General features: G+C 38.5%; 46 protein-coding genes and 1 riboswitch. Of the genes, 12 read left to right on the top strand and 34 right to left on the bottom strand.

The annotated features are described in order from the left end of the window. Positions 1-104: 104 nt before the first annotated feature. The 4 genes from H0184_RS21515 to H0184_RS21500 form a co-directional block, all read right to left on the bottom strand. Positions 105-473, bottom strand: a complete 369-nt coding sequence (locus H0184_RS21515; protein ID WP_221828299.1) for an ArsR/SmtB family transcription factor — start codon at positions 471-473, stop codon at positions 105-107. After that, the gene (locus H0184_RS21510) at positions 474-893 is read right to left on the bottom strand and encodes an SRPBCC family protein (RefSeq protein WP_221828297.1); all 420 of its coding nucleotides are present in this window, start codon (positions 891-893) and stop codon (positions 474-476) included. A 194-nt stretch (positions 894-1,087) separates the two neighbouring features. Then, a complete protein-coding gene (locus H0184_RS21505) occupies positions 1,088-2,074 on the bottom strand; it encodes a bile acid:sodium symporter family protein (protein WP_221828296.1) in 987 nt (328 codons plus the stop codon). A gap of 16 nt (positions 2,075-2,090) precedes the next feature. Next, positions 2,091-2,420, bottom strand: a complete 330-nt coding sequence (locus H0184_RS21500; RefSeq protein ID WP_221828294.1) for a rhodanese-like domain-containing protein — start codon at positions 2,418-2,420, stop codon at positions 2,091-2,093. A gap of 188 nt (positions 2,421-2,608) precedes the next feature. Between H0184_RS21500 and liaG the strand changes: the two genes are divergently transcribed. Both liaG and H0184_RS21490 read left to right on the top strand, forming a co-directional pair. Beyond that, positions 2,609-3,457 (top strand): LiaG family protein, encoded by an 849-nt coding sequence (gene liaG / locus H0184_RS21495; RefSeq protein WP_221828292.1) that lies wholly within the window; start codon positions 2,609-2,611, stop codon positions 3,455-3,457. A 110-nt stretch (positions 3,458-3,567) separates the two neighbouring features. Beyond that, positions 3,568-3,957, top strand: coding sequence for a hypothetical protein (locus H0184_RS21490; protein WP_221828290.1), 390 nt, complete (start codon positions 3,568-3,570; stop codon positions 3,955-3,957). 46 nt (positions 3,958-4,003) lie between these two features. On the opposite strand, the gene H0184_RS21485 is transcribed toward H0184_RS21490, so the two are convergent. Continuing rightward, the gene (locus H0184_RS21485) at positions 4,004-6,235 is read right to left on the bottom strand and encodes a sensor domain-containing protein (RefSeq protein WP_221828288.1); all 2,232 of its coding nucleotides are present in this window, start codon (positions 6,233-6,235) and stop codon (positions 4,004-4,006) included. Positions 6,236-6,423: 188 nt separating this feature from the next. Between H0184_RS21485 and H0184_RS21480 the strand changes: the two genes are divergently transcribed. Then, positions 6,424-7,776: an MATE family efflux transporter gene (locus tag H0184_RS21480; protein WP_221828286.1), complete on the top strand. Its 1,353-nt coding sequence runs from the start codon at positions 6,424-6,426 to the stop codon at positions 7,774-7,776. Positions 7,777-8,091: 315 nt separating this feature from the next. Here the strand turns inward: H0184_RS21480 and H0184_RS21475 are convergent, their stop codons facing one another. From H0184_RS21475 to H0184_RS21465, 3 genes are read right to left on the bottom strand one after another with little or no spacing between them, the layout of a single operon-like run. Continuing rightward, complete coding sequence (locus H0184_RS21475; RefSeq protein WP_221828284.1) at positions 8,092-9,060, bottom strand: sugar phosphate isomerase/epimerase family protein; 969 nt, start codon at positions 9,058-9,060, stop codon at positions 8,092-8,094. Between the two features lie 22 nt (positions 9,061-9,082). Then, a complete protein-coding gene (locus tag H0184_RS21470) occupies positions 9,083-10,111 on the bottom strand; it encodes a Gfo/Idh/MocA family protein (protein ID WP_221828281.1) in 1,029 nt (342 codons plus the stop codon). A gap of 14 nt (positions 10,112-10,125) precedes the next feature. Beyond that, complete coding sequence (locus tag H0184_RS21465; protein WP_221828279.1) at positions 10,126-10,890, bottom strand: sugar phosphate isomerase/epimerase family protein; 765 nt, start codon at positions 10,888-10,890, stop codon at positions 10,126-10,128. Between the two features lie 120 nt (positions 10,891-11,010). On the opposite strand from H0184_RS21465, the gene H0184_RS21460 reads away from it, so the two are divergent. Then, positions 11,011-11,787 (top strand): AraC family transcriptional regulator, encoded by a 777-nt coding sequence (locus tag H0184_RS21460; RefSeq protein ID WP_396953613.1) that lies wholly within the window; start codon positions 11,011-11,013, stop codon positions 11,785-11,787. Between the two features lie 322 nt (positions 11,788-12,109). On the opposite strand, the gene H0184_RS21455 is transcribed toward H0184_RS21460, so the two are convergent. From H0184_RS21455 to H0184_RS21435, 5 genes are all read right to left on the bottom strand, one after another. After that, on the bottom strand, positions 12,110-13,771 hold the full coding sequence (locus H0184_RS21455) for a glycoside hydrolase family 13 protein (protein ID WP_221828275.1): 1,662 nt from the start codon (positions 13,769-13,771) through the stop codon (positions 12,110-12,112). Between the two features lie 2 nt (positions 13,772-13,773). Next, the gene (locus H0184_RS21450; RefSeq protein ID WP_221828273.1) at positions 13,774-14,820 is read right to left on the bottom strand and encodes a LacI family DNA-binding transcriptional regulator; all 1,047 of its coding nucleotides are present in this window, start codon (positions 14,818-14,820) and stop codon (positions 13,774-13,776) included. 71 nt (positions 14,821-14,891) lie between these two features. Continuing rightward, a complete protein-coding gene (locus H0184_RS21445; protein ID WP_221828271.1) occupies positions 14,892-15,728 on the bottom strand; it encodes a sugar ABC transporter permease in 837 nt (278 codons plus the stop codon). 1 nt (position 15,729) lies between these two features. Next, positions 15,730-17,016 (bottom strand): carbohydrate ABC transporter permease, encoded by a 1,287-nt coding sequence (locus tag H0184_RS21440; RefSeq protein WP_221828269.1) that lies wholly within the window; start codon positions 17,014-17,016, stop codon positions 15,730-15,732. Positions 17,017-17,163: 147 nt separating this feature from the next. Then, positions 17,164-18,429, bottom strand: coding sequence for an extracellular solute-binding protein (locus H0184_RS21435; protein ID WP_221828267.1), 1,266 nt, complete (start codon positions 18,427-18,429; stop codon positions 17,164-17,166). A 270-nt stretch (positions 18,430-18,699) separates the two neighbouring features. On the opposite strand from H0184_RS21435, the gene H0184_RS21430 reads away from it, so the two are divergent. Then, a complete protein-coding gene (locus H0184_RS21430; protein WP_221828266.1) occupies positions 18,700-20,454 on the top strand; it encodes an alpha-glycosidase in 1,755 nt (584 codons plus the stop codon). A gap of 440 nt (positions 20,455-20,894) precedes the next feature. Here H0184_RS21430 and H0184_RS21425 read toward each other — a convergent pair whose 3' ends face one another. After that, complete coding sequence (locus H0184_RS21425) at positions 20,895-22,550, bottom strand: glycoside hydrolase family 13 protein (protein WP_313771810.1); 1,656 nt, start codon at positions 22,548-22,550, stop codon at positions 20,895-20,897. Positions 22,551-22,645: 95 nt separating this feature from the next. Then, a complete protein-coding gene (locus H0184_RS21420) occupies positions 22,646-23,386 on the bottom strand; it encodes a ThuA domain-containing protein (RefSeq protein ID WP_221828264.1) in 741 nt (246 codons plus the stop codon). A 219-nt stretch (positions 23,387-23,605) separates the two neighbouring features. On the opposite strand from H0184_RS21420, the gene H0184_RS21415 reads away from it, so the two are divergent. Then, positions 23,606-24,541 carry an NADP-dependent oxidoreductase gene (locus tag H0184_RS21415; RefSeq protein WP_221828262.1) on the top strand — a complete coding sequence of 312 codons (936 nt, stop codon included), beginning with the start codon at positions 23,606-23,608 and terminating at the stop codon, positions 24,539-24,541. Positions 24,542-24,622: 81 nt separating this feature from the next. Here H0184_RS21415 and H0184_RS21410 read toward each other — a convergent pair whose 3' ends face one another. From H0184_RS21410 to H0184_RS21400, 3 genes are all read right to left on the bottom strand, one after another. Further along, positions 24,623-25,450, bottom strand: a complete 828-nt coding sequence (locus H0184_RS21410) for a glycerophosphodiester phosphodiesterase (RefSeq protein ID WP_221828260.1) — start codon at positions 25,448-25,450, stop codon at positions 24,623-24,625. A gap of 203 nt (positions 25,451-25,653) precedes the next feature. Then, positions 25,654-27,240 carry a response regulator transcription factor gene (locus tag H0184_RS21405; protein ID WP_221828258.1) on the bottom strand — a complete coding sequence of 529 codons (1,587 nt, stop codon included), beginning with the start codon at positions 27,238-27,240 and terminating at the stop codon, positions 25,654-25,656. Continuing rightward, positions 27,237-29,168, bottom strand: coding sequence for a cache domain-containing sensor histidine kinase (locus tag H0184_RS21400; protein WP_260631714.1), 1,932 nt, complete (start codon positions 29,166-29,168; stop codon positions 27,237-27,239). The genes H0184_RS21405 and H0184_RS21400 overlap by 4 nt, the downstream gene beginning before the upstream one ends. Positions 29,169-29,248: 80 nt before the next feature. Between H0184_RS21400 and H0184_RS21395 the strand changes: the two genes are divergently transcribed. The 4 genes from H0184_RS21395 to H0184_RS21380 all read left to right on the top strand — a co-directional run bounded on the left by H0184_RS21395 (position 29,249) and on the right by H0184_RS21380 (position 32,802). Continuing rightward, the gene (locus H0184_RS21395) at positions 29,249-30,217 is read left to right on the top strand and encodes a carbohydrate ABC transporter permease (protein ID WP_221828256.1); all 969 of its coding nucleotides are present in this window, start codon (positions 29,249-29,251) and stop codon (positions 30,215-30,217) included. Next, entirely contained in the window at positions 30,217-31,044 is an 828-nt protein-coding gene (locus tag H0184_RS21390; protein WP_221828254.1) for a carbohydrate ABC transporter permease, read from the top strand. Before H0184_RS21395 ends, H0184_RS21390 begins: the two co-directional genes overlap by 1 nt. Before the next feature lie 76 nt (positions 31,045-31,120). Further along, positions 31,121-32,413, top strand: coding sequence for an ABC transporter substrate-binding protein (locus H0184_RS21385; protein WP_221828252.1), 1,293 nt, complete (start codon positions 31,121-31,123; stop codon positions 32,411-32,413). Positions 32,414-32,457: 44 nt separating this feature from the next. After that, positions 32,458-32,802, top strand: coding sequence for an SDR family NAD(P)-dependent oxidoreductase (locus H0184_RS21380; protein WP_313771809.1), 345 nt, complete (start codon positions 32,458-32,460; stop codon positions 32,800-32,802). 314 nt (positions 32,803-33,116) lie between these two features. On the opposite strand, the gene H0184_RS21375 is transcribed toward H0184_RS21380, so the two are convergent. From H0184_RS21375 to H0184_RS21345, 7 genes are all read right to left on the bottom strand, one after another. Then, positions 33,117-33,509, bottom strand: coding sequence for a globin domain-containing protein (locus H0184_RS21375; protein WP_221828250.1), 393 nt, complete (start codon positions 33,507-33,509; stop codon positions 33,117-33,119). A gap of 72 nt (positions 33,510-33,581) precedes the next feature. Then, positions 33,582-33,986, bottom strand: a complete 405-nt coding sequence (locus tag H0184_RS21370; RefSeq protein WP_221828248.1) for a VOC family protein — start codon at positions 33,984-33,986, stop codon at positions 33,582-33,584. 79 nt (positions 33,987-34,065) lie between these two features. Continuing rightward, positions 34,066-34,617: an ECF transporter S component gene (locus H0184_RS21365; protein ID WP_221828246.1), complete on the bottom strand. Its 552-nt coding sequence runs from the start codon at positions 34,615-34,617 to the stop codon at positions 34,066-34,068. A 25-nt stretch (positions 34,618-34,642) separates the two neighbouring features. Continuing rightward, on the bottom strand, positions 34,643-35,485 hold the full coding sequence (locus H0184_RS21360) for an energy-coupling factor transporter transmembrane component T family protein (RefSeq protein WP_221828244.1): 843 nt from the start codon (positions 35,483-35,485) through the stop codon (positions 34,643-34,645). Continuing rightward, positions 35,478-36,353, bottom strand: coding sequence for an energy-coupling factor transporter ATPase (locus H0184_RS21355; protein WP_221828242.1), 876 nt, complete (start codon positions 36,351-36,353; stop codon positions 35,478-35,480). Before H0184_RS21355 ends, H0184_RS21360 begins: the two co-directional genes overlap by 8 nt. Beyond that, a complete protein-coding gene (locus H0184_RS21350; RefSeq protein WP_221828240.1) occupies positions 36,354-37,214 on the bottom strand; it encodes an energy-coupling factor transporter ATPase in 861 nt (286 codons plus the stop codon). Between the two features lie 175 nt (positions 37,215-37,389). Then, positions 37,390-37,884: a hypothetical protein gene (locus H0184_RS21345; protein WP_221828238.1), complete on the bottom strand. Its 495-nt coding sequence runs from the start codon at positions 37,882-37,884 to the stop codon at positions 37,390-37,392. A 159-nt stretch (positions 37,885-38,043) separates the two neighbouring features. Next, a riboswitch (PreQ1 riboswitch) is annotated at positions 38,044-38,088 on the top strand. A gap of 8 nt (positions 38,089-38,096) precedes the next feature. Between H0184_RS21345 and H0184_RS21340 the strand changes: the two genes are divergently transcribed. Continuing rightward, positions 38,097-38,582 carry a QueT transporter family protein gene (locus tag H0184_RS21340; RefSeq protein WP_221828236.1) on the top strand — a complete coding sequence of 162 codons (486 nt, stop codon included), beginning with the start codon at positions 38,097-38,099 and terminating at the stop codon, positions 38,580-38,582. A 63-nt stretch (positions 38,583-38,645) separates the two neighbouring features. Here H0184_RS21340 and larC2 read toward each other — a convergent pair whose 3' ends face one another. The 7 genes from larC2 to H0184_RS21305 all read right to left on the bottom strand — a co-directional run bounded on the left by larC2 (position 38,646) and on the right by H0184_RS21305 (position 46,089). Further along, positions 38,646-39,116, bottom strand: a complete 471-nt coding sequence (gene larC2, locus H0184_RS21335; protein WP_221828234.1) for a nickel pincer cofactor biosynthesis protein LarC2 — start codon at positions 39,114-39,116, stop codon at positions 38,646-38,648. Positions 39,117-39,300: 184 nt separating this feature from the next. Beyond that, complete coding sequence (gene larC / locus H0184_RS21330; protein ID WP_221828232.1) at positions 39,301-40,320, bottom strand: nickel pincer cofactor biosynthesis protein LarC; 1,020 nt, start codon at positions 40,318-40,320, stop codon at positions 39,301-39,303. Continuing rightward, positions 40,301-41,068, bottom strand: a complete 768-nt coding sequence (larB, locus tag H0184_RS21325) for a nickel pincer cofactor biosynthesis protein LarB (RefSeq protein WP_221828230.1) — start codon at positions 41,066-41,068, stop codon at positions 40,301-40,303. Before larB ends, larC begins: the two co-directional genes overlap by 20 nt. A 476-nt stretch (positions 41,069-41,544) precedes the next feature. Further along, on the bottom strand, positions 41,545-43,017 hold the full coding sequence (locus H0184_RS21320; protein ID WP_221828228.1) for a gluconokinase: 1,473 nt from the start codon (positions 43,015-43,017) through the stop codon (positions 41,545-41,547). A 123-nt stretch (positions 43,018-43,140) separates the two neighbouring features. Beyond that, entirely contained in the window at positions 43,141-43,950 is an 810-nt protein-coding gene (larE, locus tag H0184_RS21315; RefSeq protein ID WP_221828226.1) for an ATP-dependent sacrificial sulfur transferase LarE, read from the bottom strand. An 80-nt stretch (positions 43,951-44,030) separates the two neighbouring features. Then, on the bottom strand, positions 44,031-44,801 hold the full coding sequence (locus tag H0184_RS21310) for an SDR family oxidoreductase (protein WP_221828224.1): 771 nt from the start codon (positions 44,799-44,801) through the stop codon (positions 44,031-44,033). Positions 44,802-44,820: 19 nt separating this feature from the next. Further along, positions 44,821-46,089 (bottom strand): nickel pincer cofactor-dependent isomerase, group 22, encoded by a 1,269-nt coding sequence (locus H0184_RS21305; protein WP_221828222.1) that lies wholly within the window; start codon positions 46,087-46,089, stop codon positions 44,821-44,823. A gap of 279 nt (positions 46,090-46,368) precedes the next feature. Between H0184_RS21305 and H0184_RS21300 the strand changes: the two genes are divergently transcribed. Beyond that, positions 46,369-47,541, top strand: a complete 1,173-nt coding sequence (locus H0184_RS21300) for an ROK family transcriptional regulator (RefSeq protein ID WP_221828219.1) — start codon at positions 46,369-46,371, stop codon at positions 47,539-47,541. Positions 47,542-47,881: 340 nt separating this feature from the next. Here H0184_RS21300 and H0184_RS21295 read toward each other — a convergent pair whose 3' ends face one another. Both H0184_RS21295 and H0184_RS21290 read right to left on the bottom strand, forming a co-directional pair. Then, positions 47,882-49,357, bottom strand: a complete 1,476-nt coding sequence (locus tag H0184_RS21295) for an MFS transporter (protein WP_221828217.1) — start codon at positions 49,355-49,357, stop codon at positions 47,882-47,884. Between the two features lie 489 nt (positions 49,358-49,846). Then, complete coding sequence (locus H0184_RS21290; RefSeq protein ID WP_221828216.1) at positions 49,847-51,301, bottom strand: MFS transporter; 1,455 nt, start codon at positions 51,299-51,301, stop codon at positions 49,847-49,849. Positions 51,302-51,773: the final 472 nt, after the last annotated feature.

Raw genomic sequence — 51,773 nt, 5'->3', positions numbered from 1 at the left:
TCATGGGTATGAAGGACAAATCTCCAATCTCCTCCATTCGTTTTGTCCTTCATCCATCACGGCTTTGAAAGATATAGATTCTTAGTCAGCAAAAAGACCGGCAATTATTTTTGCCGGTCGTCTTCTCGTTCTATGATCCCAATTGCATGATCGCTTGGGTTTTCAACGATATGTTTAAGGATTGAAAGCTTGTTTTCCCAGAACTTTTCGTAGAAGGAAAGCCATTGTTTAAGTTCGGTTAACGGCTCGGGATGCAGCCGGTAGATTTTTTCTCTTCCTACCTTCTGTCCACTGACTAATTCAGCTTCCGAGAGGACTTGAAGGTGTTTAGCAATGGCCGTTCGGCTCATGGGAAAATGTGCCGTTATTTCTGAAATCGGTCTCTCTTTTTCTGCGAGGAGTCTTAATACTTCTCTGCGGGTTGGGTCAGCGATTGCTTGAAAGACATCATGCTTTTGTGCAGAGGATGACACTTAGCTCTCCAAAAGCTGACGAAGCTTTTCAACAATACCCGCCCAGCCATGAGCCATGCGCTCACGAATGACAGAAGCTTTCTCACCAGCTTTTCCAACAATTTCATCCGCTGGCTTCCAACCGCCATGGATAACAGTAAATTCCGTCTTGCCATCAACCTCTTTTAAAACAAATGATAAAAACCATCCATCTGTATCCCAAGTAAACGAAAGAGTATTAGGAGGATTGAATTCAGTCACTTTACAAGGTGAAGGTCCAAATGGAGATTGAATATGAAATTCATAGCCCACTTCTGGCTTAAAGTCATTCGGCATGAACCAAGCTGCAATACCTTCTGCAGTTGATACCTGATCCCATACCTTTTGAATAGGTGCGTTAATGACAACACTTTGTTTAATATCTTGTAATGTATTTTGCAAGAGCTTCTCCTACTTTCATCTTTTAATATAAAACCATTTTGTTTCACTTTCTGTATTATATAAAACCATTTGGTTTCATGTCAATGAATTTTTCTTCCTTTACTTTGCCCCAAAATCGAAGATTAACAATCGAAAAAGGACACTTCGAATGAAGTATCCTTAAGAGAGCCGGTTATGAAATGACTGGGTGCTAGTTAGAATCCTTTACTTTTATTAGCGCCTTCTAGGTCTATAAGTATCGTGCTCTTGTTATAGTATCTTGCTAAAAAATGTCCTGTAAAAGAAGCAAGTATCTGCTGGAACAGCATACCAACAACTACCGGAACTGCCACAGCCGGCGGAAAATAAGTGACAGCAATTACAGCACCTGCACTTATATTTCTCATTCCACCCGAGAAGGTCAAGGATACAATAGTATCACGATCACTTCTAATTAATTTACCAATGAAAAATGAAAACAGATAACCTGTGGCTGCAATGAAAAATACCACAAGTATGATACTAATTAACTTAAAATTAATATTCTTTAAATAAGGCGCTATAACTGCACCGTTGAGCATGACAACAATTCCGATGCTGATTTTAGAAAAAGGTGCCAGCGTTGTACTCAACTTTTTTGTTACATCGCCTTTTAAAAATTGATTTAGCAGCATTCCAACAATTGAAGGCAGTACAATCATTCCAACTAAGCCTTTCATGATTCCAACAATGTCCATTTCTATTTTTTCACCGATTAGTAATGAAAGACAATAAGGAACAATCAACGGTGAAAGCAGTGTATCAATTAAGATAATGGATAAGGTTAATGGAATATTTCCTTTATAGATTGAAACCCAAATAAAGCTCGTTATACCAGTAGGAATGGCCATGCCTAACACAATACCGGTAATGGTAAATATATCGTCTTGGAAAGTAATATGCCCGACACCCCATGCCCAAATTGGCATGAGTATGTGTAATAAAATCATGGCAGCAAATATCGGCAGAGGATGTCTTACCACATCTGATAATGATTTGAAATTAGAGTTCAAACTGCCAGCGAATGTCATGAATGCAAATATCCAAGGGATTAAATAGGAAAAGTCCTGTATATAGACAGAAAGTAATACACCCAATAAAACACTCGAAGGAGTGATTAAAGGCATTACTTTTTCTAGTTGTTTATTTAACTTCTGCAGCATATTGCTTCTCTCCAAGCTATTTTCTAGTTTCTTTCCAAGCCGTAAGGCCGCCTTCTAAAACTTCAACTTGATAGCCCAGACCGTCAAGTATTTTAGCACACTTTTCTGCAGAATTTCCTGTGGTACAGGTAACTACAATTGTTCTATCCTTCGGTAATGCTGAAAGCTCTGCCCCATCTTTAAGTTCAAATATTTCCGTTTTCGGTATATTAAAACTCACCACTTGAGATGACTCAATATGAAAATGAGTATATTTTTCTTCAGCACGAACATCTAGAACCACTACCTTTTCTTCTCCTGCAATTCTATCCTGAAGTTCATTTGGGCTGATTTTTTTGTATGCCACTGTCAACACCTCCATTTAAAAGAATATCACATATATTATATTTCGATAATCGAAAAAGATAAAGCTTAGGTAATATGGTTATTATCCGTACGCCTCAAGTCTTAGAGATAATTCATTCTCTAGTTCATTGGTGCTTAATGGGAATTCCTTTATGATTAATCTATAAGAATGGAAGGGCAGGGATTTATATGAAGAGAATTGTGATACTCCTACTAATCATCACTGGATTATATATTGTTTTTAATCAGTCATTCCAATTTGATGGTTTTGCAGCTGGAGGCAGTAAGGATGGGCGGGCACCGCTATCAAATAACATCGAAACCATTGATATTAATGTGGGAGGAGTAAAAACAACGATTATTCCTGAAAACCGTGATGATGTTGAAGCCATTTTAACAGGGAAAGGCTCGCTCATTGTGAAAGAAACAGGCAGCAGATTAGTAGTTGAAACGAAAAGGAAAATGTTTAATTGGTTCTCCTTCTCTGAAAAAAGGCAGCTTAATATCTATATTCCTGAAGATTATAACGCTGATATGAAAATTCAGATTGGCTCAGGCAGTTTAAATTTTTCTGGGGAATCAATGAAGTTGGATGAACTTTCTTTGGATATCGGTTCTGGAAATGTAAGTTTGGATCATATAGAAGTGAATGAATTTATCCATGATGGTTCTTCTGGCAAGGTTACAATCGACACATTGGTTACAAAAACAGGCACTTTTGACCTTAGCTCTGGAAATTTAGAGATTAACCATTATACCGGTGCCTTTAATGCAGAAGTTTCATCTGGAAAGCTTTCACTCCAAATAGATAAATTAAATAATCCTATAGATATTGACCTAAGCTCAGGGAATGTGGACCTTGATTTGCCTGACAATGCGGATTTCACTCTCGATGGGGAAGTGAGCAGCGGAAATATCTCGAGCGAGTTCCCTTTAACCACTACTGAGACTGATAATAAAAACTTAAAGGGCATACATGGTTCTGGGAAAAGTAAAATCAATATCTCTGTTTCAAGCGGAGATGTGGATATATACTAATTGATTCAGCGTTTGGGTTTCCAAAAATCCAAACGTTTTCTTATGTAACCAATCTAGTCAAAGTCCCATAAGGTATATTGCCGTGTTTTTTAAATGGAAGGAGCGTTATAATGTACTATTACCACTATCCATATCCACCGCAGCCACAGCCCCCTGCTTATCCAGGTTACCCATACAATCAGACTATGGCTAGACAATACCCGCAGGTGGATGTAAATATATTTACAAAGTCCATTAAGTCTTATCGGTTATTAATGGACCAAGGCAGTATTCTTTTGGACCGATTAGGCGACCCAGGTTTCGACGTTAAGTTAATGAGTGCTGCACAGAAGGGTAATAAAGTAGAAGTAGATAAGTTAATTAAAACGATCGGACTAAAAGTGCCTGTGGAGACGAAGTATACGCCAACTGGTGTTACCTTTGAACTAACAGCTCATCCTGATCCCAGCAGTCCCATGTCCTGCTGTACCTTAACCGTACACATGAAATGGGGAAACTAAAAGACCTTCCATCGAAGGTCTTTTTCACCTATAGGAGGCCCAAATCCTAAAATATAGGGACACTGCCTTTTAATAAAAATTCTTCCAGCTTGTGCGCAGGTAATGGTTTACTATAGTAATATCCTTGACCAATTTGACAAGCATTTTGCGTTAAGAACTTAACCTGCTCTTCTGTTTCAATCCCCTCTGCAATAACAGTGAATTTTAAATTAACCCCCATATCAATGATGGTTTTCACCATCATTCCTTGATTTGAATGATAGATTATGTCATCAACAAAAGACTTATCAATCTTAATTTTATCAATGGGAAGGTGTTTCAAGTAACTTAAGGAGGAATATCCAGTACCAAAGTCATCCACTGATAATAGCACACCTAACTCCTTTAATTGATTCAAAATAATGGTGGAGTTTTCAAGGTTTTGCATAAGGCTTTCTGTAATTTCCAGTTCTAAATAATTTGCCTCAAGCCCTGCTTCCTCTAGCATTTCCGTAATAAAACGGATAAAATGCTCATCCTGAAACTGTCGGACAGAAACGTTTACTGCGATAGGAAAATCTTCATATCCTTCATCTTTCCACGCCTTCCTCCGTTCACATGCCTCTCTTAATATCCATTTGCCCAGCGGCACAATAAGACCCGTTTCTTCTGCAAGCGGAATAAACTCAGAAGGCGCGATATAGCCATATTCAGGGTGGTTCCAACGAATTAATGCCTCCACCCCGACAATATTTCCTGTACATAAATCTAGCTGAGGCTGATAGTGGAGAGTCAGTTGGTTTTGCTCCATCGCTCTTCGCAACCAGTTCTCTAACTTCATTTTCCAAGTTGAAATACCATCAAGGTTATTGGAATAGAATTGATAATTATTTTTCCCGTGTTCTTTTGCCTGGTACATGGCGGTATCGGCATTCTTTATAAGTGTTTCTTCATCGCTTCCATCCATAGGATAGATACTAATTCCGATACTTGGAGTGACAAAAAATTCTTCACTGTTCACTTCGAAAGGATAGGAAAATTCATTAAGAATTCGTTTAGCCACTTGGGAAGCCTTTTCCTTGTTCACATCTTCTAGGACAATGATAAATTCATCCCCGCCCTGGCGAGATACCAGCCCCTCATTTTGAACTGCTTTCTCAAGCCGGTCTGCAACCTTTTGAAGAATGATATCACCGACAGAATGACCTTTGGTATCATTAATAATTTTAAATCGATCTAAATCTAAGAATAGCACTGCGTGTTTTTTGTGCTCTTGCCGGTGCAGGATCTCATTAAGATGTTTCCTAAATTGATTACGGTTGGGTAACATGGTTAACGTATCGTAGAAAGCCATGAATTTAATTGTTTGTTCTGATTTCTTCCTTTGGGTAATATCTCTGCCCACTACCTGAATAGCAAAACGTCCTTCGTATAGAATGGCCCTTGCTGCCAATTCAACATCAATGCTTTCACCATCTGTTCGCCTAACTTGGAATTCAAAAGTATGTCTCTCTTTTTCCGATTTATCAGGTGAAAATACTTTACTTTTTATTAAGTCTGTAATTTGAGCAGGAACATAATTCTTAGCCGATTGACCAATCACTTGCTCCTGGCTCTCGGCACCAATTAATTTGCAGCCAGCCTCATTGATATATTCAATTCTGCCATCATGTACTACAGCAATGATATCTGGTGACATTTCGACTATGCTTTGATAAAGACCTTCACTTTCTTTCCGGTCCGTAATGTCAAATAGTACACTATTAAAATCAACAAAATCTCCTTTTGAATCAAAGGTAGGAATTCCTCTATCCTGAATCCAGCGGACTTCGCCATCCGGACGAATAATACGATAGTGGCTGGTGACTGTTTCGCCCGCTGCTAATTTCTTTTCTCTCTCTTCTAATACATACAAATCCCCTGGATAAATAACCTCTTTCCAAAGGTTTGAATCTTCATAGAAACTTTCAAGCTTACGGCCGTATAATTTTTCAATTCCAGGAGTTATTAAAAGAGTATCAGTCTTTAAATCATGTGACCAAATGGCAACATCCAGCGTATCAAATATATTTTTCATTTTCTGCTGATCTTTAGTATATTCATCTGCCTTCTTATCAAATTCTTTAATTAAGAAGAATAAGAATCCTAAGGCAGCGAAAGTAACAATAGAAACGATATTACTTACTATTTCAAAAGAATGATAGAATTCCGGATTAAAAAAGTCGATAACTTGTATAAGGACAAATATACCAACAATGAGGATTAGCAAAAACCTATATAAGCTTCTTTTCAGTTTCATTTTTTCCCCCATTTTAGTATTGTTATAGTTTAAAAATAGCAAATTCAAGGCTTGATAACAATCTTATTATTTTTCCATATGTGATTCCCTTTTTTGGAAAAACTTATCAACCTGAAGTTTCTATTCCTATATCACTCTTAAAGTAGTAAAATAAAACATTATTTTATTAAAACTGATTGGAGAATATCGTGGAGGAACAAAAAAATAACTATCAAGAGCAGACTCTTTTCAGTATTACTTGGCCGCTGTTTATTGAACTATCACTTCATATGGGGATGGGGATTGTGGCTACACTGATGTTAAGTCAATACTCCGACCAAGCAGTAGCGGGTGTTGGGGTTGCCAACCAACTGTTAAATATCTTTATTTTAGTTTTTAACGTCACCTCTATTGGGGCAACTGTTTTAATCAGTCAGAACCTTGGTGCTGGAAAACTTCAGCGTGCAAGGCAATTATCTTATTCCGTATTCGGATTGAATTTCTGGTTTGGTGTATGTATTGCGATCATTGTTTTTATTTTTGGAGAACAGCTTCTTCGTTTGTATGATGTTCATGGTCCGGTCTTTGACTACGGGCTTACCTTTGTACGTATATGTGCACTTTCACTCTTTTTCGAATCACTTTCTCTCGCTTTAAGTGCAATTCTTCGCAGTCATGGGTACACAAAGGAATCAATGATGGTTACTATTTTTATGAACTTAATCAGTATTGGCGGGAATATCATTGCCACTACCGGAATCTTCGGGCTGCCAATTACAGGTGTAACGGGTGTATCCTGGGCCATCTTTGCAGCACGGGCTTATGCGGTTTGTGCTCTATTGTATTTACTATACAACAGACTTTCTTTAAAAATCGTCATCAAGGATATTTTTAATGCAAAAAAAGAAGATATCCGAGAATTGCTCAATATTGGAATTCCGTCAGCAGGGGAAAATCTCTCCTACCAATTATCCCAAGTGGTTATTACTAGCTTTGTAGTATCAATGGGTACCGCCTCATTGGCTGGTAGAGTATATATCTTAAATATCAGCATGCTTTGCTTTTTGTTCACCGTTGCGATTGCTCAGGGAACTCAGCTTTTGGTAGCACGTTATATTGGCGGGAAACAATATGACCGCGCCTTAAAACGGGGTATTCGTACTCTAAAAATCGCTATGTTTGCATCAACCTTTGCATCACTCATTATTGCCTTCGGAGGAGATTTTGTCTTAAGTGTATTCACAGAGGACCCTTCCATTATTATGGTGGGTCTGCCGGTTTTATGGGCCATTGTCTTCGTTGAGCCCGGAAGAGCAATGAATATCGTCTTGATGAACTCATTAAAATCCGCAGGAGATGTTCGTTTTCCAGTGGTAATTGGAATTATTTCCATGTGGGGAGTCGCTGTATCCCTGAGTTACTTACTAGGAGTGCATTTTGGTTTGGGACTTTTAGGCATATGGCTTGCCCAAGGGGCCGATGAGTGGCTGCGCGGCTGTTTTGCCTTAAAACGCTGGCTTAGCAAACCGTGGGAACGGTTTGCTAAAGCTGTGATAAATTAAATCAAATGAAGTAAAAAACAGAAGGGACGCGCAGTCCCTTCTGTTTTCATTTTTTAGAGAGTGATGAGAGCCCCTTTACTTATAAAAAGTGAAGAAGTGGTCACTCATAAGAGCGATGAGAGCCCGTAACCTGCTAAAAAGGGCAGAAGCCGACACTCATAAGAATGATGAGAGCCCGTAACCTGCTAAAAAGGGCAGAAGCTGTCTCTCATAAGTATGATGAGAACCCGTAATCTTATAAAAATAGCAAAAGCGGTCACTCATAAACTACAAAAAAACAGAGGGGACCCTAAGTCCCTTCTGTTTTTGTTTAGCCTATACCCACCACATTTGAGAAACAGGCTCTTCAATTAAAATAGATTTCAAATTGGTCACGGCACGTTTAAACCCTTCATCTATCGACATGATTGGATCTTCATGCTCGATGCTGACTACATAATCATAGCCATATGTACGAAGCGCACTCATCATGTCTGACCAATCTTTTAAACCATGTCCACAGCCTACTGAGCGGAATGTCCATGCCCGCGTTTTTACTTCCCCGTAAGGCTGCATATCTGTTAGTCCATACATATTTACATTTTCTTGGTCAATGTATGTGTCTTTCGCATGGAAATGGTGAATGGCATTTTCTTTTGCTAATATTTTGATTGCAGCCACTGGGTCAATTCCCTGCCACCACAAGTGGCTTGGATCTAAATTTGCTCCGATTGCGTCACATGTCTGCTCACGCAGTTTTAATAGAGTATATGGAGTATGCACTAAAAATCCACCATGAAGCTCAAGTCCAATTTTCACGTTGTGTTCCTGCGCATATTGTCCGACTTCTTTCCAGTAAGGAATTAACTTTTCTTCCCACTGCCACTTTAGCACATCACCATATTCGTTCGGCCATGGTGTGACTGGCCAATTTGGATATTTTGCACCCTCATGGTCTCCTGCGGTACCGGAAAAACAGTTAACAACAGGCACATTTAATAACGAAGCAAGCTTAATCGTTTTTAAAAGTGTTTCATGTGAGCTTTTAGCAAAGCCCTCTTCAGGAGAAATAGGGTTACCATGACAACTAAATGCACTGATTGTCAATCCACGGCTCTCTACTTGTTGAAGGTATAGATTACGAGCTTCTTCACTCTCTAATAACCCATCCAAATCACAATGGCTGTTTCCCGGATAACATCCTGTACCGATTTCCACTGCATGAAGTCCAGCTTCTTTGACAGTATCCAGCATTTCCTCAAAGGACTTTTCTGCGAATAAAACGGTAAAAACTCCTAGTTTCATAACTTTAACCTCTCTCTCAATATTATCTTACTCTTACAATTTGCTTCGTTTCATTGGACTCTAACGCTGCCAAAATAACCTCCAATGATTTCATGCCTTCCTCACCGGTGACAGGCACCTCATGACCCTCTATTACAGCAGCAGCAAATTGATCAATGACACGAGAATTATTTTGTCCTCCGGCCTCATTAGACTGAATTTTGCCAAGCTGATAATTTACTATTTCTCCGTTAGCATATTGAACGACAAGTGAATTTACAGGGTCGTCCTCTAAACGAAGGATTCCTTTTTCCCCATAAATAATCGTTGAGTTATCTTCCTTGCCCTTATAAGCCCAGCTGGCAGCAAGTGTTCCGATGATTCCACTCTCAGTTTTCAATACACAAACAGCATTATCATCTACCGTTGCGAAAGCCTTTGCATTTGTTTCAACAAAAGCTCCTACTTCTGTTATTTCCTCACCCAGCACATAGCGAAGTAAATCGGTCTTGTGGACACCTAGATCACCCATAGCTCCAACAAATGCTTTCTCTTTTTCAAAGAACCAGCTTTCTTTACCATCTATACTCCAGCCTTCTGGTCCTCCGTGTCCGAATGCGGTACGGAAGCTATAAATTTTTCCAATATCACCGCTCTGAATTAACTGATGTGCTCTTTGATGGGATGGTACAAATCGCTGATTATGAGCAATCATCAGCTTTTTACCATTGGCTTTTGCTGCAGCAACCATCTCTTCTGCTTCTTGTTTTGAAGTTGCCATTGGTTTTTCACAAAGGACATGAAGTCCAGCATTTAAAGCAGCAATTGATACGGGTGCATGGAGATAATTTGGTGTACAGACGCTGACTGCATCTGCTAAACCGCTGCTGACTAACTCTTCATAGCTTGTAAAAGCCTTAGCTCCATACTTTTCAGCTGTGGCTTGGGCACGTTCTCCGTTGATATCACAGACAGCGACTATTTCAACATCTTTATTCCTTTGGTATTCAGGTAAATGACGATGGATAGCAATACTGCCGCATCCAATCACACCCACTCTTAATTTAGTCATTCTTATCCCTCCAATTAAATACTTTTCATAAGTTTTTGTTTTAAGTAGTTGATACTAATTTCGATACTTTCTAATGGTGTAAGGCGGCTTACATCCTGCTCAATAATCCACCACTGCACACCAGCCTTTTCTCCATAATCCAAAATTGACTCAATATCCACTCCGCCTGTTCCAAGCTCTGCAAAAAATCCTTCTTCATCCAAGGTCATATCTTTTAAGTGGATCAGCGGAGTTCGATTTTGATAGCGTTCCATCCAGTCAACCGGCTTTTCTCCAGCTTTTGTGAGCCAGTAAACATCCAATTCAGCTTTTACATTCTCAGGACGTGTTTTGTCATAAATGTTTTCAAGGGCCATTCTTCCGTCGGACAACTTAATCAGTTCAAAATCGTGATTATGATAGCAAAGAGTTATCCCTTCATTACAGCAGATTTCACCTGCATGGTCTAAAAATGGAATAAGTGCTTTATAATCTTCCTCACTTCGAGAATCAGGCATTAAATAGGGACAAACCACATATTGACAGCTTAATGTCTTTAAATCCTCGATAACCAGATAGAGATTATTCTTTAATTCATCAAGAGGGATATGGCACGCCACTGCTTGAAGGCCGATTTCATCAATCAATGCCTTAACCTCGTGAACGGGCAATCCTCCAAAACCTGCAAATTCAACACCATCAAAACCAAGCTCTTTCACTTTTCTTAATGTACCAGCAAAATCCTTTTCACTTTCTTCACGCAAAGTGTACATTTGTAAAGCGACTGGTATGTTTGTCAACGTAAGCCCTCCTTTGTATGACATTAATGATTTGATACCATATTAATGCGTTTTACAATAAATAAACATAGATGATATAATGAAAACATCTACTATTTTGCTATTTTATGAGGATTTTTGATGACCAACATATTATTTTGCGGCTATTCTTATCATACAAATGGATATCACTCGCAGCATAAATCTGGATATCCCTCTTATTTATTACGTTTGCAGACAGAAGGTCTCTGTGAAGTAGTGGTAAAGGGAAGGAAAATGAACCTTGAAAAAGGGGATCTTCTGTTAATCCAGCCTGGGGATCACTATGAGCTGCTCGTCAAGGATGGGCAAATCAGCGGGGATTATCACCTAGTTTGTGAAGGAGATTGGGTGAATGAATGGTGGAAACGAAGTACAAAACAAAATGTTTCCAGAATCCATATCGATGAAAAGTTACTTTCGCTATGGCGTCAAATAATAATGGAGAAACGCCGGCCAGCATCCAATCAAGACGAAGAGCTTACCACCTATTTGCTTCGAGCACTTTGTTTATTTTTAGAACGGGCTGTTAATGAGACCGCTCCGTCATTCAATCGGCCATATTCGGTGACAGTAATGATGCGTTACATTGAGGAACACGCAACCCAGGCATTTAAATTAGAGGATGTTGCACAGCATGCTGGACTTAGCGTTTCGCGTACTGTTCATCTTTTTAAAAGTACGGTTGGAAAGACCATCATTGAATACGCTCTCGAAATTCGGTTAGCCTCGGCTATTGATCGAATGAAATACACATCCTTGACGCTGGAGCAAATTGCTGAGGACTGCGGCTTTGGCACCTATCCTTATTTTCATAGAGTATTTTATAAAAAGTACGGTGTTGCACCGGGCGTCTATAGACGCATGGAATTGGGATAGAAACTATTTAAGAATCCTTAATGCGATAATAGATTACTGGTTCTCATCACGCTTATGAGTGACCGCTTCTGCATTTTTTATAAGGTTATAGGCTCTCAGCATCCTTATGAGTGACCGCTTGTGCACTTTTTATAAAGTTTCGGGCTCTCATCACCCTTATGAGTAACCGCTTCTGACCTTTTTATTAAGATTCTGGCTCTCATCACCCTTATGAGTGACCGCTTCTGACCTTTTTATAAGGTTTCGGGCTCTCATCCTGTAATGATCTCTCTTTAAGACTGAAAATACAAAGGACGATTTCAAAATTGAAATCGTCCTTTGTTTATTTAATGCGATATACTCTTGCCTCATATGGTTGTAAGTGAAGAACCGCTTCTTGCTCATTCACATCATAATTACTTAAAATCAGACTTTGCAGATCCACGGTAACATCTTTAACCTTAGCAGGTTTTACAGAAAGATTTGCTATTACTAATACTTTTTCCTGATTTAACGTCCTCGTATAGGCGAAAATCTGAGGGTCCTTTTCTAACAGCAAATCATAGATGCCATACGTAAACACTTCATTATTCTTTTTTAACTGAATCATCTTTTTGTAAAAATTCAGTATCGAGGTCTCATCTTTTTTCTGAGCTTCAACATTAATATCAGAATAATTTGGGTTGACTTTCATCCATGGGTTTCCCGTAGTGAAACCAGCATTTATTTCATCTGACCACTGCATTGGTGTACGTGAATTATCCCGGCCCGAAGCCCAAATGACTTCCATAATTTCTCCGTGGGACACACCTTCTTCTCTTTTCAAACGGTACATATTTTTGGCTGAAACATCATCATAATCATCAATAGAGTCAAATTGAACATTCGTCATGCCAATTTCCTGTCCTTGATAAATGAACGGTGTACCCTGCATTAAGAAGTATATAGCAGCAAAAGCAGTTGCACTTTCGCGCCAGTATTCTTGGTCATTTCCCCAGGTTGAAACCACACGTGCCTTGTCATGATTTTCAATAAATAACGCATTCCAGCCTTTACCCTCAAGCCCTTTTTGCCAGCGAGATAACACGTCTTTTAACTCAATAATATCCAGGTCCTTTTTCACTTCGGCGTCCCAAAGATTTAGGTGCTCAAATTGAAAGACCATATTGAACTTTCCTTGTTTTTCACCGACCCACTGCTCCACATCCGCTTCATCATCAACCGTTACTCCATTGGCTTCGCCTACCGTCATGATGTCATACTTTGCGAAAGTCTCTTCCTTCAACTCTTCTAAAAATGGATGAATACCATCAACATTCATCATCTTATCGAAACAAGGAACATACTTTAATCCAATTGGATTGGGCATATCCTCTAGACCAGGTTCTTTTTTAATATGGCTGATGGCATCGACACGAAACCCATCAATCCCTTTATCCAGCCACCAATTGACCATGTCATAGAGCGATTGTCTAACCTCTTTATTTTCCCAATTGAGGTCTGGCTGCTTTTTAGAAAATAGATGTAAAAAGTATTGGTCAGTTTGTTCATCATATTTCCAAGCAGAACCGCCAAAAATACTTTCCCAATTATTCGGCTCTTGACCTTTTTTAGCATCTTTCCAGATATACCAGTCTCGCTTAGGACTTTCTTTTGAAGAGCGAGATTCAATAAACCACGGGTGTTCATCGCTTGTATGATTTATAACCAAATCTAAGATCAATTTCATGCCGCGTTGGTGCGTCTCATGCAATAGCTGGTCAAAATCAGCCATTGTTCCAAATTCGCGCATCACTTCCTGATAATCACTTATGTCATAACCATTATCATCATTTGGCGATTGATACATTGGACAAATCCATATGACATCAATTCCTAACTCTTTTATATAATCTAACTTTGAAATAATTCCTTGAATATCACCTATTCCATCCCCATTAGAATCCATAAAGCTGCGGGGATAAATTTGATAGGCGACTGCTTCTTTCCACCATATCTTTTTCATGTTTAATTCCTTTCCAATCCTCTATGAGGATTTGGCTTTGTGCATGATAAACGTTCAATAATTTTATGAGAAATGATTAAGCGTTTAGTAGGTTCATTATTATTTTCAACCATAACAATTAAGTTTTTCGATGCCTGATAGCCTAGTTCAAATATATTGATATCCACTGAGGTTAATGGCGGCCTTGCCAATTCTGCAAGCAGCACATTATTAAAACTTACAATAGATATGTCCTCCGGAACACTAATTCCTAGTTCATCTAGTGTATTGAGGACACCCAAAGTCATAAAGTCATCTGCCACAACTAGTGCTGTTGGCGGGTGCTCAAGTGCCATTAATTCACGGACAGCCCCTTGACCGCCTTCTCTTAGAAACTCCTCATGAATCGTATAATCATTCCTGATGGTTAAACCCGCATTTTGCAAAGCTTGTTTATACCCCGTTACACGATCGACTGTGACCATAAGCTCCGGACTGCCGCCGATAAAGCCTATTTTCTCATGTCCATAACTAATTAAGTATTCAGTCGCCTCTTTTGCAGCCCGAACATTATCATTATCAACATGAGTAATTTCCTCCATATCTATATAAGGCTTCCCAATCAAAACAAAGGGAAATCTCTGTTCCTTTAAATAGGTTATAACCTGATCATCAACATTAGAATAAAGAAGTATAACTCCATCCACTCTTTTTCCTTGCACCATTTGAATTACAGCATTAAGAACTTCCTGTTCTGTCTTGCCTGTTGACATTTGCAAGGCATAATTTTTTTCTTGTGCCCCTTCACTAATTCCCTGCAAAACCGTTGGGAAGAAGGGATTTTGAAATCCGACGTCCTTGGAACTCGGCATAACGAGACCCAAAACCTTAGTGGATTGGCTTGCTAGATTTCTTGCATTAAAATTTGGATGGTAGCCCAGCTGCTCCATTGCTTTTTTTACCTTTTGCTTGGTTTCTTCACTGATCCTAGGGCTGTCTGCGATCACTCTTGAAACCGTAGAAGGAGCAACATTTGCGAGTACTGCCACATCCTTTATTGTTACTGCCATTTCCTGCACCACTCTCAAAGGGTTTTTGAATTCATTATAAAGGTGAGGAAAAATATTTTCTACCTCATTACCTAGCCTTTTGTACCACCGGCTGTTAATCCAGACACAAAGAAGCGTTGGAAAGATAAGAATAGTATCGCTATTGGAACAGCAATTAATACTGCACCTGCTGCAAATGTAGTAAATTCCGCACCGAACTGTTTTGCAACCAGATCATAAAGACCCACTGCAAGGGTATAATTTTCTTCTGTTCTCAGTAAAATACTCGCGATAATGAAATCCGCAAATGGTGCAATAAAGGAGAACAGCGCTACTACCGCGAGAATAGGTGTCGCAAGCGGCATGACAATTTGGAAGAAGATTCGTAAATGTCCAGCACCGTCAATTTTGGCTGATTCATCAAGTTCCTTGGGAATTGTATCTAAATACCCCTTCATTAACCAAGTGTTCATCGGTATTTGACCTCCGACATATACAAGAATTAAACCTAAATGCGTATCGATTAAATGTGTTAAAGTAGCCAGAATATAAATGGCTATTAAAGCGGCAAAGTTTGGTATCATTTGCAGAATTAAAAACGTCATCAACCCATTTTTACGGCCTACAAATCGATACCTTGAGAATGAGTATGCTGTTAAGCTTACTAAAATCACTGTGAAAAGCATGGTTAAGATACTAACCTTCAGTGAATTCATATACCAAAAGACATAATTACTCTTACTGGTATCAAAAAGCTCTTTGTAGTGTGCTAATGTCGCATTCTCCGGGATGATACTTGATCCAGATAAGCTTTGACCAGGATTAAATGATGAACCGATAATCCATGCGAGCGGATATAGGATAATAACAAACATGATCAGGACAACGAGATACGTAAGGGTGAGTCTTACAAAGTTTTGTTTTTTCATACTACATCATATCCTCTTCTTGGAATGATTTTGTTCGTTTAAACTGCCAGATGGCAACCGTTATAACAATAACCGATAACAGCATGGTTAAGGTTGCTGCCTTCGAGTATTGCGCTGATGTCATAGTCAGGCGGTAAATCCAAGAAATTAAGATATCTGTTCCGCCGGCATTTTGGCCAGTGATTGCCGGCCCTCCGCCATTAAATAAATAAATGATATTAAAATTGTTAAAATTGAACGTATACTGAGTGATTAAAACCGGTGCGATTGCATACAACACTAGTGGTAATGTAATGTTTTTAAACTTTTGAATATTGGACGCACCATCAACCGTTGCGGCTTCATAAAGATCCTGTGAAATAGACTGCAGGACACCTGTTGTCATTGCGAAAATGAATGGGAAGCCAAGCCATGTCTGCATAAGGATTAGAGCTATTCTTGTGAAAATCGGCTCTGTCATCCATGGGAAACCTTCTATCCCGAAGAAACCTAGAATGTCTCTATTAATAGCACCAAATGATTCATTGAACATTCCTGCGAAAACTAGGATAGACACGAATGCCGGTACTGCCCAAGGAAGAATAAAGACAGTACGTATAATGGCTTTTCCTTTCAAATCCTTTTGATTCACAATAATGGCTAGGAATATCCCCAATGCTACTTGGAAGGTAGTAGCAACAAAAGTCCAAACCAAAGTCCATGATAAAACAGAGAAGAAGGTTTGACGCCACATATCTACCTTAAAGATATCGACAAAGTTTTTAAAGAATACCCAGTCTACTAGTTTAGCTGGAGGAGAGTGATACATGTCGTAATTTGTGAATGCTAGTAATAATACAAACAGAATGGGAAAAACAACAACAAAAACGAGCAATAAAAATCCAGGAGACATGATTAAATAGGGAAAACCATTGTCAATTAGATTTCTATATTGTTCTTTTACTGTACTAATAGGTTCATGTTTGTCTCGACTTCCCCCTACTTTGTAGGCATCACGCAGGTTAAATAAGTAAAAACCAATACCAAAGACCAAAACAATAAGTGCTAAAATTCCGTAGACTAGCAGAAAAATAGAATGATCTGTAAATGGAATTTCCCCTAAAGTAACAACTCCCCATAATCCTATGTTTAACAAATCATAGAAAACATAGAAAAAAGCGGCTGTCATAATGAGAAAGAAGGCTCCCTTTAAAAACTGTTTGTTATATAGCTGACCTAACCCAGGGATTATGGAAAGAATCAATGCTTTCTTGCTGTGACTGGTTGAATAGGATAAATCTTTAGACATCCTAAACTCCCCTTTCTAATGTCAATTTGTAAGCTTTAGTGCTTTATCAAGGAAAAGTTCATTTTTTCCTTCAGAAAGCAGCAAAACTATTATTCTATTTTCAGCAGTACCTCAGATATCCGAGGTACTGCTGCTGAGATTTTGTTATTATTTAGTTGCTGCGATATTCGCTTTAATCTGCTCAACTGCAGAATCAAGCGCTGCTTTTGGTTCTGTCTTACCTGTCACAACTGTTTGTAAAGATTTTGCCATTGGATCCCAAACTTGACCCATTTCTGGAATGTTTGGCATTGGAAGAGCATATTGAGATTGTTCAGCAACCGCTTTTGCTCCTTCATTTTCCGTAAAAGCTGAATCTTCAAGTAACGCTACATTTGTTGGAACTTCAGCTGTTTGTTCGAAGCGATATTTAGCATTTTCATCATTTGTGATAAACTCTAGGAATTTAACAGCCCATTCTTGATTTTTAGAGTAAGCTGATACATGCCATCCTTTAACACCCATAAACGTTTTTACATGGTCTCCATTTGGAAGAGTTGGAAGAGCTGCAACACCAATATTAATACCGGCATCTTTGTATGGCTGGAATGACCATGGTCCGTTCATAACTGCTGCCACTTTACCTTCTGTGAAAAGTCCATCCATTGCAGAACCGCCATTTTCACCGATGATACCATTAGGGAACAAGCCTTCTGTATACCACTTTTGAATGTATTCAGTACCTTCAACTGCACCTTTGTTATTTAATCCGATGTCCTCTGGATCAAGTGTTCCATTATTATTATTGAAAACATAACCTCCCATACCGCCGATGATACCGTGTGCGAAATAGAAGTTATCCCAAAGCGCTAAGAAACCGAAATTTTCACCCTTTGTGAAATCTTTTGAGAAAGTGTAAAGCTCGTCCATAGTCTTTGGAGCCTCAGCCATTAAATCTTTATTGTAGATTAATACTGGTGTTTCTGAAGACTTAGGTAGTCCGTATACTTTTCCGTCATAAGTTTGTGCATCAATCGATGATTGTGAGAATTTTTTCGTCACTTCTTTATCTAATTTAAGCTCTGCAATAAGTCCTTCTGTAACAACCTGACCAATCTGATCATGCGGTAATGTTACAATATCCGGGCCTGTCCCAGCTGGTCCATCAAGACGAAGCTGGTCGCGTAGTTTAGATGCCATTTCAACTTCTTTATACTCAATTTTAATTCCATATTCTTTTTCAAAATCTGCTGCTACCTTTTCCAGCCAGCCTGATTTATCTTTATCTTCCCAAACTACCAGTTTTTCTGGTTTTGCTGCTTCTTCCTTTTTGTCAGTGTCATTCGTACTTGTAGTTTCTCTTTTTGGTCCACAAGCTGAAAGAACGCCTAACACTAAAATAACCATCATGAAAATCGAAAGTGCTTTTTTCATTTTTTCTCCTCCTGTAAATTGTTAGGGATGATTTTTTTACATTGCACAAACACTGGTCAGCGCTTTCATTTGCGAAAACGTTTGCGCAACATATTCTCATTATAAGGCCATTTTTATTTTTTACAACACTTTTTTTAAAAAAGTATCTGACAGTACTTTCATATCACTTAATACATCCATGAAAAGTTAATCCTTAAAATATATGGTATTGACAAGGTTTTTTGGGTACATTAACCTTAAACTAATAGAATAATAAAGGAGTTGTCTTACGTGTTTAAAGAAGCCATTTATCATAGGCCGAAAGATAATTATGCATACGTTTGCACAAGCGGTGAACTAAATATTACTATACGCACAAAAAAGAATGACCTTAAAAAGGTCACTTTGATCCATGGTGATCCCTATAACTGGGAAGACAAGCAATGGCAAACAACCACTACTCCTTTAAAGAAAAGCGGTTCAGATCAATTGTTTGATTTTTGGGTTGTAAGCTTGAATCCTCCATTCAGACGACTTCGCTATGGATTCATTTTGGATGACGGGACCGAAACAGTTTGCTTTACGGAGAAAGGTTTTTATTCAGAGCCTCCATTAGATGATACTGGATATTACTTCTGTTTTCCTTATATGAACAATGCTGATATTTTCAAAGCACCTTCTTGGGTAAAAGATACTGTCTGGTATCAGATATTCCCTGAAAGATTCGCAAATGGCAATAAAAGTCATGACCCTGAAGATGTGCTAGCTTGGGGAAGTGAAGAACCAACACCCACGAACTTCTTTGGAGGAGATTTAGAGGGGGTTATTCAAAATATACCTTACTTAAAAGAACTCGGAATTAGCGGGATTTATTTTACACCGATTTTTAAGGCGTTTTCCAATCATAAATACGATAGTATTGACTACATGGAAATTGATCCACAGTTTGGAACAAAGGAAACTTTAAAAGATCTAGTGAAAGTATGTCATGAAAATGGCATAAAAGTAATGCTGGACGCCGTATTCAACCATAGTGGATTTTACTTCCCTCCATTTCAAGATGTCTTGGAAAAAGGGGAAGATTCGTTATATAAGGATTGGTTCCATATCCATGAGTTTCCTATTATCACTGAGCCGCTTCCGAACTATGATACATTTGCCTTCACCCCCTTTATGCCGAAGCTTAATACTGAAAATCCTGAGGTAAAGGAATATTTATTAGAGACAGGGCGTTATTGGGTAAGAGAGTTTGATATTGACGGCTGGAGGCTTGATGTTGCGAATGAGGTCGACCATGCCTTTTGGAGAGAATTTCGTAAGGAAGTAAAAGCAATCAAACCTGACCTCTATATCTTAGGGGAGATTTGGCATGACTCTATTGCATGGCTGCGGGGAGACCAATTTGACGCAGTTATGAATTATCCTTTCACGACTAATATCCTTAACCTATTCGCAAAGCAAAGCATTAGTCCGAGGGAATTTATTGAAAGCATGACAGGCGTCATTCATATGTACACTAGGAATATTAACGAAGCGGCATTTAATCTAGTTGGCAGTCACGATACTCCTAGGATCTTAACAGAATGCGAGGAGGATATCGACCGAGTTAAGCAAGTGTTCACTCTTATGCTTACGTTTATCGGAACTCCATGTATTTATTATGGAGATGAAATCGGAATGACCGGCACTCAGGATCCTGGCTGCAGGAAATGTATGGAATGGGATAAAGAGAATCAAAATACTGATTTATTCAACCATATTCAAAAATTAATCCAACTGCGTCAGGATCATCCTTTACTAAGAAATGCCGGTGAACTTTCCTTTGTTAATCCTGAACACCACGACAAATGCCTGGCCTATACGAAATCAGATGGTGATAAAACGATATTGGTTATTCTTAATACTAGCAGCCAATCGGTGGAATATACTTTGCCTAATGGGCTTTCTGGAAAAAGTGTTAAAAACCTTTGGACGGATGAAGTAATAGAGCCAGCAAACGATATTGTCCAGCTAAAAGGCAATGGATTTGCAATCTTTGAATGTTAGTCGTAACAAAAGGGCGCCTTTAGGCAGCCCTTTTTTGTTGATGCGGATGTGTACATGCCTTCTACTTTTTGGGTTCCCGTCCTATAAAGCTCTTAGAGGATGAGAGCCCGTAACCTTATAAAAAGTAGAGAAGCGGTCACTCATAAGCATGATGAGAACCTGTAATCTTATGAAAAAAGCATAAGCGGTCACTCATAAGTATGATGAGAACCCGTAATCTTATTAAAAAAGCATAAGCGGTCACTCATAAGCATGATGAGAACCTGTAATCTTATGAAAAAACCATAAGTGGTCACTTATAAGCATGTTTTTGACCTTGCCTCTTATTATTTGGGGTATGGTCACTAAGAGTAAAGCGAAAATACGAAGAAGAAAAGTCTTAATACCTAAGTTTTTGTTTTCCAAGAGAAAGGGACTGCTCTCAGCAGCCCCTTTTGTTTTTATACCTTTAATACAACCGCTTCATACGGGCGTAAAATGCTTTTATTCCCAGCATCATAATTGGAAATGACCGGCTCAGATCCCTGCATCTTTTTCAGCAATTCTTCGTCCTCAATCACAACTTCCGCAGAACTAAAATTACATACAACAATGAGCTGTTCATCTTTCCAATTACGCTCATAGGCAAATATTTCACTGCTCTCTCTTAACAGCAGCTTAAAGTCTCCTTCAATGATTATATCCATTTCTTTCCGGAGGGCAATTAATTTTTGATAGAAATAAAAGATAGAATGGTGATCCTCTACAGCTGCCTCGACATTAATTTCATCGTATCGTGGATTTACGTTTATCCAAGGAGTGCCGGTTGTAAAACCGCCATTAGCACTTCGGTCCCACTGCATTGGAGTCCGGGCATTATCCCTGCCCTTCACATAAATAGAATTCATGATTTCCTCATGACTATACCCTAATGCAATTCTTTCTTTATACATGTTCATCGTCTCGATATCTCGATAATCCTCAAGCTTTTCAAATTTTACATTGGTCATTCCAATTTCTTCACCTTGATAAATATAGGGAGTTCCCTGCATGAAGTGAAGGCACGCTGCAAGCATTTTGGCCGATTCTACTCTGTATTCTTGATCGTTTCCGAACCGTGAAACAATCCGCGGCTGGTCATGATTGTTCCAATACAAACTGTTCCAGCCTTTATTATGTAAGGCAGTCTGCCACTTAGTTAAATTCTCTTTTAAATCAGGCAAATGCAGAGGCTTTAAATTCCATTTTCCTCCTGGCGCACTATCTAAATCCATGTGTTCAAAAGTAAAAATCATGTTTACTTCTTTTCTATTCGGATCTGTATAAGAAATAGCATCATCCGGGGAAGCTCCAGGCATTTCACCAACAGTCATCGCCGGATACTTCGATAGAACTTCTTGATTCATTTCATGCAAAAATTCATGAATTCTAGGCCCATTCATAAAATATGGGCTTCCATCACCAAATGATTGTCCCTCATCCTTTGCACCATCCGGAAGTTCTGGATGTTTGGATATAAAATTAATAACATCCATGCGAAAACCATCGATTCCTTTGTCGAGCCAAAATCTCATCATTTGATAGACTGCTTCTCGCAGCTTTGGATTTTCCCAGTTTAAATCCGGCTGCTTTTTTGAAAATAAATGCAGATAATACTCATTCGTTGTTTCATCATGCTCCCATGCAGATCCGCTAAAAACGGAGCCCCAATTATTGGGCTTCTCACGCCAAATATAATAATCTCTATATGGATTGTCTTTTGATTTTTTTGATTCTACAAACCATTCATGCTCATCCGACGTATGATTCACCACCAAATCCATAATGAGTTTCATATCTCTTTTATGGATTTCCGAAAGAAGCTGGTCAAATTCATCCATGGTTCCAAACTCTTTCATGATTGCTTGATAGTTTCGGATATCATATCCATTATCGTCATTCGGTGAATCATAAACTGGACTAAGCCAAATAACATCAACACCTAACAGCTTCAAGTAATCGAGTTTTTGGATTATCCCTTGAAGATCACCAATTCCATCTCCATTAGAATCCATAAAACTCCGTGGATAGATTTGATACACGACACTTTTCTTCCACCATTGATCATTCATTTTCATAGTATGACCCTCCCGCCTAACGAATAAAAAATACTATAACATAAAAAAACTCCTCACCCCAATAGCTGGCTGAGGAGGTACTCATCATTTTATTATCAATGCTGCTTTTTATTTTTATCCCCTTGAATCACTTCTAGTGGTTTTGCATTTCCATAGACTGGACGTTCACGCTTTACCGGCGCTGCCCATTTCACGGCATTGCTAATAACTCGTTGAATGTCTTTGTTGTGGTAAGTAGGATATGTTTCATGGCCTGGACGGAAGTAAAATACTTTTCCGCTTCCGCGTTTGTATGTACAGCCGCTGCGGAACACTTCCCCGCCTTCAAACCAGCTTGTAAAGATTAGTTCATCTGGCTGCGGGATATCAAAATGTTCCCCATACATTTCTTCCTTTTCTAATTCAATATACTCTGAGATTCCTTCTACAATAGGATGGCTTGGGCTAATGACCCAAAGTCTTTCTTTTTCGTCTGCTTCCCGCCATTTTAAATCACAGCTTGTTCCCATTAATGTTTTAAAGATTTTTGAGAAATGCCCGGAATGAAGAACAATCAGACCCATACCGTCGAGGACGCGCTGCCGAACCTTTTGAACAATTTCATCCTTTACTTCACCATGTGCTAAATGTCCCCACCAAACTAATACCTCTGTGTTGTCTAGCACTTCATCCGTTAAACCATGCTTAGGTTCGTCTAGAGTAGCGGTTGTTACTTCATGACTGTCTTCCTTTAAAAATTCTGCGATTGCACCGTGAATCCCATTAGGGTATATATCTCTTACAACTGGATTTTTTTGTTCATGACGGTTTTCATTCCACACTGTTACTTTGACCATAATAATCAACTCCTGTATGAATTTCCTTTTATAAACATTCCTTATTTGATTATATCTTACTGTCTTTTACAGCAATTAAACATAGATGATATAGTCAAAACATCTACTATTTTGCTAATATATTAGGTTTTTATTAAGCTCTGACGAGAAGGAATGACTTCTAAAGAAGAAACTAATACTAGAGCATGCAGATATATTTTGCAAAAGGGAGTGCTATTTATGCGTGCGGTTGTCATCAATGAATATGGCAGTAAAGATGTTTTAGTGGAGCAGGAGCTGCCAAAACCAGCAATAAAAGCAAACCAAGTACTTGTTGAGGTTTATGCAACTTCCATTAATCCAATTGATTGGAAGCTTCGTGCGGGTTACTTGAAGCAAATGCTTGATTGGACTTTCCCCATCATCCTTGGCTGGGATGTTGCTGGTAAGATTGTTGAAATTGGAAGTGAAGTGAAGTCTTTTCAAATCGGAGATGAAGTTTTTGCGCGGCCGGATACTACTGCTAAAGGCACTTATGCAGAATTTACAGCTGTGGATGAGGAATTGCTTGCGATAAAACCCAGCAACCTGACATTTGAAGAAGCTGCCTCTATTCCATTAGCAGGTTTAACCGCTTGGCAGTGTCTAGTGGATAATACAAAAGTCAAGCAAGGAGACAAAGTACTCATCCACGCTGGAGCTGGCGGTGTAGGGAGTTTGGCCATTCAAATGGCAAAACATTTAGGTGCCTATGTTGCTTCAACAGCGAGTGAAAATAATGAAGCCTATGTAAAAGAGCTTGGAGCAGATGAATTTATCAATTACCGCACACAACAATTCGAAGAAGAATTACGTGATTATGATGTTGTCATTGATACAATGGGCGGCGACATACTAAATAAAAGCTTCCAAATATTAAAGCCTGGCGGCAGACTCGTAACGATTGCCGGACAACCTGATCCCTCATTAGCAGAAAAGCATCGAGTAACGGCAAGCTCCTATTGGTTAACGCCAAACGGAAACCAGCTGGGAGAATTAGGCGAATTACTTGAGAAAGGAATCCTTAAGCCTCAAGTGGGCAGTATCTTTGAGTTTTCAGCAGAAGCTTTACAAAAAGCACATGAGTTAAGCGAGACACATCATGCCAAAGGGAAAATTGTTATTAAAGTTAAATAATCCGTACACAAACATCCATAGTCAAGAATACCACCTGATATCATTAAAAATGGCTCAGTATGGAAACTGAGCCATCTTGTCTTATTTTCTTGGATCTACATAATCAGGATAATCCGTAATGATTCCATCTACGTTCATTTCTAAAAGGAAATCTGCTGCTTCTTGGCTGCGGACCGTCCAGGATTGGATTTTCATTCCAAGTGAGTGCACTTGATCAACCAATTCTTTTGATACGATTCCATAGCTTGGATTAACGTAATCAGCATAAGTTGCAAATTCTTTCAAAGCTTGTTCAGTTGTGTGTGCTCTATTGGATGTAAGGACACCAATCGGCACCTTCGGAAGCAAGCTGTTTGTTATTTTCATTGATTCAAAATTAAACGATTGAATAATAATTTTTTCATTCTGCGGTTTATCAAGGTTTCGCTCTGTTAATTCCTGTGCAACCTGCGCCTCAATCCCAGGATAAAGCTCAGGTGCCTTTAATTCTATTAAAATACCAACTTTTCCATGATAACGGTCAAGAATTTCATCGAAGGTTGGGATCTTTTCTCCTTTGAATTCTTCTCCCTTCCAACTCCCAGCATCAAGGCTTCTGATTTGTTCAAAGGTTAATTCCTTCACACGGCCAGTCCCATCCGTTGTTCTGTCAACCGTTGTATCGTGAATAATTACCAGTTCCCCATCCTTGCTTCTTTGGACATCAATTTCAATATAATCGGATTTCATATCTACGCCTTTATCAAAAGCGGCAATCGTATTCTCCGGCGCATACCCCGAGGCACCACGGTGAGCAACATTATCCACTTTTCGTAACTCCCCCGTTGTTTCTGCTGCAAAAGCCTGTTGAAAAGGACTAAATAATAAACTAAAAGTCAGGCCTGCTCCAATCACAAATGTTTTTTTCATTTTCTCCATCTCCCTTTATTTGTCTGCTGCTACAAATAAAATTGTACAGAGTGATTGTTTAGCACATGTGTAGGTACCATTTAGACTTGGTAAATGTCATGTAAATAAACATAGTGAAATATTCATACATTAATTTACAAAAAATTCGTTCTTTTTACTTTTGTGAAAAAATAAGCAGAGAAAGAGGACTCTATATCTGCTTATTACTGCTTCACATATTTTGCCCGATACTCATTCGGTGTCATTCCCTCGACCTTCTTAAACACCTTCCGGAAATACTTATCATCTTGATAACCAATCATACTTGCAATCTCATAGATTTTTAACTGACTGTTCTTCAATAAAGATTTTGCCTTTTCCAATCTAATTCTCACGATATAATCGGAGATGTTCTCATTAAAAACCTGTTTAAATTTCCTTGAGATATATTCTCTGCTGATATAGAAATGGTCTGAAATTTCCTGAAGCTTTATATCCCGATCAAAATTTTCCTGAAGGTATTTTTCAATATCAATTATGATATTATTCTTATGAACTGTGCTTTTCTTTACATTCTTTAAAAAAATGCCGATTTCACGCTTTATTCTCTTTTTATACTCTTCTAGTTTAAACGTGCCGTTTGAATCGAAAAACAATTCAATCCTCTCAGCAATACCTTCTGGTTCTTTAAATGAAAAATTGTAGTACTTAAACCACTTATTGCTTATGACCATATATTCATTTTGAAGATTTAACAACTGTCTTGGAGATAAATAGTTGTTTTCTGTAAGGTCCTTTGCTATTTGATTGATTAATTCTTCAAAAGCACCTATCTCACCAGTCTTGACAGCCAATTCGATACTTGGTGCATATGACATCAAACTTTTTACAATTGGAGAAGATTGTAAAGAGTTTATAAAGACTCTGCTTTCACTATCTATTAAGATATTTCTATTTAATAAAACCTCTCTAGCTTGCTGATAAGAAGCGATTAACTTGGTACTGCTGTTTACTAATTTCCCGACAGCAATTGGGCAGGAGATATCCATCACATTTTTTAGTGTTCTATACATTCGAACTAATAGATTTTCGATTTGCTCAAACTTGTCCCAAAAAATAATAACAATTTGGCCTTTTTTTGATAAGTAACGAAACCCTACTCCACACTCAAATTCTATTAAAATTTCATTTATAACATTTAAAATTGAAAAATAAGCTAGATCTCGATCTCCTTGAAATGTCTCAATCGTTTTCCCATCGACTCTAATAAGCGATAAAATATACTGCCTCGACGGTTGTAACCATTCAAATTCTTCATATTTCTCATCCTGTATACTATCACAGTTCATTAACTGTGTAAGTTTGCGATCTCGATAAACAGGTTTCATTTCATTAATAAGCAGGGAGCTAGTTTCCTTTCTCTTCCTGTCTACTTCTTCTTCCTTCCATTCATTAACCGCTTTTTCCAATGTTTGATTCAAAATTTCAGGTTCAATTGGCTTTAACAGATAATCCGAACTGCCGAAATGGATTGCTTTTCTCATATAATGATAGTCATCAAAACCAGTCACCACAATGGTCTTACTGTCTGGGAGATTTTCTTTTATCCATTCTAAAAGCTGAGTTCCATCCATTTTTGGCATCTTCATATCTGAGAAAATAATCTCTGGCCGGATGGTTTGGATAAGCTGAATAGCTTCTTCACCGTTTCCTGCCTCATATATTTCTCGAATTCCATTTTGTTCCCAATCAGCTAGTATCCTAATACCTTCTCGCACATGTTTTTCATCGTCAACAATTAACGCCTTCATGAATGTTCCACCCCTTTTGGCATTACGTTTGGAATCACGATTGTTACCGTAAAACCGCCTTCTTCATTGCGATTAACAGACATGTTTGCCTGATTATGATAATAAATCTGCAATCGATCAAAAATATTTTTCAACCCAATCTCTTCTCTTTGCTTTTCTTCTCTTGAGATGCCATAAAACAGTTCAAGTCGGATTTTTTCAAGCTTCTCATCGCTTGGGCCGGTTCCATTATCCTTCACTTGAATCCATACCTGATTGTCATTCCCGAAGAAGGCCTCCAAGTGAATCCTTGCATTTCCTGCCTCTTGGTCAAAGCCATGCTTAAAACAATTCTCCACAATAGGCTGCAAAATCATTTTGGGAACGAATATTTCTTTGACTTCCTCCTCGATATTCAGTTCAAAATCAAAGTGCTCGTCAAATCGCTGTTTTTGCAATAATAGGTATGATCTAACATGATTCAGCTCTGCTGTAAACGGAACAATATCGTCCTTCATATTCATGCTGTATCTCATGATATTCGATAAAGAAGTGAGGAGGGTATAAACCGGAACCGCTTTAGACTTGAGCGCCAATGTTCCAATAGACTGAAAGGCATTATACAGGAAATGCGGATTAATCTGCGATTGCAGCACCCGCAGCTGCGATGCTTTATTTTCAATCTCCAATTTATATTCGCTTTCAATTAATTCATCGATTTTGGCAATCATTAATTTAAAATGCCTTCCCAGCATGCCAATTTCATCGGTCCCGAGAGTATCAAAATCAGCCTTGAATTCACCATTCTCTACCTTTTTCATATTCCGAATTAACACTTTTATAGGAGCAGTGAGCTTAAATGAAACAAACAGGGTTCCGAGTAAAGCAAATACTAGTGTAGCCAAACCAATCAAAATGTTGATGAAGGCTGTTTCTCTAGCACCTTTATAAAGAACATCGTATGGAATTCGTTTCACAATATACCAGTCTTCGAAGTATTCCGAAAACTCTTCATAGACGATGAAACCCGAAAACTTCGCATCCTTCCATTCAAGACTTTTCCCGCCTTCCGGCTCTTTCTTCACTTGCTTATACCATTTGTCATTATTGACTTTTCCAAGCTCTTTTTCGTTGGATGAGTAAATAATGATGTCATTTTCATCCATAATATAAAAATCCTCTAAATCCTTCGTGTACAAACGGTCGGAGATGTCACTTATTTTTGAAAGATTAATATCAATCGATAAAAAGCCTAAAAATCTTTCTAACGGAACATCCCGAATGATATTATGGAAACTTAATACTGCCTTTTTTTCGGAATTTGGAATCACAGATATATTGTTATAACTATAGATTTCATGGGGTGGTTCAATGATTGAAAAACCGGGATACTGCTTTAATTGGTCATAGTAGGGATGTGAAAAAACATCCTCATACTTTGCCCTGCCGCTAATTCTTGAATGATAGTTTGTGTAGGATTCTTTATCTCGATCTATGTAGAGATGCATCTGTTCAATTTCAGGACGAGAATTGAATAAATAAGCGAGTGCTCTCCGTACTTCTTCCTGATTACTATTAAAGTTCTGCGAGATTCCATCTCTCATCACATTCATAAAAGGAGTATATCTATAGAGAACGGATGACATTTGCGCTACATCGTTTAAATAAGTAGTCAGTTCTTCTTCTCCTTTTTCTATCAACTCATGATTGGTAGAAACAAAACGTTCATCCAGTGACTTTGTCGTGTGAAAGTAAGTAATACCAATGGAACTTCCAAAAGGGACAACGGTTGCTAAAAGTAAGAAGATAATCAGTTTTTTCCGTATACTCCATCCCATATCGTTATGGTTAGTTAAATATAGTAAAAAACTAACCTTCCCCCTTACCATTATTTTTAGAACATTGTAGCACAGTTTTATTTTTAATAGGTCAATATTTTGACAGTTCAATATTTTCCACCCAATCGGTCAATGTAAGCCGTTTCATAATTTTCAGTATTCACTAAAATAAGGTTATGGAGGTGCAGGGAATGAATAACGAAAGTAAGCTGGAAACAGTAAAGGGGTCAGCCATCAAAAAACAGAAAAGCACGAAAGTTTCTGAGTCTGTTTCTTTTTTGAATAGGAAGAAATGGAAAGATGCAGGGTTATTTACCCTTTTTGTCGGACCAGTTTTGTTAGCGTTTACACTAGTCGTGTTAATCCCCTTCTTTACAGGTATTTATTATGCTTTTACAGATTGGAACGGGATAACAGGAACCGTCAAATGGGTGGGACTGGATAATTTTAAATACCTATTTTCAGAGGACAAGCAATTTCAACAATCATTTATGCTAACCACAAAATATACAGTCGTTTCGATTATCCTAACCAATGCAATTGGTTTTGGATTAGCATTACTTGTGGCCCAAAGGTTAAAAACGAGGAACCTTTTACGTACCGTCTTCTTCATGCCAAACTTAATCGGCGGATTGATCTTAGGATTTATCTGGCAGTTTATTTTTGTAAAAGGATTTGCATCAATAGGAGAGTTAACCGGAATTCCTCTTTTTGAATTAGCATGGTTAGGAGATGCGAATACGGCCTTCTGGGGAATCGTTATTGTTAGTCTTTGGCAGGGAGCAGGCTACATTATGATTATTTATATTGCAGCATTGCAAAACGTCCCGCAGGAATTAATTGAAGCAGCGAGAATCGACGGGGCCAATAGATTTCAGATTCTTCGTCATATCACAATGCCGCTGGTTGCACCAGCTGTAACAATTTGTTTATTCTTAACAACAGCTTCATCTTTTAAAGTATTTGATGCAAACCTGTCGTTGACAAACGGCGGTCCATTTAAATCAACAGAAATGCTGGCGCTTAACATTTATACGGAAGCCTTTGTTAATAACCGTTACGGTATCGGTGAAGCAAAAGCATTAATTTTCTTCATTGTCGTAGCAGCGATTACCGTCCTTCAAGTAACGATTTCAAAGAAAAGGGAGGTTGAATCCTAATGGGCAGCAGGTATACATGGAAAACATCCATTGTTGAAATCCTTGCGATCTTGGTCGGTCTAGTCTTTTTAGTCCCCTTCTATTATGTGCTTTCAAACTCCTTGAAATCATTTGCTGAGATTTTGACCAACACATCGGCACTGCCGAAAGTGCTAATATTCGATAACTATGTGAATGCATTCGAAAAACTGGACTTCTTACTTGTATTTAAAAACTCGTTAATCATCACCATTGCTAGTAATATCGTTCTCGTAATCTTTTGTTCAATGGCAGCGTACATGCTCGTTAGAACCAAGAAGAAAATTAGTAATATCATTTTCATGACATTCGTTGCCGCAATGATCATTCCGTTTCAATCAATCATGATTCCACTTATTAAAACAGCCGGTAACTTGGGGATTTTAAACAGTATCTGGGGTCTTGTCTTTATGTATTTAGCATTTGGATCCGGCATGACCATCTTCTTATATCACGGTTTTATTAAAGGGATTCCGTTAGAGCTTGAAGAAGCAGCAATCATTGACGGCTGTTCGCGATTTGGAGTGTTCTGGAGAATTGTTTTTCCATTACTAAAACCAATCACGGTTACTATCGTCATCCTAAACAGCCTATGGATCTGGAATGACTTTTTATTACCATCACTTGTCCTGCAGGACCCAGAGCTTAGAACCATTCCGTTAGCGACCTTCTTCTTCTTTGGACAGTATACAAAGCAATGGGATTTAGCACTAGCAGCATTAGTAATCGGGATTATTCCGTTATTAATCTTCTTCTTTACCATGCAGAAACACATTATCCAAGGTATTACCAGTGGTTCGATTAAGTAACAACGTGCACACCCTCTGCGGGCTGTATAAGTCAGCAGAGATTTATTAAATAAATATATTACTAGGGGGAAGAAACATGGCTTTTAAAAAGTATTCAATTGCAGCAGGTCTTTTATCCGCATCACTTCTTTTGTCAGCATGCAGCAGTGACAGTACATCTGGAGATAAGAAGAATAGCGAAGGCGAGGGTGATAAAGTTGTCGTCGATCTTTTTAATGGAAAGGTTGAGATTGCCGATCAATTAAAAGCGTTAACAGACAAATATACAAAAGAACATCCAAACGTAACCTTCAACATTGAATCAGTCGGCGGCGGTGCAGACGGTTCTGCTGCTCTAAAAGCAAAGTTTGCCTCCAACAAAGCTCCAGATATCTTTGGCAACGGCGGTTATCAAGAGGCTCTGACATGGCAGGATAAGTTTGAAGATTTATCTGACCAGCCATGGGTAAAGGATGCCTATGAATCAGCGTTAGCGCCAATGACGATTGATGGAAAGATCTATGGTCAGCCTGTAAATATGGAAGGCTACGGTTTTGCTTACAATAAAAAGTTATTTAAGGAAGCTGGTATCACAGAACTTCCAACTACTTTTTCTGAATTAGAAGACGCAGCGAAAAAATTACAAGATGCCGGCATTACGCCTTTTTCAATTGGATACGGCGAGTGGTGGGTATTGGCAAACCATGGACTAAATGTTCCTTTTGCCTATCAGGATGATGCAGATACTTTTATTAATGGATTAAATGAAGGCAGCACTAAAATTGAAGGCAATGAGCACTTCAAAAATTACTTTAAGCTAGTAGACTTAACCATGAAATATGGCAACAAAAATCCATTAACAACAGACTATAATACTCAGGTTACACTATTTGCAAGCGGAGAAGCTGCGATGATCCAGCAGGGTAACTGGATTCAGCCAATGCTGGATAAAATTTCTCCTAACATGGAAGTTGGTTTTATCCCAATGGCACTAAACGATGATGCTTCTCAAGCAAATAAATTAATGGTCGACGTGCCAACCAACTGGGTTGTTCACAATGGTGCACCGGAGGCAGACAAAAAAGCTGCATTGGATTTCTTAAATTGGATGGTAACATCTGAGGAAGGTAAAGAAGCGTTAGTGAAAGAGTTCAAATATATTCCAGCCTTTAAGACAATCGAAGCAAAAGCTGAAGATATCGGACCGCTTGGAGCAGAAATTCAAAAATACTCTCAAGAAGGAAAAACGTATTCTTGGCAGTTCATGAAATATCCAGATGGTGCAGGACAGGAATTTGGTGCAGCGCTTCAAGCTTATGTAGGCGGCCAAAAATCTGCGGATGAAGCGATGAAGGCTCTCGATGAAACATGGGCAAAATTGAAAAAATAATAATGCAAAAAATAGCACAATAGAATTCACTGTTAAATTCTATTGTGCTTTTATTATTATGGGGTGATTTTATTTATAAACTAAATGGTTGTGTTGCATTAATTACAGGTGTAAGTCATGAAAATGGAATTGGAGCTGCGATTTGCAATAAATTAGCAGCACAAGGTGTAAATATATTTTTTACCCATTGGGGGTCAAATACAGATTGGGTAAAGAAATTTGAATGCAGCATCCGAGAATATGGTGTTAGGTGTGGAAACTTAGAAGTTGATTTGGCTGATCCAAGTGCACCATTTATTTTGCTTGACGCCGTTACTGCCGAATTAGGTCCACCTAACATTCTGGTTAATCAAAGTTTCTCGGTTGGGGGAATCAGGTTAATCACTTGAGTGATTAATAGGCGGAGAATTTCCGCTTAATTCGTAATTAGTATTAAAAAAGGCTAAAATAGACGGAGAAACTCCGCCTATTGACTCGAAAAATTTGATAGTGGGGGATTTTGCTTTGTTTAAGCGGAAAACCTCCGCTTATTTCCCCCGAAACGAGCTCCATTCTGCAATTAACCGGAAAATCTCCGCTTATCTTACTTTTACTGGTTACCCGATTATGGACCAGACCTCTTTCCTCATAAAGAGTGAGTTAGTTTCGAACCTGATTTAATGCAAAAATAATGAACCGTATTACATGCCCCCCTGTTAATCCTTTATTCTTTATCCGGACTATTTACCATAATCCCAGCAACTTGTGTTAACCGATCATAAAATGCAAGTCCCGCTGGTGTATCATAAAGTCCAATTTCTTGAAAGGCTTCCTTCATACAGCGAAGCCAGCATTGTGCTCTTCTTGGTGTAACCTCGAAAGGAAGATGCCGCTGCTGCATGGCCGGCGGGCCGAATTCCTGGCTGTAAAGAGCTGGGCCGCCCAAGAACTGTGGAAGGAACATTCTTTGCTTCCTCATTATTTCTTCCATGTCCCCTTCAAACAATGGCCGTAATTCAGGATCTGCATAAACCCGCGGGTAAAAAGCAGCTACAAGCTTATCAATCGTTTCTTGGCCGCCAATTTCGCTATATAGTGTCTTAAATTTATATTCCATACCCACACCCCTTTTACTTTCTTTCGATTATAAAGATAAAAGCGATGACTTTACGTGATTTACATCACACTTTCAAAAATTACCTTCAATCGAGCTAGATGCAACTAGTTCTACTTTAATACGATCTGGGTCTTCAAAAAAAACAGCATAATAGTCTTTTCCACCTGCATACGGATGCTTTTCTTTGTATAAAATTTGTATTCCTTTCTTCTGTAAAGCTTCCGTGATTTCATCGACATGTTCCTTTGACTTTGCATGAAAGGCGAGATGATTAAGACCAACCCTGCAGCGATGATAGGCTATATCCATGAACCGCTCTTCCACTTGAACAAACACAATATAGGTTTCACCGTGTTTCCAGCTAATACCGGACTCCCATTTTTGAAATTGAACGTATCCTAATTTTGGCAGGAGCCAGCCCCAAAATTCGATACTTTTCTGAAGGCTTGAAACATATATCTCCACATGATGTAACATACTATTCCCCCTACATCAAAGTTAATCAAGAAACCCATTGAAGCCAAGGCCTCAATGGGTTGATTTCTTATTTAAAAGACTATAGATCTTCTGATATCTTAGATTTCTTACCTTTGCCAATTTGTTTCCACGCTAATACGACAGCTAATGTTACAATTGTCCCAACAATCGCTTCTGGAATTCCGCTTGTTATAGCAACTGTCCATGCAACTTCAGCACCCATGTACCCTCTCACTACCGCCATGGTTAATACCAATACTGTATTGGTCAAGGTACCTAAAAATGCAGCAGTGCCAATCGCTAGGTATTCACTTTTTCTGCGAATACCAACATATACAAGCCAAGCGGCTACCCCGATAAAAAGTCTAGGCAGAATCGCTACCAATGGATCTTTGAAAAGTGGAACGGTTGCGTTTAGGAACGATGAAACTCCAAAGATGACCCCAACAATAGCTCCTACAACCGGACCTTGCATAATCCCCCCAATAATGGCTGGAATATGCATGATGGTTGCGTTTCCGGCTGCTGTAGGTACAGGAATATATCCTAATCGAGTAACGCCTAAAAGTATCGCTACTGCACCAAGCACACCTGCGATAACAATATTCCGAACAGATAATGAACTTTTCATTCTATTTCTCCCCCTTTAATCTTATCTAGTATGGAAAGCGATAAAAAAGTAATAGTGCTGAAAATAATAGCCCAATAATTAATACTAAGTAATCTCGTCCTATCGCCCTGTAAACAGAATAGGAACTCCTATCATTCCCAGGTGTGTAGCAGCGGGATTCCATTGCTAGAATCAGATCCTCTGCCCTAGATAACGCGATATTAAATAAGGGGATAATAATAGGAAGCATATCCTTGGTTCTCTGAATAATTCTCCACCATTCACCAGAACCGAAATCTGCCCCTCTTGAGGCTTGCGCTTTCATCATTTTTTCCATTTCAATCGCAAAGGTTGGCACAAAGCGAATAGCAATGGTAATAATTAACGAAAGTTCATGCACAGGAAATTTTATTTTTTTCAAAGGACTTAAAAGGCTTTGAATACTATGGGTTAACTCCGTAGTTGATGTGGAAAGAGTGAGCACGCTGCTTAATAAAATAATTTCCACGAAGCGAACAGCAGAAACAATGACCAGTCTAATACTCTCACTTGTAATCAAGATGAATCCATACTCAAAGAAAACCTTGCCGCCAGAAAATACATTGCCTTGAAAAATCAGCTGAAGCACAGCTAAAATAATAATAAAGGGGATCGCAGGTTTGATTCCCGATAACCCATAACTGACGGGTATTTTTGATGCCCAGAATAAATAAATCGATAATAGCAGTCCAAGAGCATTACCTACATAACTGGTATTGAGGGCTATGGCTATGACCAGAATGGTAAAAACTAATAGCTTTATTCTTGGGTCCAGTCGATGAATAAAGGAACCAGTCGGTACATGCTGCCCAATCGTAATATTCCTTGATAACTCAAATTCACTAGCCACGATTCTCCCCCTCTCCATTGGCAAGAACCTTAATAATTTCACCAGCTGCTTCTGAAATCGTAAAAGCAGAAGTATCTACATTGTATCCAAGATCTTTTAAACGGTATAATGCCTGTACCGTTTCTGGTGTCCCAATTTGATAGAGCTGCAGTTTTTCCTTATCGGTAAAAATATCCTCTGGAGTACCTGACAACACATCGGTACCATTAGCCATTACATAGACTCTATCCGCTAAATAAGCAACCTCTTCCATATTGTGTGAAACAAAAATAACAGTTAGGTTTTCCGTTTTATTTAGGAACTTTATCTTATCAAGCAGCTCATTTCGTGACTTTGGATCAAGCCCTGCTGTTGGTTCATCGAGAACTAAAATCTTTGGCTTTAGAGCAAGTATGCCAGCTAATGCGACTTTACGTTTCTGTCCGCCGCTTAAGGCAAAGGTCTGCCGATCCTTCATTTCTTCAAAGTCTAAACCGACCATATCCATTGCCCATTTCACGCGTTCCCTAACTTCCTTTAAAGGCAAACCAAGTTTAAAGGGTCCATAAGCGATATCATCGCCAATTAATTTTTCAAAAATCTGATCCTCCGGATTTTGAAAAACAAGTCCAACTTTTCTTCTCAATCCTTTAATATCAATACGTTTTTTGGTTAAATCAACCCCATCAATCACGACTTTCCCTGAATCAGGACGGATTAAGCCATTAAAATGCTGGATTAGGGTGGACTTCCCAGAACCGGTGTGACCAATAATGGCAATACATTCCCCCTCATGGACCATCATGCTTGTCCCCTTTAAAGCTTTATGCTCCAAAGGAGTTCCTTTCATGTATGTATGTGAAAGGTTTTCTATTTCGATGATCGACATTTAGACCACCTCCCCACTCCTTACTTTTGAAACTCTCTTTACTTCATCAATTAGTTCATCCTCATGGATTAACTCTTTTGAAAAGGTTGGAATTTGATTATGAATCATTTCAGCCATTTGACTAACAGCGGGAATATCTAATTGCAGCTGCATTAATACTTCTTTATGTTTAAATATTTCCCGCGGTTTTCCATCCATTACAATTTTTCCGTCTTCCACTACGATAATCCGATCAGCTTCTGCCGCTTCTGACATACGATGGGTAACGGTTATAATCGTCATACCCATCTCATTCATTTTTCTCATCACCTGAAGAACTTCGTTCCTGCCAAAGGTATCTAACATGCTTGTAGACTCATCGAAAACAATACAGTCTGGCTGCATGGCCAGCACACCCGCTATTGCTACTCTTTGCTTTTGTCCCCCGGATAAGTGATGTGGAGGTCTGTTCCGAAACTCCGACATTTTCACAACCTCTAAAGCCTGATCAATTCTTTGTTTCATTTCCTGCCTCGGGACGCCAATATTCTCTAAACCAAACGCTACGTCTTCTTCAACGATAGTAGCGACAATTTGATTATCAGGATGCTGAAAAACCATTCCAATGCCTTTTCGGATATCAAGTTTCTTGCTATCGTCCTTTGTATTGTGTCCCTTGACCCAAACTTCCCCTGTGTTTGGTGTTAAGAGCCCATTAAAATGCTTGGATAATGTTGATTTCCCCGATCCGTTGTGGCCAATAATAGCAACATATTCACCCGGAAAAATAGAAAAAGAGACATCCTTTAAAACAGAAACAGTACTGTTCTCATTGATTTTGTAAGAAAATGATACATTTTCTAAAGCTATAATGGGTTCCATTTAACCCCTCCTCTCTCTATTTTATTAATATTCTGAATACTATTCAATCATAGTAATGAATTCACAAGAAATATAATAGCACGAAGTTTCAATGTGGGATATCCTAAAAACACTGTATTTAGTCAATAATTCTAGGCCAGAGCACAATTTCTGAGCCTGGCCTTTCAGTTATTATTTAGGGTAAGATTCTTTTGATGAACGACTTAGGCTTCTTTGGATTTACCTTTTTATCAATAAGCCTCTGAAATCCATACATGATTGAAGCATTTGCGGAAAATAGAAGCAGAGCTTGGTATTCTTTCAATCGAATGAGAGAAGCTATTCCCACCCTTTGTAACCATTTTACAAAAATAAAGATATGAAAAAAATCTATACCTAGATTGACCAAGGTATAACGAATAAATTTACCATATGTAAATTTCAATATCCAAATAGCTCCGACAAAAAATGGTCCAACAATAAATGGAACTTCACCCATTGTTTTTGGGAATAATTGAGTGTAAACCCTCCACCAGCCTTTTTTATGAGCGTAAATAGACTGTGCCCCAAATAAAAGACCAATAACGATTGAAGTAAGTGAAAATCGTTTCATTGCATTTTTTCCGATAAAGGGCACCGTCAGCCAAGGCAACAGCATAACAACTAATACGAACTTCTTTTTATTAATCATAAACTATACTTTCCTTTTTTTACTATTAGAATGTGCAAAAAGGGAAGTATTATCCATAAACAAGACATAAAATATACTTTGCTGAACATAATTTATTAAGCACAGACTATCTTTATATTGACTAGTAGATTCGTATATATTAATATAATATTTTGTCAGTAAATCGTGGTTCGAGAACCTCCCACGTAAAAAAACTAAGGAGAGAAATTAATATGAGAATAAAAACACTTGTTGTTAACGCGATACTGGCAGCTTTGTACATAGCTGTTTCCGGTTTAATTGCACCTTTTGGTTTCACAAATATTCAATTTCGTGTTTCCGAAATGTTTAATCATCTTATTGTTTTCAATAAGAAGTATATCTTTGGAATCATTATTGGGGTATTTTTATCAAACCTATTCTTTTCTCCGATGGTCGCCTATGACCTTGTGTTCGGTGTCGGCCAATCACTATTAGCCTTATCGATTACCATTTTATCAGCGCGTTTCATTAAAGGAATCTGGGCTCGTATGATTGTGAATACCGTTGTTTTCACCTTCACTATGTTCTTGATTGCTTGGGAATTAAACCTAGCATTCGAATTGCCATTCTTATTTACTTGGTTAACAGTGGCAATAGGAGAATTTGTTGTGATGGCAGTAGGTATGCCGATTATTTATTTCATTAATAAACGAGTACAATTCGAAAAAAGAGTATAGATAAATAGAAGCGATGCATTTTGGATGTTAACCAATTTGCACCGCTTCTTTTTTTCATTATCTTTAAACTGTATCAATCATCTTCCATACACGTTCATACACCTTTTTTAAAGGAATACCATGGAGTTGTGCCAAAGCCTTGCATTCCTCATACTCCGGTGCCCGCTGCACAACTTGTCCGTTTAGGATCCCTTCTTTTACCGTTACTGCACCCCATTCCGTCTCCACTTTGTTGAATACTCTTTCTAATCGGTGAACGGTTAACGGATAATAGCGGACTCCTAGTGTTGTCGTTTCTTTAAAAAGTATTTCTTTCATTTTATTTACATTTTCTAGAGAGCATAGCAGTTGAAGCAAAATACCCGGTCTGTTTTTTTTCATGTAAATCGGGGTATAAAAAACATCATTTGCCCCCGCTTCAAACAGAAGATCCATGACGTAACCCAGCCATTCTCCAGGAATATTGTCTAAGTTTACTTCCATTTTCACCATTTGATCATCTAGGTGTTCATAATTAGGGGGGTGAGAACTCATTGGGTAGACTCCTCTCAATAAAAGATTTAACGCAGATTAATATAATCTGCGTTAAATTGACTATATCAGCGATAATTGTATTATATCGGCGTTAAATGAATTTTATCAGCGTTAAATCAAATTTATCCGCGTTATATGAATTATATCCGCGTTTCTGGCCAGCAGCTCTGATTTTTAAATTAATTTATTCGCCAATGATGACTCGAACAACATTAGGACGGTCTTTAAATGTTTTTGTTCCGGCTCCATAACCTATTGAGTTAACTTTCATTGAAGGAATAGAGGTAAACTCTTCAGCTAAAACCGCGATAATGGCTGCCCCAGTTGGTGTGGTGAGTTCAAATCTCACTTCTGAGTGTTCAATCGGAATTCCTTTCAAAATCTCAAGAGTTGCAGGTGCTGGTACTGGATAGATCCCATGGTCAATCCGAATTTTCCCTGTTCCAACTGGAATCGGGGAGGATTTTATAACGGATACTTCTAACTGATGAATTAGAATAGCTGTTCCAATGATATCAATTATTGAATCAACAGCACCTACCTCATGAAAATGTACCTTTTCCAAAGGAACACCATGAATAAGCCCTTCTGCTTCACCGATTTTTTTAAATATCTTTAAAGCAGTATCTTTCACTTGTTGAGGAAAATCAGCCTCTTCAATTAATCTTACAATATCTTTATACGAACGATGGTCATGATGGTGATCATGAGTGTGTTCATGGTCATGACCGTGGGTATGGCTGTGTTCATGATTATGAGTATGGGTATGGCTGTGTTCGTGCTCATGATCGTGGGCATGGCTGTGCGTGTGTTCATGGTCATGATCGTGGGCATGGCTGTGCGTGTGTCCATGGTCATGATCGTGGGCATGGCTGTGCGTGTGTTCGTGGTCATGAGTATGTTCATGGCTATGAGAGTGTCCATGCTCATGATCGTGGGCATGGCTGTGCGTGTGTCCATGCTCATGATCCTGGGCATGGCTGTGCGTGTGTCCATGGTCATGATTTGCTAGCAATACATCAAACTTCGTGCTCGTAATCCCATTTTTGTTGACCTTTTTCCATTTCAATTCATATTCATCTTCTATATTTAACTTCTTTAATTCTTCTACTAGTTTGACGGGGTCAGCACCAGCATCAATGAGCGCGCCAATGACCATGTCCCCGCTGACTCCTGAAAAACAATCAAAATAAAGTGTCTTCATTTCTTTCCCCTTTTTGTGCAAGTTGGTGAATTAATACAGCGTTATAACCGCCGCCAAAACCATTATCAATATTGACAACACTAATTCCTGAAGCACATGAATTCAGCATGGTCAGCAAAGCCGATAATCCATTAAAGTTAGCTCCATAGCCGACACTAGTAGGAACGGCGATTACAGGATGAGAAACAAGCCCTCCCACCACACTCGGCAGTGCTCCTTCCATCCCGGCTACCACAACAGACACCGTCGCTTTTTGAATTTCTTCTGCATGACTAAGTAACCGATGAATCCCAGCTACGCCGACATCATATATACGGTGAACTTTACTTCCTAATATTTCAGCTGTAACTGCAGCTTCTTCTGCGACCCTTAAATCAGAGGTTCCTGCAGCGACAACTGCTATGTATCCATGATTGTTTTCTATTGTTTTTTGCTCTTTCCAAAATAGAATCTGCGCAATGTCATTATAGGTAAATTCAGGACAAGCAGTTTTAACGATTGCTGCTTTTTCCTCTGAAATTCTTGTGACCATAACCTGATTGTTCCTGGCCCTTAGCGCCTGGATAATCGATATAATTTGTTGAGCTGTTTTCCCTTCGCCGTAGACAACTTCCGGGAATCCCTGGCGTTTCTTCCGATGATGGTCAACCTTTGCAAAACCCAAGTTTTCAAACGTCGCTAATTGGTCCTTTGCTTCGGCAATACTGAGGGTACCTTTTTGAACTTGTTCTAGAATGTCTTCAAGCATTGTTTTCCCCCCTTTTAAAAATTTTGGGTGATTCCCAATAATAAGCCTCATGAAGACCATTTTAACTTTTCCACCACAGTTTTGGGCTTCATGAACCCCTCATGAGGATCATTTTAACTTTTTTACCACAGTTTTGGGCTTCATGAACCCCTCATGAGGACCATTTTACCTTTTCCACCACAGTTTTGGGCTTCATGAACCCCTCATGAGGACCATTTTAACTTTTCCACCACAGTTTTGGGCTTCATGAACCCCTCATGAGGACCATTTTACCTTTTCCACCACAGTTTTGGGCTTCATGAACACCTCATGAGGACCATTTTACCTTTTCCACCACAGTTTTGGGCTTCATGAACACCTCATGAGGATCATTTTGACTTTTTTACCACAGTTTTGGGCTTCATGAACACCTCATGAGGACCATTTTAACTTTTCCACCACAGTTTTGGGCTTCATGAACCCCTCAGTACCATCAATTAAAAGTACTTTGCCATATCCTTAGCAAGCTTTTCATAGTTTTCATATATCGCTTTATAGCGTAGACTAGTTTCCTTATTTGGAAGCACTGCATCTCCCATTGGGATATTCTTTTTGATATCTTCAAATGAATCTACTTTACCAATTCCCACTAGAGCGGTCCAGGCAGCACCCCATGCGGCACTGTGATGACTTTCGGAAACATAGATTTCCGCTTCAAAAATGTCTGCCATCATTTGCAGCCAGAGCGGTGACCTTGCCAATCCACCGTTAACGTAGATTTTTTTCGGCTCGCCCGCTAACCTTTCCAGCGCTTTCCCGATTTGATAGAGATTAAAGGTAACTCCTTCTAGGACAGCGCGGATGAAATGCTCCTTTTTATGCGTGATCGAAACCCCATAAAAATTACCTTTTGCCTGCTGATTCCAAATTGGCGCCCTTTCACCATTCAAGTACGGAAGGAATAAAATCCCCTCAGCACCAGGAGCAACCTTTTCTGCGTCACCTAAGAATTCACTAAAATCCCTTTCGTCATTTAAGAGATCTTTTAACCATTGTAAGACGATTCCGCCATTATTTGTCGGTCCGCCTACAATGGATGATTCTGCTGTAAAGGAGTAACAAAATGTTTCCTGATTCTCGTCAATTTTTACTCCTTGATTGATTTGCCTGATCGCACCGCTTGTACCAACGGAAACCGCAACTTCTCCAGGTAAAATCGCCCCAATCCCTAGGTTTGCCAGTTGGCCGTCTGCCGCGCCCATCACAAAAGGCATTTCTGGATGTATTCCCATTTCATCAGCAATTTCCCTTTTAAGACCGTTCAACACTTTGGTTGGGGGAACGATTTCGGAAAGCTGTTCCTTGCCAATACCTGTCATCTCAAGCAGCTCTTGTTCCCATTCAAGTGTCTGGGGATTAAATAACCCTGTAGCCGAAGCCATAGAATAATCGATGACTCTTTCACCAAACCAGCATTGAATTAAATATTCCTTTATCGACATAAAAAATGCAGCTTGTTTATATGGTTCATAATTAGTTTCTTTCATCCACAATAACTTTAAAAAAGGAGTCATTGGATGGATCGGAGTTCCTGTTTTTGCATAAATAGTACTTCCAATTGTTTTCTTAATTGTTTCTGCCTGCCCAGTACTTCTTCCATCAGCCCAAATAATAGCCGGTGACAGAGGTCTTCCATCTTCATGCACACAAAGGAGAGAATGCATGGCAGCCGAGAACCCTAAAGAGAGGATTTCATCTTTTTCCGCACCTGCTTTTTCAACCGCCTCCCGAATGGCAGAGACCGCTGACCGCTCGATTTCAATTGGGTCTTGTTCTGACCAGCCTTGTTGCGGATATTGAAAAGTATTCATTTTCTCTGCTTCTGCAGCCAATTTACCATTTAAGTGAAATACGCAAGCTTTTACACTAGTCGTTCCGATATCAAGTCCAATTACAAACTCTCTTGGCATACTCATCTTCCTTTTCAAGTAACAATATATATGTGTCAATTATATCTATTATTGCCTTTTCTATTACTTTAATAGAAAAGGCTTTGGATTTTCCCCAAAGCCTTCTTTAAATCAAGTACTTTCTCAGCCTAAATTCGATAGAACTTTGTTCATACTTCCACTCTTATATCCAAGTAAATCTAACGTTATATATTTATAACCGTACTCCTGCAGTTCTTTGACTATCGCGTCATGATTTTCAAGAACGGTTTTCATATCATCAGGCTCAACTTCAATCCTTGCAATCTCTTGATGCGTTCTTACTCGTACTTGGCGAATATTCAGGCTCTTAAGGTACGCTTCTGCTTTTTCAACCTTTGTCAGCTTTTCTTTTGTAATGTACTCACCGTAAGCAATTCTTGACGATAAGCAGGCAAATGAAGGTTTATTCCAGGTTGGCAAATCAAACTGCTGTGAAAGCTCCCTGATTTCTTCTTTGAAAAGGTTTGCTTCAAGCAGAGGTCCGCGAATTCCCTTTTCCTTTGCTGCCTGCATTCCTGGACGATGTTCATTCATATCATCCGCAATTACACCATAAATGACATTATTATAGCCTTTTTCTTCCATGACCGGAATCAAATGATCAAATAAGCTGCTTTTACAAAAATAGCAGCGATTTTTATTATTCTCTGCGTAGCCAGGAATCGCCAATTCAGACGTTTCAATGACTTGGTGTTTGACGCCTATTCTTTCAGCTAATTCTCTCGCCTCTAAAAGCTCACTAGAGGGATAGGTTTCCGAGTCCGCTGTAACCGCAAGAACATGGCCAGCGCCTAAGGTCTCAACAGCTGCTTTTAACAAAAAGGTACTATCCACACCGCCTGAGAATGCTACTACGACTGATTCCATTTCTCGGAGAATCGACTGTAAGTTTTTATATTTCTCTGTTAACATGGTCTAATCTCCTTTCCCCTAACATTTATTAAGCCACCCACTATACAAGATATTGAGTGGCATAATGCTATATGTGTAAATTATATGGTCATTGCTCCAAAACCGCCGTCTACTCGTAAAAGCGCGCCTGTTACAAAGCTGGAAGCTTGGTCAGAGGCAAGGAACACGGTCGCACCTTGAAGTTCTTCTGCTTCTCCAAAGCGTTTCATCGGAGTATGACCCATGATGGATTCAATTCTATCTTTGTCTAAGATTTTGCGATTTTGTTCCGCTGGGAAGAATCCTGGAATAATTGCATTAACACGAATACCGCTGGTTGCAAACTCGCGGGCTAGGAATTGAGTTACACTATTAAGCCCTGCTTTTGAAACTGAGTACGTAAACACTCTTGATAAAGGAGTTGTCGATGAAACCGATGAAATATTGATAATGCTGCCTTTTCTTTCCTGCTCAATCATGCGTTTAGCAAAAATCTGACAAGTCATGACGATGCCTTTTAAGTTAATATCCATAATTTTATCGTACTCGTCCATATCTAAATCGAAAAATGGAGTGGGGCTATTGGTACCAGGTGCATTTAATAGAATATCCCAGCCGCCGGACCATTGTTCAATTTCATTTGCAGCTTGAACCAAAGAATCCTTTGAACTAACGTCCGCCTGGAATGCTTTCGCTTCCCCGCCATTTTCAATAATCTCCTTAACAACAGCTTCCGCGGTTTCTAAGTTACGGCCAACAATCGCAACCTTCGCACCATGATCGGCCAAGCCTTTTGCCATTGCTGAACCTAATACACCATTTCCTCCAATAGCTACAGCTGTTTTCCCTGTTAAATCGAATAAGTTCTTCATATTTCAACTCTCCCTAGTTTTAGTATAAGTTTCCTTTTTCGTCAAACGGCAAGTCATAAAGTTCTGAAATTAACTCCATATTTGGATGCTGTTTCACATGCTCTACTAAAGCTTCAGATACTTCAATTTCACTTAACTCCAACGTATTTTTAATGCGGACCATTTTTACTTTTGTAAAATCTAAAATATTGCTTGTTTTTACAGCCGCTTGTATCGCTTCACGGTCATTCGGCAAAGTTGTTGCGATTTTTGTTGGGGCCACAACAGTTGAAGTTAATCCATTGGCATAGGTTACTTCAAGGTCCATTCTGTCCACTAAACGCTTGGTCGTAAAATCAGCAGTTCCCACGCCATTGGCATTTCCCTCTGTTTGAGGAGTTAAACCGAGAACGACCATTTTATTAACGTCCGGTCCTCCATGAGCATATGGAGTAGGATATCGGCCTGTAATATTCGGGTCCATTCCATCACCAGAGATATTTTTACCAATCTGATCAATAACAAGGACTTCTAGTTGTTCAAAGAAGAGCTTCGGTAACAATTCCTTCGCTTTAGCCTGAAGGTCTGCCTCTCTATTTATAATTTCTTCAGGTGAAAGCACATCAACCACGGCCACTTTATCAAAAGCATTTTCAATCGTTGCTACTCCAAAAAGAAACGGCTTTTTCTCCATAATCATTTTTGCCATCGCTGGCACGTTTTCTGCCATATACTTAAAGCCCAGCTGGTGACAAGCCTCTGCACCTCTTTGCTTTCCTAAGCCAATACTAATCATTTTCATAATGCCGCTTTCAACCGGTCCGCGGAATGCCGTATGCGGCTTAATGCGGTTAATCACAACAATACCATCTGCATTTGCAGCATATTGATCCACGTAAACAGGTAACCCATTCGGCAGTTCTCCGATTTTTACTACTTCCATGGAAGAGCGGATTTCACAGCCGGCACTTTCCTCGGTAACACCTAGATGTGCTAAAACCTCACGCTGCCCTTCAGCGGTTGCACCGCCATGACTGCCCATACTTGGAACAATAAAAGGCTTTGCACCAAGTTCTTTAAGAAACTTAACTGTCACTGCCGTTAATTCCACAAGACGATCAAGTCCCCTGCTTCCAACCGCTAAGGCAATTTCCATTCCAGGTTTAACGGAAGCCTTAATATGCTCCTGCTGTAATTTCTCCATCAAAGCCTGTTCTAAATTGTCTATCTTCTGGTCATCAAATTTCACTTTCACTTTTGCCATTTTCGGCACCGGAATATCTTTTAATAAATCCTGTAAAATACCCATTTATCTGTTTCACTCCTTTTCTACTTCAGTGTTCCTCAAGGGATATTATTCCATGTATCTGCCTTTCTTTATCTTACAAAAAATCTGTAATCCCTTACAAAAGAATATATATATATATTTGTTTGGAAAATAATTTTAAATAGTAATTTAATTTGTTTACCAAACAAACTAATTAACTGTATAATAACATTATGGATTATTTACGTCAATTGTTAAGAGGAACTATTAACCTTTAAATATTTCATGGTTCATTAAACATTCAACCTAGGAGGTGCTTATATGGTTACAGGAGATGCTTCATTTATCAAAAAAATAAATCGGGCAATAATTATCAGTAAAATAATTGAACACGGCATGATATCCCGCGCCGACTTAGCAAAAATTACTGGCTTAAACAAGGCAACTATTTCAGTTCAGGCAGCTGATTTATTAGAAGAGAACTTAATTATTGAAACACAGCAGGAGCATAAAAACCTAGGCAGACGACCGATTATGCTGTCGATTAACAATCAAGCAGGCTTTGCTTTAGGAATTGACTTGGATAAATATTCTATTACATTTACATTATCCAATTTAAGCGGGGCCCTAGTCCACTCCCATTCTATCGAGATGGAAACATCTGAGTATGATTTAATTCTAAAATTGTTAGCAGAACAGATTACTTTTTATAAAGAGAAATGTTCTCATGCACCTTATGGCTTAATCGGGGTAGTCATTGGCATTCATGGTATTGTAAATAACGATGAAACCATCTATTTTGTACCTTACCATCAATGGCATAACAAAAATCTAAAGGCAGATCTCAAAAATGAAACCGGTGTCAATATCATTGTCGAAAATAACGCTAACTTGTGTTCATTCGCTGAAATCGTCTATAAACATTATCATAGTGAAAACTTATTATCGGTTAGTTTGTATTCGGGAATAGGCTTAGGAATTATGGTAAACAACAAATTACTTAAGGGCTGCGATGGTTATGCTGGCGAGATTGGGCATATGATTATCGTTCCAGGCGGTCTTCCTTGCAGTTGCGGAAATCTAGGCTGCTGGGAACAATACGCCTCTGAATCAAGCTTTATGAAGCAGTTGTCTGCAGCTCAAAATAAAGAAAATGTTACCTATGAAGATTTACGCGTTTGGTTCACAGGACAGGATCCAGTGATCAATAGATTAATGAGAGATTATATAAAGTTTCTAGCATATGGACTTAACAATATTATCAACCTCTATAATCCTGAGATTTTAGTGATAAATAGTGAATTACTCCGTTTATATCCAAACGCATTAGAAGAAATTGAAGCAAAGTTAACCTCTACACTAGGTCAGTATCGAAAACTGATGATTTCAGAATTTGGTAAAAATGCCTGCAGTATGGGCGCTTGTGCGCTGGCAATTAAGAACTTTTTAGAGGTTAAAGAGTTAAGCTTTGCTTTTGAAGAGTCATCAAAGTGAAAAACAGAGGAAAAACGAGAAAACATGCGAATTAGTAAGAAAAAATGAGATGATTGTCGTTTTCATTAACATTGTTCTCGTTTTCATTGCCTTTGTTTCCGTTTTCAGCAACATTGTGAAAAACACCCAATTCCATGATAATAAGAGTATCAAAACACTGGGGGTTAAACACATGAAAAAGATCTTGTTATCATTAATTGAGAAGTTTGAGAAAAACACAGAATACTTACCATTTGATACTCACGAACCAATCGTAACCAATTCACGTAAATAAAATGTGAGTTGGTTTTTTTATTCAAAAAAACCCCAGCATCCGCCAGGGTTCCAAATTGAAATTCTATTAAATTGCAGCTTTATTGCCTTTTTTTCCATTTGCTTTAATTTCCGCAATACCAGATTGAATTTTTTCCATCTCTTTATTATCTAATTTATAGAATTTCATTGCCGTAATGGATACTACCAAACATAGAGCAGGTAAACCGAATGCTACTAATAACGTTATAGCAAACAATGGTGTTGTTAAAGCTTCCCCTACCTCAGGAAACTTTTCCTTGTAACCTATGACCCCAACCATGACCCCTACGATTGTTGGAGCTAATGATGAAACGAGCTGATCAATGAAAGAGAAAATCGTGCCCATCATTCCTGGTACATAACGGCCTGATTTATGTGTTTCATAGTCTGATACATCGGCAATCATTGGAACAACAAGCGTTGTTGGAATCCCTGAAAAGCCAACAGCTAAGGAATATAAGACTAAGAATAAGATAGTGGTCAATCCAATATGAGATAGTGAAACGGAAGCTGGATCAACTAGTAAGAATAATGCAATCAGTGCTAAGTAAGAAAACATTCCAATCCAAGCCGAAGTTACATATGATTTCTTTAAACCAGTTTTTCTTGCAATTCCAACTACTAGGAAGGTAATAATCAATGTTGGTACCAGCGTAATGAGACCTATTTTACCGCTTAACGCATAATCCCCTAGTAAAATACCAAATAACATAACTCCAACCACGGAGTAACGAGCGATACTCGTTGCTAGTTTATCAAAAGAAGCAGAAAGTGAAAGCATCTGTAATGGTCTGTTTCCTTTAATAACACCCCAATACTCACGAAGTGAAGTTTGAGTTCCTTCTTCTGCTAAACCATAGTATTCCTTCTTATCTTTCGACCAAATACCCACGATTGCTAATACCGCAAATACTGCAGATAAGAGAAGTCCATAGCCATTTAATTCAGTAAACAAACCAAGATTAAAACCACCGTGCTTTGCCATTAGGATAGAAGAAACGTAAATTTGCCCGCCTGTGAAAAGAGCTGCATTATAAATTCCGTCAAAAATCGCATATAATGGGCGCTGCTTTGGATTATTCGTTAAAACGGTTTGTGCAGCCTTTGTTACACTCGTTTGCAAGGAATAACCAATTTTATTTACAATTAACATAGCAGTAAAGAAAATAAATTGTGCAGATGCCGGCAAATGATGAGTTACATTATAGATAATTAGGATTGTACCTGCTGAAATGATATTACCGATAACGATTAACGGCGTGAACTTGCCAAATTTCCCCTCTGTTTTATCAATGATATAACCAATAGCAGGATCTATTATTCCATCAAACAGCCTTGCCGCCATTAATAGCGAACTTACCACCATAACTGCAAGTCCAGCTATTCCAGTTGCATAGTAGGTAACAAAACCTAAAACAAATAAATGGAGATTTGTTGAGGTATTATTTAATGTAAACAAACCAATTTGCCATAATTTCGCTGTGTTGTATTGATTACTATTTTCTACTTTAACATTTGACATGATTTCGCCCCCTCGTATTTAACCGCTTTCATTTCTTTGAATATTGGGATAATTCCCCCGAAAAATATCCCCTCTTGTACAACACCAAATCACTACTCGCTGCCCCGCTGACCTTGCCGCCTCCTTTTTATGAAACCCCTTTCATTTTTAACCAAAAAATAAAATAGCTAGTAAACTATTATTCTATTTTTTAATTAGTTTAATGAACTAACTATTAAATATAGATTACCATCTCTATGATTCCAAGTCAATAAATTTTTAATTTTCTAAACATTTAGCTGTTAACACGCCTTTTTAATAAAAACTGATCCTAGAAGATCCTTACAGCATTTTGATTTTTCCAATACAAAAGGCACTGACTTTCTCATTATATTTATACCAATATATTAAAAGCAGTCCTATTTAAAAGATTCCCCTTGCACACTGTACAAGGGGAATTTATGTCTATTAAGTTAACCGTTTTGAGTTTGATATGAGCTTTTTATTTCATTAAGCAACTTTACTCTTTGATTTCTTAGCAGCAATACTTTCTTGTATTTCTGCCATTTTCCTATCATCAAGTTCATAGCGAGACATCGTTAGACCTGAGATAACTAATGCAACAGCTGGAATAACGAAGGCTAAAATAATCGTTACAAGTTTTAATTCTGGTGTTAACGTATCTGTTACTGTTGGGAATGCATCTTTAAACCCGATTAACGCTACTGCAAAACCAACAATTGCTGGTGCCAAAGAAGTGATTAATTTATCAATGAAAGAGAACAATGTTCCGATCATCCCTGGTACGTATCTTCCTGATTTATCCGTTTCATAATCGGAAACATCCGCAATCATTGGGTTAACAAGTGTTGATGGAACGCCGCCAAAGCCCATTGCCATTGTGTATAAAACAAAGAATAAGATGGTTGTGATTCCAAGGTTAGACATGGAGATACTTGAACCATCGATTAGAGTAAACATGGCAATTAATGCAGCGAAACTGCCTAATGCAATCCAAGTTGAGAAAAGGAATGCTTTTTTCATACCTGTTTTTCTTGCTTTTGCTACTGCCCAGAATGTAATCAATAATGTTGGAACAATGGTTATCATCGATACTGTACCGCTCAGCTCATAATCACCGATTAAGATCCCGAACAACATAACCATTACTACGGAATGGCGCAAAAGTGAGAATGCTAATTTGTCAACGGTTACAGCAAAAATTAGTTTTAGTAACGCTTTATTACCTTTTAGAAGCGGCCAGAAATCGCTGAATTTCGTTTTAACTGTATCCTCTGCCAATCCAAAATACTCTTTCTTGTCTTTGCTGGAAATACCAATTACAGCTAATACGGTAAATACACCTGCAAGAATAATCGCCAGCGTGTTTAGTTCAGTGAATAAACCCATATTAAAGTCGCCATGTTTTTTAATTAAATAAGATGCTACATAAACTTGTCCGCCTGTGAAAAGCAATGTGTTGTAAATTCCATCAAATATTGCGAATAAAGGACGCTGTTTAGGATCATTTGTTAAGACTGTTTGTGCTGCCTTTGTAACGGATGTCTGACATGTATATCCAATAATATGAATCGCATAGATTGCGATGAAGAAAAACAGTCTAAATGATTCCGGTAATAAGTGTGTAACATTATATAATACGAGAATAGTAGCAGCTAAGATGATATTTCCAATCACCATGTACGGTCGGAACTTTCCGAAATTGCCTTCGGTTTTATCTACCAAGAAACCAATGATTGGATCAGTAACCCCATCCCAAATTCTCATACTCATTAAGATGGTACTTACTACAACTACTGCAATCCCCGCAACTCCCGCCGCATAGTAGGACACAAAAGCCAAAATAAACATGTAAAGATTTGTTGCAGTATTATTTAATGCGAAGAATCCAATTTCCCAAAGTTTTGCTTTATTGTATTGCTGATTATTAACTGCTGATGTCATGTGCAGTTCCTCCCCTGAGCGGTTTAACCGCTTTCATTAAAGTTATTGTTTAATAATCTCCGATGGAAACTTTATCCTTTTATTTGTTTAATAAACTAACTAAATGCCTTGTTTATATGATAATTGAATCCGCTTACATTCTCAATACTATTTTAAAAAAACTTTCTGGAAGATTTAGAGAATCCCCCCTACTTGCTCACACTAAGCTACTACCCCCTTTTGAAATCCCTTTCATTATCAAATTCAAAAATGTAAATTGCTATAAAATATTATTTAGTTTTTTTGTTAGTTCATTAAACTAACTAATAAATTAAAGATATCATCTCTACTATTTATAGTCAATAGGTTTTTAATTTTCTAAAAATTTTTGTTGAAACAATACCTTTTTTCCTTGAGAATTACATATAAAGGTCAAACCTGGACCAATTTTCTCCAATGCAAATAAAGTAGGGAAACCTTTCTCAAGGCTTCC

Source organism: Neobacillus niacini (assembly GCF_019749295.1).
Lineage (GTDB): Bacteria > Bacillota > Bacilli > Bacillales > Cytobacillaceae > Neobacillus > Neobacillus niacini_D.
The sequence above is the reverse complement of the archived record's forward strand: the minus strand, read 5'-3'. Positions and strand labels throughout refer to the sequence as shown.

What these genes read in the sequence shown, in the direction of transcription:
- H0184_RS21505 (WP_221828296.1), bottom strand. Translation starts at nt 2,074, where the DNA reads ATGCTGCAGAAGTTAAATAAACAACTAGAAAAAGTAATGCCTTTAATC.
- liaG (WP_221828292.1), top strand. Translation starts at nt 2,609, where the DNA reads ATGAAGAGAATTGTGATACTCCTACTAATCATCACTGGATTATATATT.
- H0184_RS21490 (WP_221828290.1), top strand. Translation starts at nt 3,568, where the DNA reads ATGTACTATTACCACTATCCATATCCACCGCAGCCACAGCCCCCTGCT.
- H0184_RS21485 (WP_221828288.1), bottom strand. Translation starts at nt 6,235, where the DNA reads ATGAAACTGAAAAGAAGCTTATATAGGTTTTTGCTAATCCTCATTGTT.
- H0184_RS21475 (WP_221828284.1), bottom strand. Translation starts at nt 9,060, where the DNA reads ATGAAACTAGGAGTTTTTACCGTTTTATTCGCAGAAAAGTCCTTTGAG.
- H0184_RS21470 (WP_221828281.1), bottom strand. Translation starts at nt 10,111, where the DNA reads ATGACTAAATTAAGAGTGGGTGTGATTGGATGCGGCAGTATTGCTATC.
- H0184_RS21460 (WP_396953613.1), top strand. Translation starts at nt 11,011, where the DNA reads ATGACCAACATATTATTTTGCGGCTATTCTTATCATACAAATGGATAT.
- H0184_RS21455 (WP_221828275.1), bottom strand. Translation starts at nt 13,771, where the DNA reads ATGAAAAAGATATGGTGGAAAGAAGCAGTCGCCTATCAAATTTATCCC.
- H0184_RS21450 (WP_221828273.1), bottom strand. Translation starts at nt 14,820, where the DNA reads ATGGCAGTAACAATAAAGGATGTGGCAGTACTCGCAAATGTTGCTCCT.
- H0184_RS21445 (WP_221828271.1), bottom strand. Translation starts at nt 15,728, where the DNA reads ATGAAAAAACAAAACTTTGTAAGACTCACCCTTACGTATCTCGTTGTC.
- H0184_RS21440 (WP_221828269.1), bottom strand. Translation starts at nt 17,016, where the DNA reads ATGTCTAAAGATTTATCCTATTCAACCAGTCACAGCAAGAAAGCATTG.
- H0184_RS21435 (WP_221828267.1), bottom strand. Translation starts at nt 18,429, where the DNA reads ATGAAAAAAGCACTTTCGATTTTCATGATGGTTATTTTAGTGTTAGGC.
- H0184_RS21425 (WP_313771810.1), bottom strand. Translation starts at nt 22,550, where the DNA reads ATGAAAATGAATGATCAATGGTGGAAGAAAAGTGTCGTGTATCAAATC.
- H0184_RS21420 (WP_221828264.1), bottom strand. Translation starts at nt 23,386, where the DNA reads ATGGTCAAAGTAACAGTGTGGAATGAAAACCGTCATGAACAAAAAAAT.
- H0184_RS21415 (WP_221828262.1), top strand. Translation starts at nt 23,606, where the DNA reads ATGCGTGCGGTTGTCATCAATGAATATGGCAGTAAAGATGTTTTAGTG.
- H0184_RS21410 (WP_221828260.1), bottom strand. Translation starts at nt 25,450, where the DNA reads ATGAAAAAAACATTTGTGATTGGAGCAGGCCTGACTTTTAGTTTATTA.
- H0184_RS21405 (WP_221828258.1), bottom strand. Translation starts at nt 27,240, where the DNA reads ATGAAGGCGTTAATTGTTGACGATGAAAAACATGTGCGAGAAGGTATT.
- H0184_RS21395 (WP_221828256.1), top strand. Translation starts at nt 29,249, where the DNA reads ATGAATAACGAAAGTAAGCTGGAAACAGTAAAGGGGTCAGCCATCAAA.
- H0184_RS21390 (WP_221828254.1), top strand. Translation starts at nt 30,217, where the DNA reads ATGGGCAGCAGGTATACATGGAAAACATCCATTGTTGAAATCCTTGCG.
- H0184_RS21385 (WP_221828252.1), top strand. Translation starts at nt 31,121, where the DNA reads ATGGCTTTTAAAAAGTATTCAATTGCAGCAGGTCTTTTATCCGCATCA.
- H0184_RS21375 (WP_221828250.1), bottom strand. Translation starts at nt 33,509, where the DNA reads ATGGAATATAAATTTAAGACACTATATAGCGAAATTGGCGGCCAAGAA.
- H0184_RS21370 (WP_221828248.1), bottom strand. Translation starts at nt 33,986, where the DNA reads ATGTTACATCATGTGGAGATATATGTTTCAAGCCTTCAGAAAAGTATC.
- H0184_RS21365 (WP_221828246.1), bottom strand. Translation starts at nt 34,617, where the DNA reads ATGAAAAGTTCATTATCTGTTCGGAATATTGTTATCGCAGGTGTGCTT.
- H0184_RS21355 (WP_221828242.1), bottom strand. Translation starts at nt 36,353, where the DNA reads ATGTCGATCATCGAAATAGAAAACCTTTCACATACATACATGAAAGGA.
- H0184_RS21350 (WP_221828240.1), bottom strand. Translation starts at nt 37,214, where the DNA reads ATGGAACCCATTATAGCTTTAGAAAATGTATCATTTTCTTACAAAATC.
- H0184_RS21345 (WP_221828238.1), bottom strand. Translation starts at nt 37,884, where the DNA reads ATGATTAATAAAAAGAAGTTCGTATTAGTTGTTATGCTGTTGCCTTGG.
- H0184_RS21340 (WP_221828236.1), top strand. Translation starts at nt 38,097, where the DNA reads ATGAGAATAAAAACACTTGTTGTTAACGCGATACTGGCAGCTTTGTAC.
- larC2 (WP_221828234.1), bottom strand. Translation starts at nt 39,116, where the DNA reads ATGAGTTCTCACCCCCCTAATTATGAACACCTAGATGATCAAATGGTG.
- larC (WP_221828232.1), bottom strand. Translation starts at nt 40,320, where the DNA reads ATGAAGACACTTTATTTTGATTGTTTTTCAGGAGTCAGCGGGGACATG.
- larB (WP_221828230.1), bottom strand. Translation starts at nt 41,068, where the DNA reads ATGCTTGAAGACATTCTAGAACAAGTTCAAAAAGGTACCCTCAGTATT.
- H0184_RS21320 (WP_221828228.1), bottom strand. Translation starts at nt 43,017, where the DNA reads ATGCCAAGAGAGTTTGTAATTGGACTTGATATCGGAACGACTAGTGTA.
- larE (WP_221828226.1), bottom strand. Translation starts at nt 43,950, where the DNA reads ATGTTAACAGAGAAATATAAAAACTTACAGTCGATTCTCCGAGAAATG.
- H0184_RS21310 (WP_221828224.1), bottom strand. Translation starts at nt 44,801, where the DNA reads ATGAAGAACTTATTCGATTTAACAGGGAAAACAGCTGTAGCTATTGGA.
- H0184_RS21305 (WP_221828222.1), bottom strand. Translation starts at nt 46,089, where the DNA reads ATGGGTATTTTACAGGATTTATTAAAAGATATTCCGGTGCCGAAAATG.
- H0184_RS21300 (WP_221828219.1), top strand. Translation starts at nt 46,369, where the DNA reads ATGGTTACAGGAGATGCTTCATTTATCAAAAAAATAAATCGGGCAATA.
- H0184_RS21295 (WP_221828217.1), bottom strand. Translation starts at nt 49,357, where the DNA reads ATGTCAAATGTTAAAGTAGAAAATAGTAATCAATACAACACAGCGAAA.
- H0184_RS21290 (WP_221828216.1), bottom strand. Translation starts at nt 51,301, where the DNA reads ATGACATCAGCAGTTAATAATCAGCAATACAATAAAGCAAAACTTTGG.